This is a genomic window from Pseudomonas sp. B26(2017) (assembly GCF_002113045.1).
In the GTDB taxonomy this organism is placed as follows: Bacteria; Pseudomonadota; Gammaproteobacteria; order Pseudomonadales; family Pseudomonadaceae; genus Aquipseudomonas.
The window spans coordinates 1-54,644 of the sequence record NZ_NEJJ01000002.1 but is presented as its reverse complement, the minus strand read 5'-3'; the positions used below and the strand labels follow the sequence as shown (position 1 = coordinate 54,644).

Genomic DNA, 54,644 nt, shown 5'->3' with positions numbered 1-54,644 from the left:
CTGCCCGGGCGATGATCGTGATCGTGTTCGTCGGCTTCTTCAGCGTGGGAGTGGCTGTCCGCAGCGAAACGACGCAGCTTCATGCCTGAAAGATCCTGTACCGCGACGCTCGGCAGCGTACGACCGTTCAGCACGCGAGGCAGGAAACCTTCCATGTCCGGGCCGATCCAGTACAGCAGGTCCACCGATTGCACCTTGCGCACGTCGGACGGACGCAACGCGTAGTTATGCGGCGAAGCCCCCGGCGGTAGCAGCACTTCCGGAATCGATACACCGTCCTGCACTGCAGCGGCGATCAATTGCAGGGGCTTGATGCTGGTGAGGACTCTGACCTCGGCCTGAGCCGGACCGATCAGCAGAAAACCGGTGATGAATACGACAAAAACAGAAAAAAGTCGGGACACGATGACCACTCAATGAGGCGAGAACGGGTAACATAATAACGTCTCTAACCAAACTCGTCGCCGCTCATGCCTATTACCCCGATTGCCAGCCGTCCCCACGACCACTCGCACTGCGTTCACAGCGCGCTGTCCGAGGCCGATGCCCTGTGTGCACAGAAAGGCTTGCGCCTGACCGCGCTGCGCCGGCGAGTGCTGGAACTGGTCTGGCAGAGCCACAAGCCGCTGGGTGCCTACGACATTCTGGCGGTGCTCAGCGAGCAGGACGGCCGCCGCGCTGCTCCGCCAACCGTGTATCGGGCGCTGGACTTCCTGCTGGAAAACGGCCTGGTGCACCGCATTTCCTCGCTCAACGCCTTCGTCGGTTGCGTTCACCCGGAGCATTCGCACCAGGGCCAGTTCCTGATCTGCCGCGAATGCCACGCCGCCATCGAACTTGAACAAAAAAGCATCAGCGACGCCATTGTTCACAGTGCCAAGGACGTCGGCTTCATCGTCGAAGCCCAGACCGTAGAAGTGGTCGGCCTCTGCTCCGGTTGTCGGGGGGCTTGATGAGCGATGCGCTGATCCGTCTGGAGCAGGTGGCGGTCCGGTTTGCCGGGCAGAACGTGCTGGACAACATTCACCTGAGCGTCGAGCCGGGGCAGATCGTCACCCTGATCGGCCCCAACGGCGCCGGCAAGACCACCCTGGTGCGTGCCGTGCTCGGGCTGCTGAAACCCGACAGCGGCAGCGTCTGGCGCAAACCGAAACTGCGCGTCGGTTACATGCCGCAGAAACTTCACGTCGATCCGACCTTGCCGCTGTCGGTGCTGCGCTTCCTGCGGCTGGTGCCGGGGGTCGATCGCCCGCGTGCGCTGGCGGCACTCAAGGAAGTCGGCGCCGAGCACGTCATCGACAGCCCGGTGCAAAGCGTTTCCGGCGGTGAAATGCAGCGGGTATTGCTGGCCCGTGCCTTGTTGCGCGAGCCGGAGCTGCTGGTGCTCGACGAGCCGGTTCAGGGCGTCGATGTCGCCGGACAAGCCGAGCTGTACAGCCTGATCACCCGACTGCGTGACCGTCACGGCTGCGGCGTATTGATGGTTTCTCACGATCTGCATCTGGTGATGAGCACCACCGATCAGGTGGTGTGTCTCAACCGTCACGTCTGCTGCTCCGGGCATCCCGAGCAGGTCAGCGGCGATCCGGCCTTCGTCGAGCTGTTTGGCAACAATGCGCCGAGCCTGGCGATCTATCACCACCATCATGATCACGCCCACGACCTGCACGGGTCGGTGGTCAAAGGGCCCCTGTCGGTCCAACCTCACGTTCACGGAGATAGCTGCAAGCATGGCTGATTTTCTGTTCTACGCCCTGCTTGCAGGTCTGGCGCTGGCGGTGGTCGCGGGGCCGCTGGGCTCGTTCGTGGTCTGGCGGCGCATGGCCTATTTTGGTGACACTCTGTCCCACGCCGCACTGCTCGGCGTGGCGCTGGGCTTTCTGCTGGATGTCAGCCCGACTGTCGCGGTGACCGTGGGCTGCCTGCTGCTGGCGGTGCTGCTGGTGACCTTGCAGCAGCGCCAGCCACTGGCGTCCGACACGCTGTTGGGCATTCTTGCGCCGAGCACGCTCTCTCTCGGGCTGGTCGTACTAAGCTTCATGCATGAAGTGCGGATCGACCTGATGGCCTATCTGTTCGGCGACCTGCTGGCGATCAGCCCGACCGATCTGGCGTGGATCCTCGGCGGCAGCGCGGCGGTGCTGGTGTTGCTGGTGACCTTGTGGCGCCCGCTGCTGGCGATCACCGTGCACGAAGAACTGGCGCGGGTCGAAGGCCTGCCGGTGGCCGGATTGCGCATGGCGCTGATGTTGTTGATTGCGGTGGTGATCGCGGTGGCGATGAAAATCGTCGGTGTGTTGCTCATTACATCGCTGTTGATCATCCCGGCGGCTGCGGCACAACGTCACGCCCGTTCGCCGGAGCAGATGGCACTGGGCGCGAGCGTGCTGGGCATGCTCGCCGTGTGTGGCGGGCTGGCGCTGTCCTGGTTCAAGGACACCCCGGCCGGCCCGTCCATCGTTGTGACGGCGGCCGCACTGTTTCTGCTGAGTTTTGTTCTGCCCCGTCGAGGGGTGTAGACTTGCTCGTTTTTTGCGCAAATAGAGAGTCGCAGGAATGAAGCCGTTCGCCTCCCGTTATCTGCTCCTTGTGGCCTTTTCAGTGCTGCTGGGCGCCTGCCAAAGCACGCCGCCGGTGGCCGAAGTCCCCGATGCGCGGGCCACGGCCATCGCACAGCTGGAGCAAAGTCTGGCCAGCAGCGAACTGGCCACTGCCGAAGACCAATTGGCAGCCTTGCAGGCCGAAACACCCAACGATCAATCCCTTGAGCAATACCAGCGCCAGTTGGCCGAGGCCTATCTGCGTCGCAGCCAGATCGTCCTGCAAAAGGGCGATGTGAATGCGGCGGCGACTGCGCTGGCCCGTGCCCGCGTGCTGATGCCCAAGGCTCCGGCGCTGACGGGTGGCGTCAATGGCGCGATCACTGAAGCGCGCAAGGCTGAACTGGAGAAAGCCGAAGCGGCGCTGCAAGCCGCTGAAGCCAAGCCGAAAGCCAAGGTGATCGATCCGACTGCGCAAAGCACTACGGTCGCGCTGAATATCACCGACAGCCGCAAACTTCGTCGCCAACTGGATGCGATCGCCGCCGATGTGGTGAATTACGACTGTGCGGTAAGCATTCAGGCTCCACGCACCAATGATTACCCGTGGCTGGCGACGTTGATCACCAAGCGCGTGAAGAAGCTTGATCCGGATTTCGATCTGAAAATCGAGAAACAGATTCTGCGCAGCGTGCCGGCACAGATGGTTCTGAGCCCGCGCAAACCCTGAAAAGCTTCGTCGGAACGCCGCCCGAGCAAGCCCGCTCCCGCATTGAGTTCATGTGAGAACCAATGTGGTAGCGGGCTTGCTCGCGAAGGCGTCCTTTCAGTCAACCAACAGCCTTAAGCAGGAATGGCCTTGGCCTTGGGCTCCCGGTCCCAAACCCGATGCTGCCCGATCGCCGCAAAGAATGGCTTGGTCAGCGCGCTAACATCCTTGCCCTCCAGCAATCCGGCATCCGCCTCCAGCTTCAGCACGTCCAGCAACTGTTTGGCCTCGCCATGCAGCGCGATTGCCTTCAAGTGTTTGTACGCCTCCAGCAGGTAGTGCAACGCCACGCCGTCACCGCTCAACGCCTTGATCGACGCCGCGCCACCCGGCACGAATACCGCATCAAATGCAATCGATGGCATGCCTTCCATCGATGCATCCACCGCCAGGGTTTTGCCATCGGCGGTCTTCACTGGCGCCGAAGTCGGGCCAAGCAGCTTGGCGTGCGCACCTTCTGCCGCCAGCGCCTTCTTCATCGCATCAATCGCCGCACCATCGACACCGTTGGCCGCAAGGATCGCGACTTTCCGTGTCTTGATGTTTTCCGGCAACAGGTTGGCCTGACTCAACGCTGGCGAGCGATCCAGTGAAGTTTTCGGCACGTCCACGGTACCTTTGCCTGGCGCCGGCAGACCCAGGTTGGCCGCCACGCGTTTGGCCAGTTCCAGGTCGATGTTGGCGAGAATCTCGTTCACTTCCCGCGCCCGGATGAATTCACGCTCAACCTTGCCCAGCTCGAAGCTGTAGGCAGCGATGATGTGCTCTTTCTCGTGCGGGCTCATGCTGTTGAAGAACAGCCGAGCCTGGGAGAAGTGATCGCTGAACGACTCGCTGCGCTGACGGATCTTGTGCGCGTCGATCCGCTCCGGATAGCTTTCGAACCCGCCGTCCTGCGCCGCCGGTGGCGTTTCTTTCGGCCAGCCACCATCGATGGAGTTCGGTTCGTAAGAGGCGCGGCCCTTGTCGATCACCGTACGGTGCTGGGCATCGCGTTGGCCGTTGTGGAATGGCGCGACCGGGCGATTGATCGGCAGCTCATGAAAGTTCGGCCCGCCAAGTCGGCTGATTTGCGTATCGGTGTAGGAAAACAGCCGACCTTGCAGCAGCGGGTCATTGGAGAAGTCGATCCCCGGCACGATATGGCCGGGGCAGAACGCGACCTGTTCAGTCTCGGCGAAGAAGTTGTCCGGGTTGCGATTGAGGGTCATCTTGCCCAGCGGCGTGATCGGGACGATTTCCTCGGGGATCAGTTTGGTCGGGTCGAGGATGTCGAAATCGAAGTCGTGTTCGTTTTCCTCCTCGATGATCTGTACGCCAAGTTCCCATTCCGGGTAATCACCCATCTCGATGGCTTCCCAGAGATCGCGCCGGTGGTAGTCGGTGTCTTTACCCGCAAGCTTTTGCGCCTCGTCCCACACCAGCGAACAGGTACCGGCGGTAGGGCGCCAGTGGAATTTGACGAAGCGCGATTTGCCCTCGGCGTTGATCAGGCGGAAGGTGTGCACACCGAAGCCCTGCATGCTGCGCAGGCTTTTCGGGATGGCCCGGTCGGACATGGCCCAGATCACCATGTGCGCCGATTCCGGCACCAGCGACACGAAATCCCAGAAGGTGTCGTGCGCGGAGCCGCCGGTGGGTATTTCGTTGTGCGGTTCGGGTTTTACCGCGTGGACGAAGTCGGGAAACTTGATCGCGTCCTGAATGAAAAATACCGGCATGTTATTGCCGACCAGATCGAAGTTGCCTTCGTCGGTGAAGAACTTCACGGCAAAACCACGCACGTCACGCACGGTGTCGCCGGAACCGCGTGGCCCCTGCACCGTGGAAAAACGCACGAACACCGGGGTTTTCTTTCCCGGATCCTGCAGGAAACCGGCCTTGGTCAGCGCCGAATGGTTCTCGTAGCTCTGAAAGAAACCATGGGCGCCGGTGCCGCGGGCGTGGACGATGCGCTCGGGAATCCGCTCATGGTCAAAGTGCGTGATCTTTTCACGCATGATGAAGTCTTCCAGCAGCGACGGCCCGCGAGCGCCGGCCTTCAGCGTGTTCTGGTTGTCTGCGACCTTCACGCCCTGATTGGTGCGCAGGGCCTGGCCGGTGGCGTCGGAGCGAAATTTTTCAAGACTGTCGAGTTTGGCGTTGGTGTTGGCGCGATCCAGAGTATCGGTTCCGGCCAGCTCACTTTTGGAAGGGACAGGTTTTTTGCTGCTCATCAGACGTAAACTCCTCGTTTGACCCCGGTGCTGCCGAGGCTCTTGAGTGGTTTCCGGACACGGCGCCCGGAGTTTCAAGTCGCTTAACTAGTGACTGATGAGGTTTTTGGGCGTTCCTTTTTTATGACCTTTGATCGCGTTATTGCCAAATGACAGGTTGAATGCGGAATAAATGCTAATAACCTCTATACGGACAGGCTAAAATGCGCGCCCGGCTAACCGCTGATCCTTTTCCAACGCGCCCCACAAGGTTCGCTACGTGATCGAGTTTCAAAACGTTCATAAGACTTACCGCGTCGCCGGTAAGGACATCACCGCGCTGCACCCGACCAGCTTCTCCATCGAGAACGGTCAGGTTTTCGGCCTGATTGGCCATTCCGGTGCGGGAAAAAGTACCCTGCTGCGTCTGATCAATCGCCTGGAGCAATCCAGTGGCGGCAAGATCATCGTCGACGGCGAAGAAGTCACCGCGCTGGACGCCAAAGGCCTGCGCCGTTTCCGTCAGCAGGTCGGGATGATCTTCCAGCACTTCAACCTGCTGGCGTCCAAGACCGTGGCCGACAACGTCGCGCTGCCGCTGACCCTGGCCGGTGAACTGTCCCGTGCCGAGATCGATCAGCGTGTGGCCGAGTTGCTGGCGCGGGTCGGTCTGTCCGATCACGCCAAAAAGTATCCGGCACAGCTTTCCGGTGGCCAGAAGCAGCGCGTCGGCATCGCACGCGCGCTCGCGACCAAACCGAAGATCCTGCTGTGCGACGAAGCCACCAGCGCTCTTGACCCGCAGACCACGGCGTCGGTCCTGCAACTGCTGGCCGAGATCAACCGCGAGCTGAAGCTGACCATCGTCCTGATCACCCACGAGATGGATGTGATCCGCCGCGTGTGCGATCAGGTCGGCGTGATGGATGCCGGTGTGATTGTCGAGCAAGGTTCGGTGGCCGATGTGTTCCTGCATCCGAAGCACCCGACCACCAAGCGTTTCGTGCAGGAAGACGAACAGATCGACGAAAGCGAGCAACGCGATGACTTCGCTCATGTGCCGGGCCGCATCGTGCGTCTGACCTTCCAGGGCGAAGCGACCTACGCGCCGTTGCTCGGTACCGTCGCCCGGGAAACCGGTGTGGACTACAGCATCCTGGCCGGTCGCATCGACCGCATCAAAGACATTCCCTACGGGCAATTGACCCTCGCCGTCACCGGTGGCGACATGGAAGCGGCGTTCGCCCGCTTCACCGCCGCTGACGTTCACATGGAGGTGTTGCGCTAATGGAAGACCTGATGAGTTTCTTCACCAATATCGACTGGTACGAAATCTGGCTCGCCACCGGCGACACCATGATGATGCTCGGCGGTTCGCTGCTGTTCACCGTGCTGCTCGGCTTGCCGCTGGGCGTGTTGCTGTTTCTGTGCAGCCCACGTCAGTTGCTCGAAGCCAAAGGCGTGTACGCCTTGCTGTCGCTGGTGGTGAACATCCTGCGTTCGCTGCCGTTCATTATTCTGCTGATTGTGATGATCCCGTTCACCGTGCTGATCACCGGCACCTCGCTGGGCGTGGCCGGTGCGATTCCGCCGCTGGTGGTGGGTGCGACGCCGTTCTTCGCGCGGCTGGTGGAAACCGCGTTGCGTGAAGTCGATCGCGGCATCATCGAAGCGACCCAGTCGATGGGCGCGACCACTCGCCAGATCATCATGAACGCCTTGCTGCCGGAGGCCCGCCCAGGCATCTTCGCAGCGATTACGGTGACGGCGATTACACTGGTTTCCTACACGGCGATGGCCGGTGTGGTCGGTGCCGGTGGCCTGGGTGACCTGGCGATCCGTTTCGGCTACCAGCGGTTCCAGACCGACGTGATGATTGTCACCGTGGTATTGCTGCTGATTCTGGTGCAAGTGCTGCAAATGGTAGGCGACCGACTGGTCGTGCACTTCTCGCGCAAATAACCGGTTTTGTAATGACATGAGCCGGCCATTCGCTGGCAGGCGCCAGACGGGCGCCGTAAAAAGGAGTTAGCTGAATGAAAAAACTGATCGTTGCCCTGGCTGCCGTCGCAGCGTTCTCGGCCCATGCCGAGCAAACCCTGACCGTTGCCGCCACCCCGGTGCCGCACGCGGAAATCCTCGAATTCGTGAAGCCGGTACTGGCCAAAGAAGGCGTGGATCTGAAGGTCAAGGTCTTCACCGACTACGTTCAGCCGAACGTCCAGGTGGCCGAAAAGCGTCTGGACGCCAACTTCTTCCAGCACCAGCCGTACCTCGATGAGTTCAACAAGGCCAAGGGCACCAGCCTGGTGTCCGTGACCGGCGTGCACCTGGAACCACTGGGCGCCTACTCCAGCAAGATCAAGAAAATCGAAGAGCTGCCAAGCGGCGCCAACGTGGTCATCCCGAACGACGCCACCAACGGCGGCCGTGCGCTGTTGCTGCTGGCCAAGGCCGGTGTGATCACCCTGAAGGATCCGACCAACATCCTGTCGACCGTCAAGGACATCGCCCAGAACCCGAAAGACCTGAAGATCCGTGAACTGGAAGCCGCGACCATCCCGCGCGTGCTGACCCAGGTCGACCTGGCGCTGATCAACACCAACTATGCGCTGGAAGCCAAGCTTGATCCGTCCAAGGATGCGCTGGTCATCGAAGGCAGCGACTCGCCTTACGTGAACATCCTGGTGTCCCGTGCGGACAACAAGGACAGCGACGCCATGAAGAAACTGGCCGCTGCGCTGCACAGCCCGGAAGTGAAGAAATTCATTACCGAGAAGTACAAAGGCGCGGTGCTGCCGGCCTTCTGATCTGATCGTGCCCATGCTTTGCGTGGGCATGCATCCCGGACGCTTCGCGTCCGCTAGGACGCAGAGCGTCCCTTGCTGCATTCCCACGCAGAGCGTGGGAACGATCAAAAACGAAAAAGGGGACGCCAGTGGCGTCCCCTTTTCTGTGCGTTCATTTTTACTTGCGGTTGAGCATCACCGGTAACTGCGCCACCAGCTTGGCATTGTTCAACGGCGCACGAATGAACCCGCGCTGCGTACCGTCCGGCCCGATCACCGCCAGATTCCCGCTGTGATCCACCGTGTAATTCGGTTTGCTGGTATCGGCCGGAATGAACGGAATGCTCACCGCATTCGCCACCTTTTGCAGCTCGTCGATCGACTTCGGCGTCAGGCCGACGAACTGGGGATCGAAGTAGCCCAGGTATTGCTTCAACTGTGCAGGGTTGTCGCGGTTCGGGTCGACGCTGACCAGCACGATCTGCAATTTATCCACCGCATCCTTCGGCAGTTCGCTCTTGATCTGGCGCAGTTGGGCGAGGGTGGTCGGGCAGATGTCCGGGCAGAAGGTGTAGCCGAAGAACAACAGGCTCCACTTGCCTTTGAGCTCGTTGACCGTGACCGGTTGGCCGTCCTGATTGGTCATCGTCACGTCCGGCAGGTTGCGGCTCTGCGGCAGCAGGATGATGCCGGCGTCGATCAGTGCGGTCGGGTCGCCCTGGCCCTTGCCGCTCAGCACTTTGTTGACGGTCAGGCCGAGGATCAGCGCGATCACGGCGACGAGGATGAAGACGGTTTTCTGGGTTCGAGTCATAGGTTCAACAGTAGGTAGTGGTCTACGAGCAGGGCGATGAACAGCAGAAACAGGTACCAGATAGAGTACTTGAAGGTGTTGATCGCCGCGTGCGGCCGAGTGCCACGGTACAGCACCACGGCCCATTGCAGAAACCTCGCGCCCAGACCGAGCGCACAGATCAGGTACAGCAGGCCGCTCATGTGGATCACATATGGCAGCAGGCTCACCGCCAGCAGGGCGAAGGTGTACAGCAGAATGTGCACCTTGGTGTAGTGCTCGCCGTGGGTGACCGGCAACATTGGAATGTCGGCCTTGGCGTATTCCTCCTTGCGGTGGATGGCCAGCGCCCAGAAGTGCGGCGGGGTCCAGGCGAAGATGATCAGCACCAGCAGCAACGGTTCGGCACCGATGTGGCCGGTGGCAGCGGTCCAGCCGAGCAGCGGCGGGGCGGCACCGGCGAGGCCGCCGATGACGATGTTCTGCGGCGTCGCGCGTTTGAGGAAACCGGTGTAGATCACCGCGTAGCCGAGCAGCGAGGCCAGTGTCAGCCAGGCGGTCAAAGGATTGGTGAAGGTCAGTAGCAAGGCCTGACCGAGCAACGCCAGCACCAGCGCAAAGGTCAGTGCCGCGGTGGGCGAAACCCTGCCTTCTGCCAACGGGCGTTTATGGGTGCGCGCCATGACGGCATCGATGCGCCGATCCACCACATGATTGACCGCCGCCGCGCCCCCGGCACACAACGCGATCCCCAGGTTGCCGAACACCAGCACCGTCCACGGCACCCCGGCGCGGGTCGCGAGGAACATGCCCACCAGCGAGGTGATCAGCATCAGCACCACGACTTTCGGTTTGGTCAGCTCCAGGTAATCGCGCCACAGCGCCTGCGCCGGACGTTCGCCGATCAGAATCGCCATGGCGTCTCTCCTTTAATAGTGATGGGCGCCGCCGAGTGTTTGCGCGGGCTCAGGCGCCAGCGCGCGATCATCGGCTGCTTGACCCGAACCAGGCTGGTCCGCGCGTGATAGTTGACCAGCACCATCGTCAGCAGCAACGCTGCACCGCCGGCGTTATGCGCCACGGCCACCGGCAGCGGCAGATGGAACAGCACGTTGCTGATGCCGAGGGTGATCTGCGCGGCGAGGGCGATCAGTACCAGCCCGGCCAGTCGCGTCATGCCGACCACTTTCAGCTGCCAGGCCAGACCGAGCAGCACGACTGTCACCAGCAACGCGCCGATGCGGTGGGTCAGGTGAATCGCCGTGCGTGCATCGCTGTCGAGTTGCCCGCCGAGGTAATTGGGGCCGATGTGTTGGGTCAGGTGAAAGCCGTTGGCGAAATCCGCCGGCGGCAGCCATTGGCCGTGACAGGTCGGGAAGTCGATGCAGGCCACTGCCGCGTAGTTGGAACTGACCCAGCCACCGAGGGCGATCTGGCCGATCACCAATAACAGTCCGGCGGTAGCCCAGTATTGCAAACGCTTGGGCACGGTCAGCGCCGGCAGCACACCGGACAGTCGCAAGGTCAGCAGAAACAGCAGGCTCAAGGTCGCGAAACCGCCCAGCAAATGCCCGGTCACCACCTGCGGCCAGAGCTTGAGCGTCACCGTCCACATGCCGAACGCCGCCTGGGCGAACACCACCGCCAGCAGAAACAGCGGCAGTTTCAGCGGTTGCCCCGGATGACGACGATTGACCCACGCCCGCCCGGCCAGAATCGAGATCAACATGCCGAGGGTGCCGGCGAAATAGCGGTGGATCATCTCGTTCCAGCCCTTGTGCGCCTCCACCGGTGAGTCGGGGTAGTGCAGTTCGGCATGGGCCAGTTGGGCTTCGCTCTTCGGCACGCTGATGAAGCCGTAGCAGCCCGGCCAGTCAGGGCAGCCGAGGCCGGCATGAGTCAGGCGGGTGTAGGCGCCGAGCAGCACCACGATCAGTGCCAGCAGCGTGGCAAACAGCGCGAGGCGAAATCCAGGTTTGGCCATGACGATGCCCTTATCCGATGTTCGACAGTTTCAGCAGGTGGCGCAGGTCGTTGAGCAGATCCTTGCCTTTGACGCTCGGGTCGTAGCGCAGCACGAGGTTGCCGTGGGGATCGATGATCCACAGTTGCGGCGTGGCCTTGTCGCCCGTGGCCTTGCTGAAAGTCGCTGCGTCCAGCGGGTAACGTTGCAGCTGCGGGTATTCGCGGGTCAGCTTGGCTTCATAGTCGGCGCCCAGCGGTTGCGCAGCAGCGAGTGCATGGCTGGCGCGCCCGGCTTCACGGCCCAGGCCGATCTGGATCTGGCGCGCCAGGTACACCAGTTGCTGACAGTCCACCGCGCAATCCTTCGGCGCGGTGACCAGCATCTGCCAGCGCGTTTCGTCGGACTGGATGCCGAGGTCGGCGCGGGTCTGGCCGTTGCCGATCAGTTCGCCGTGATAGCTGCGACCTTCCGGCACCCAGAACTGCAGCTTGTACATGCCGGTGGCGAGGATCATCGGACCGACCACACCGAGCACGATCAGCAGCAGCTGGATGCGTCCGCGACGGCGACTGGCCGGGGCTTTCGTTTCAGACATGCTGGGTGGATTCATGGCCGCTCCCATGGTGTTTCTCCTTTGCGTTGTGCCAGCCGAGATAGAGGTAGAGACCGAGCAGGGCGGTGGCCATGGCGAACCACTGCACGGCGTAACCAAGGTGTTTTTCCGGGCCCATTGCGACCACCGGCCAGTCAGCCTGATAGCTGGCCGGGCCGGGTTCGGCACGTAATTCGTAGGCGAAGCCGTCGCGTTCGAGGGTTTTCCACAGCTTGGCGGGTTCGATGGCGGTGACGGTTTGCGGCCAGATGCTGCTGACCGGATCGGCATGCAGCTGGAAGGTGGCGCCGGGGGCGACATACACCCAGGCATCGACATTCACGGCGTCAGCCGGCGTGTTGAATTGCGGGGCCGTGCGCCGGTCCGGCCACGGCAGCCAGCCGCGATTGACCAGCAGCCACTGACCGCTGCGTTGATCCTGGAACGGTTGCAGCAGTTCGACGCCGACCTTGCCGTTGCGCTGACGGTTATCCAGCAACAGGCTGTGGGCGGCATCGAACTGGCCGTGCAGATGCACCCGGCGAAAGGCCGGATCAGCGCTGTGCAGCAACTCGGTGCTGGCCATCGGTTCGGCGGCGCGGCGTTCGGCGTAGCTGGCGAGCAGGGCGGTTTTTTCCGCGCCCCGGCCCAGTTGCCAGAAGCCCAGCGAAACCAGCAACGGCAGCAGCAGGCCGACCACCAGTGTCGGCACGACGCCCGGCCGGAAGCGCTTCATGGTTGCGCCGGAAAATCAGTGAGTGCGATCGCTATACTCAAGTGCATCGCTTGTTCCCCCGGAGTTCTTCCCATGCTCAAAGCAGCCATCGTCCTGATGCTGATTGCCACGGTGGTCAGCCTGTTCAGCGGCCTGTTTTTCCTGGTCAAGGACGACAGCAGCTCGAATCGCCTGGTGATCGCCTTGAGTGTTCGGGTGACGTTGGCCGCCGTCACCGTCGGCCTGATCGCCTGGGGTTTCTACAGCGGCCAACTGGTGTCGCACGCGCCTTGGTAGGTTGATCCTCAGAGCACGTAAACGAAGATGAACAAGCCGATCCACACCACATCGACGAAGTGCCAGTACCAGCTCGCTGCTTCAAAGCCGAACTGATGTTCGTTGTCGAAGTGGCCCTTCATGATGCGCATCAGCATCACGAACAGAATGATCGTGCCAATGGTCACGTGGGCGCCGTGGAAACCGGTGAGCATGAAGAACGTCGCGCCGTAGATGCCCGAGCCTAGCGTCAGCCCCAGTTCGTGGTAGGCGTGGATGTATTCCTCGGCCTGGAAGCCGAGGAACGCGCAACCCAGCAGCACGGTGATCGCCAGCCACAGTTTCAGCGCGCCGCGATGACCTTTCTTCAGCGCGTGGTGGGCGATGGTGATGGTCACGCTGGAGCTCACCAGCAGAATGGTGTTGATCAGCGGCAGGCCCCAGGGGCTGATGACTTCCTTGGGCGGCGGGAACAGTTTCGGATCCGGCGTGTGCAGCAGCGGCCAGGTGAACTGAAAGTTTGGCCAGAGCATGTGGGCGATGCCTTTGGTGCCTTCGCCGCCCAGTGCCGGGCCGGAGACGTGCCGCACATAGAACAGCGCGCCGAAGAAGGCGATGAAGAACATCACCTCGGAGAAGATGAACCAGCTCATGCCCCAGCGGAACGAGCGGTCCAGCTGCGGGCTGTACAACCCCGCTCGGCTTTCCTTGATCACCGCGCCGAACCAGCCGAACAGCATGTACGCCAGCAATAGCCCACCGACGAAAAAGATCAGCGGGCCGTGGGATTCCGGACGCGCTGCCTTCAGATCGTTGAACCAGGTCGCCAGACCGTACACGGTGACGAACATCCCCACCGTGGCCACGATCGGCCACTTGCTCTGGGCCGGGACGTAATAGTGCTCATGAGTTGCCATTTATTGTTCTCCTTATCGGGCACGCTTAACCGCCAGTGTTTGCAGCCACCGGAGGATGTCGGGCGGTGATATCGAACAGCGTGTAGGACAGCGTCAGGTGCTTCACGTCCTTGGGCATGTCGCGGTCAACGATGAAACGCACCGGCATCTCGATCTGCTGACCGGGCTGCAGCACCTGCTGGGTAAAGCAAAAGCATTCGGTCTTGTGGAAATACGCCGCCGCATTGCTCGGCGCGATGCTCGGCACCGCTTGCGCGCTCATCGGTTTGTCGGTCGGGTTGCGGGCGATGAAGATCATCTCGTTCACCGCGCCGGGGTTGGCTGTGAGTTCGTCATGCTTGGGATAGAAATCCCACGGCATGTCGGCGGTGTTGGTCGACAGAAACTGCACCCGGACCTGCCGCGAAGCATCGACGGTCTGCTCGCCCTCGTACTGCCCGGCGGTCTTGCCGTTGATACCGAACGCCTTGCACATCACGTCGTAGATCGGCACCAGGGCAAAGCCGAAGACGAACATCGCCACCACCACGCCGAGCAGTCGGGTGACCAGCTTCTTCATCGAAATCGAGTCAGCCATGGTGGCGGCCCTCAACGGCTACAGGGTTCATTTCACTTCCGGCGGTGTGGTGAAGGTGTGATACGGCGCTGGTGACGGCACGCTCCATTCCAGACCTTCGGCGCCATCCCACGGTTTGGCCGGAGCCGGTTCGCCGCCACGGATGGTTTTGATCACGATGAACAGGAAGAAGATCTGCGTGGCGCCGAACATGAACGCGCCGATCGACGACACCATGTTGAAGTCGGCGAACTGCAGGTTGTAGTCCGGAATCCGCCGGGGCATGCCCGCCAGGCCGACGAAGTGCATCGGGAAAAACGTCAGGTTCATGCCGACAAAGGACAGCCAGAAGTGCAGCTTGCCCAGGGTTTCGTCGTACATGTGGCCGGTCCATTTCGGCAGCCAGTAATAGGCGGAGGCGAAGATCCCGAAGATCGCTCCCGGCACCAGTACGTAGTGGAAGTGCGCGACCACGAAGTAGGTGTCCTGGTACTGGAAGTCCGCCGGGGCGATGGCCAGCATCAGCCCGGAGAAACCGCCGATGGAGAACAGGATCACGAACGCCACGGCGAACAGCATCGGCGTCTCGAAGGTCATCGAACCCTGCCACATGGTGCTGGCCCAGTTGAACACCTTCACCCCGGTCGGCACCGCAATCAGCATCGTCGCGTACATGAAGAACAACTCGCCCACCAGCGGAATGCCCACCACGAACATGTGGTGCGCCCAGACGATGAACGACAGAAACGCGATGCTCGCCGTGGCGTAGACCATCGAGGTGTAGCCGAACAGCGGCTTGCGCGAGAAAGTCGGGATGATCTGGCTGACGGCGCCGAAGGCCGGCAGGATCATGATGTACACCTCGGGGTGGCCGAAGAACCAGAACACATGCTGGAACAGCACCGGATCACCGCCACCGGCGGCACTGAAGAAGCTGGTGCCGAAGTGGATGTCCATCAGCATCATCGTCACGCACCCGGCCAGCACCGGCATCACCGCGATCAGCAGGAACGCGGTGATCAGCCAGGTCCAGACGAACAGCGGCATTTTCATCAGGGTCATGCCGGGGGCGCGCAGGTTGAGGATGGTGGCGATCACGTTAATCGCGCCCATGATCGAACTGATCCCCATCAGGTGGATGGCGAAGATGAAGAACGTCACGCTTTCCGGCGCGTAGGTGGTGGAAAGGGGGGCATAGAACGTCCAGCCGAAGTTCGGCCCGCCACCGGGGGTGAACAGGGTCGAGACCAGCAGCAGGAACGCCGCCGGCAGCAGCCAGAAGCTGAAGTTGTTCATCCGCGGCAGGGCCATGTCCGGCGCGCCGATCATCAATGGGATCATCCAGTTGGCGAGACCGACGAACGCCGGCATCACCGCACCGAACACCATGACCAGGCCATGCATGGTGGTCATCTGGTTGAAGAACGCCGGCTCGACTATCTGCAGGCCGGGCTGGAACAGCTCGGCGCGGATCACCATGGCGAACGAGCCGCCGAGCAGGAACATGCAGAACGCAAACCACAGGTACAGCGTGCCGATGTCCTTGTGGTTGGTGGTCAGCACCCAGCGCATCAGGCCTTTGGCGGGGCCGTGTGCGTGGTCGTGGTCGGCATGACCGTGGTCATCGATGACAGCGCTCATGGCCGGTCTCCTTCATGTGAGTGGACTGGGCAGGCCGGGGCGCAGGGCTCCGACCGGTTCACGAAGTACGCAATAGACCGGCTCATTTGCTTTCCGCCTGTTTCAGCTCCAGCACTTCTTTTGGCGTGACCATGTCGCCCTTGTTGTTGCCCCAGGCGTTACGTTCGTAGGTCACGACCGCTGCGATATCGACTTCCGAGAGTTGCTTGCCGAACGCCGCCATGGCGGTGCCGGGCTTGCCGTGGAAGACAATGCTCAGGTGCGCCTCTTTCGGACCGGTGGCGATTTTCGAGCCCTTGAGCGCAGGGAACATCGGAGGCAGGCCCTGGCCTTCAGCCTGGTGACAGGCGACGCAGGTGGTGTGGTAGATCTTGTCGCCACGTTCCTTGAGCTCGTCGAGGGTCCATTCCTTGCTGGTCAGCTCCTTGAGCTGCATCGCTTCGGCCTTGCGTTCGGCGAGCCATTTGTCGTAATCGGCCTTGTCTTTGACGTCGACCACGATCGGCATGAAGCCGTGATCCTTGCCGCACAGCTCGGCGCACTGGCCTCGGTAAATGCCGGGCTTGTCGATGCGGGTCCAGGCTTCGTTGACGAATCCGGGAATCGCATCGCGCTTGACCGCGAAGGCCGGCACCCACCAGGAGTGGATCACGTCAGCGGAGGTCACGAGGAAGCGCACCTTGGCGCCAGTCGGCAGCACCAGCGGCTTGTCGACCTCAAGCAGGTAATGCTCGCCCTTGGCTTCCTTGTTGTGGATCTGTTCGGCGGGCGTGGCCAGGTTGCTGAAGAACTCGACGTCCTGGCCCAGGTATTTGTAGTGCCACTTCCACTGATAGCCGGTGATCTGGATATCGATATCCGGCTCACTGGTGTCGTACATCTTGATCAGGGTCGCGGTCGCCGGAACGGCCATCGCCACCAGGATCAGCAGCGGGACGACGGTCCAGAGAATTTCGACGGTGGTGCTTTCGTGGAATTTTGCGGCGACCTGCCCGGTAGAACGGCGGTGCACCATCATCGACCAGAACATGGCGCCGAAGACGATGATCCCGATTACCACACAGATCCAGAAAATGGTCATGTGCAGGTCGAATACTGCGTGACTGATTTCAGTCGCTCCAGGCGCCATATTCACAGTCCAGGCAGCTTGCGCCGGGCTGAAAATCGACCACAACAGGAGGCCCATCCAGACGTGTGGATGTCGCATCATTGCGGGTTCCCCTTATCGTTCTTGTTATCCCGCCGGCTTTCACCAGAGGCAAGGGAGCGGCTGCATCAGACTACGAACTTGAATCGCCGGGCCTTGCTGCGTGGGCAGTCGGGCGTCATCAGCTAACTCCATTCATTGGCGAGTATAGACAGCCGCTGAAAAATGCAATGTGCGGACGTAAATCGAATGAAACAGCTGGCACTTGCGTTCAAGGGCACGGATGGAGAAGGATGCAGACGAGTGGTGGCAAACCGATATAACGCCGGTGCATCAAGGATGAAATAATTATGACAAATGCGTCTTAGCATTTTTCGTAAGCCAGCTAAGTTATGTCTTCCCTATTTCATTGCCTTGTTTCCTGGAGTTTTCATGAACACCGCCGCATTGCGCGAGCAAATACATATAGCCCGACAACACGAGATTGAAACCGGAAAGCTGACCCGTCAGCTGGAAGCCCAACTGCAACACCTGCATCCGGCCATCCAGTTGCCGGAAACCGACGCCAACGGCGTGCTGACGCGTTTTGTCGCCGCCTACATCGACGAAGTGCCAGACCTGCTGGATGCAGCCAATGAAGTCGCCAGGGAAGCGGGAATCGAGTCGCAGATCAAACCGGTGCTGAAAATCGCCGAACAGTACTTCATCCAGCCGCCCGTGGGCCTGGACAGTCTGCTGGACGAGGCCTATCTGGCACACCGTTTTGTCGAAGAGGTCAACGACCTGTACATCAAGCATTTCGGCCAGCCACTGATCCCATTGGACATGACGGTCGCCAATCTGATTGCTCACCAGTTGATCGGTGAGGAGTTTGCCAACCAACTCGACGAAGTGGTGCATCACGCAGTGGACAGCATGCTCGACGACGACAGCTTTGCGCTGGAGTCGGTGGAAGCCTACCGCGAGAAACTCAGCAGCCCGGACACCGGCGCGGCGTGGAAACGCTGGCCGTGCATGAGCCGCCGTCTGGGCGTGGGCCTGGAGCTGGATCAGCCTGCGGCTTGATCTCTGCGCAAACGATTGGGGGAACAGATTGCTCTGTTCCCCCAAATGTTTTCAGCCCGCCGCACCGATCCCGGTGGTGGTGCGGATCCGTCCCTCAAGCCTGCGTTTCAACCCGCGCGACTCGATCAACAGTTTCGCCCCCTTGGCCACATTCGCCCGGCCCCACTCTTCGAGCAGTTCCAGACACGAATGGTCGATGTAGCTCAGATTGTTGAGCGGCACATGCACCGTCGTGCCCGGCGGAATGCTGCCCAGCACCTGAGTCAGTGCCGGCACTTTGAGGAACGTTGCCGCGCCCACCAGACGCAACTCCATTTCACCTTCCTGCGGCAGATCGATCAGGCTGATTTTCAGGCGCGAGGCCTTGAACGCCAGTTTCACCAGGGTCAGGCCGAAACCGATCAGCACGCCGGTCAACAGGTCAGTGAAGATGATCGCCAGCGCCGTGGCGGCGTAGGTAAACATCGGCATCCGGCCATAGCGGCCCAGACCGCGGAACGCTTTGAGATCCACCAGTTTGAAGCCGGTGTAGACCAGGACGCCCGCCAGACTCGCCACCGGAATGCTCTGCAACAGGCTCGACAGCAACAGCACAAAGGCCAGCAGCCACAGGCCATGAAAAATCGTCGAGTAACGCGTGGTGGCACCGGCCTGGACGTTGGCCGAACTGCGTACGATCACCCCGGTCATCGGCAGTGCGCCGACCAGACCACAGAGCATATTGCCGACGCCTTGTGCCGACAGTTCACGGTCGAAATCCGAACGCGGGCCGCTGTGCATGCGATCCACTGCGGCGGCGGACAGCAGGGTTTCGGCGCTGGCAATGAAGGCCACGGCGAACGCGGCGATCAGCAGCGTCGGGTCAGCCAGACTGAGCAGATCCGCCGGTTTCAGCCAGTCGATGGCTTCGGCCAGATTCGCCGGCACTTCAACACGTTTGACCTGCAACGCCAGCAGCAGACTGGCACCTGTCGCCAGGCCGACACCGAGCAATGCACCCGGAATGAAGCGCAGCGAATGTGGGCGGAATTTCTCCCACAGCCACATCACGGCGATGGTCGACAGCCCGAGCAACCCGGCCTGCCAGCCAACGGACGGCAAGGCCTGCGCCACCGCGCCGGGGAAGGCCGTGAGGTTGTCGAGGCCGGAGGGTTTGGGCGAAGCGTCGAGCATCACATGCACCTGCGAGAGCACGATCAGCACGCCAATCCCGGCAAGCATGCCGTATACCACCGCTGGCGCCGTGACCCGGAACCAGCAACCGAGTTTCAGGCGTCCCGCTACCAGTTGCAGGAAACCGGCGAGCAGCAGGATCGGCCCGAGCATTTCGATGCCGTGCTGGCGCACCAGCTCGAACACCAGCACCGCCAGACCCGCCGCCGGCCCGCTGACCTGCAACGGCGAACCCGCCAGCCAGCCCACCACCAGACCGCCGATGATCCCGGTGATCAGGCCTTTGGCCGGCGGCAGCCCTGACGCAATGGCAATGCCCATGCACAGTGGCAGGGCGACCAGAAACACAACCACTGAAGCGAGCAGCTCCCGTGGCAATACAGCTTTCAATTGAGCCGCACGCATGGCGATACTCCCGAAGTTTTCTTCAGGCGTGGCGATGCCGGACCGCTGAAACAGCGGCCGGCGTCAAACCACACAGATTTTTAGGAGGATTCAGAAGCGCGCTTTGGGCGTCGCCACCGGGATCGGATGGCTGCCGTCGAGCGGCAGGAAGCAACCCTGATCCGCGTCGTAAGCCTTGATTTCGCTGGTTTCGATGTTGTAGACCCAGCCATGGATGAACAGATGACCGTTCGCCATTCGCGAGGCTACCGAAGGATGGGTACGCAAGTGCTGCAGTTGGGCGATGACGTTCTCCTCGGTGAGGATCGGCATGCTTTCTTTTTCGTCGGTGCAGTTGCAGTTGTCATGCACCATGGTTTTCGCCACTTCGGCGTGGCGCAGCCAGGCTTTGACCGTCGGCATTTTTTCCAGGCTGCCCGGATTGAGCACTGCGCGCATGGCGCCGCAATCGGAATGGCCGCAAATGATGATGTGCTGCACGCCAAGGGCCAGTACCGCGTATTCGATGGCGGTGGAAACGCCGCCGTTCATCTGGCCGTAGGGTGGCACGACGTTGCCGACGTTACGGGTCACGAACAGATCGCCGGGCGAACTCTGGGTAATCAGTTCGGGCACGATGCGCGAGTCGGCGCAGGTGATGAACATCGCCCTTGGCGACTGGGCCGTGGCGAGTTTCTTGAAGAGTTCTTCCTGCTGCGGAAAGACCTCATGATGAAAATGCAAAAAACCGTCAACGATATGCTTCAACGCTGCATCGGCGGATTCCGCCACGGAGGCGGCTGGCGCCGACGCAGCCAACGGCTGATTATCCTTGTCACTCATGATTCATCCTCATTGGCGGATTCGGGGAGTCGTTCCCGTGTATTCCGGTGTGAAGCCAGTGGCTGTTCAGAACATCCGGGCCATCCCGACCCATCAGTCACTCGATGAACAAGGTAACCGCCGAAACTTAACTCAAACTGAATGAAGCGCTCTAGAACGTGTGTTCCAGGTCACAAAAAACGTGACTGACGTAAACCCGGCCTGGCATTCCTTCCTCTCAATCAGAGGGCCAATAATTTCTAAATCAGCGCCATCTGGCGCCCCGGCGGACAGAAGGCCGTGCAATCGAGGTTGAAGCCTTCGCGATGATTGAGCCCAAGGCGTTTCAATGCTTTGGCGAAACGCTGGGCGAGCAGGTCGGCAAACGGCCCTTCACCGCGCATCCTGGCGCCGAAACGGCTGTCGTACAGCTCGCCGCCACGACTCTGGCGGATCAGGCTCAATACATGGGCAGCGCGCTGCGGGTAGTGAGCCTCAAGCCACTCCTCGAACAGCGGCGCCACTTCCAGCGGCAGCCGCAGCATCATGTAGGCCGCGCTCTGGGCGCCGGCGGCATGGGCTTCGGTCAGCAGGCTTTCGATTTCGCTGTCGTTGATCATCGGAATCATCGGTGAACACAGCACACCCACCGCAACCCCTGCCTCGCGCATGACCCGGATCGCCCGCAGCCGGGCCTTGGGCGCGGCGGCGCGGGGTTCGAGGATGCGTTTGAGTTCATCATCCAGGGTCGTGAGGCTGATCATCACTGCCACCAACCGCTGTTGCGCCAGTTCGGTGAGCAGGTCGAGATCGCGCAGGATCAGCGAACCCTTGGTGACGATGGTCACCGGATGCCGGTAGCGCAGCAGCACTTCGAGGATCTGGCGGGTGATCCGGTGTTCACGTTCGATCGGCTGATAGGGATCGGTGTTGGAACCAAGGTTGATCGGCGCGCATTGGTAGCCTTTTTTCCCCAGCTGTTCTTCCAGCACCTGGGCGGCGTTGGTCTTGGCGATCAGCTTCGTTTCGAAATCCAGCCCCGGCGACATGTCCCAATAGGCGTGGCTGGGCCGTGCGTAGCAATAAATACAGCCATGCTCGCAACCGCGATAGGGATTGATCGAACGGTCGAAGGGCAGGTCCGGCGAGGTGTTGCGGGTGATGATGGTCTTCGCGGTTTCAAAACTGACTTCGGTGCCCTGGGTCAAGGGTACTTCCTGATACCAGCCGTCATCCTCGGCCACCGAACGACTCGGCGCAAAGCGGTTGTGCGGGTTGGTGGCGGTGCCGCGACCGCGCGGGGGCAAGGGGGTGGTCATGACGGGTTTCCTTGATCTGTATATGCATACAGTATCCGTCGAAGGCCGGATGATCCACTACCGTTCGGCGTCGATTGATAATTGACAGGGTTAGTTACTTACCTATTTAAATAACGAACTTTATTCGAGTGCAAATTAAAGAAACACAAGTTGGCTGGTGGTTTGTTGTTGATATCCCTAGCATCCACTTCGCTTTACAACACTTGATCAAATGAAAGACAAAGGGATTTGATAATGTCGTTTTTTAATTCTCGTGGAATTTTTCTGCAAATGATGCAACCCGGTCCTTCGGAGCCCAATACACTGGTTTCCATGCAACTGGCGCGCAAGGAACTGGGCTGGGATGCCGAGGCTCGCCAGCAGACTGAAATGCTGGTGGACCCGATTTTTGTTACCGCAACGTCCAGCGACGGCGGGCGTACCTTCAGTCTTGGCCGTTTGAATCACGATGTGGATCGGGATGGAGAAGTGGGTGAGCAGGATCGAGCCAAACTGATTGCCCTGGCTAAAGCCTACGTCAGCATTACCAATCCGTAACAGCGGTTGAATATATAACCCCTGCATGTTTATTCATGCAGGGGTTGTTTTATTTAGTTATGACTGGTGACTTGTCCAAGATCGCCGGTTGATGTGGTGGTCATGTCGTCCGTGCGTAACTTTGCAACATCTTTGGCTGTAACGGCCGATGCCTTGTTACCCCAACTTCCACGAATAAAGCTCACCACATCCGCCACTTCCTGATCCGACAGGCGCCAGGCGAAGCCAGGCATGGTGAAGGTGGACGGTGCCGTGTGCGTTGCCGGCAGGGTACCGCCCTTGAGCACGATGTGGATCAGCGACGTCGGGTCATCCGATTGCAGCACCGGGTTGCCCGCCAGCGCCGGGAACACCCGGGTGTAGCCGTGGCCGTCAGTACGGTGGCATGCCGCGCAGTTATCGATGTACACCGACGCGCCACGTTGGCTGTCATCCCCGTTCCACAAGGCCTTGGCAGTTTTCTCGTCGTACTGGTGCGGCTGGTCGGCAGGGTCATTGGCCGGCAGCGATTTCAGGTAACGGGCAATCGCGGTCAGGTCGGCGTCGGTCATGTACTGCATGCTGTGGGTGACCACGTCGCTCATGCCGCCGAACACCGCGCTGCGGTCGCTGCGACCGGTCTTGAGGAACTGCACCAGTTGCTCTTCGCTCCAGCTGCCGAGACCGTCCTTGTGGTCGCCGCGCAGGCTCTTGGCGATCCAGCCTTCCAGCGGCGCACTGCCTGACAGAAAACTGTTGCCTTCGGCCGCGCTCAGGGATTTTTCCTGCATGGTCAGGGCTCGTGGCGTATGGCAGGCGCCGCAATGTCCGAGGCCTTCCACCAGATACGCCCCACGGCTGACCACGGCATCGTCCGACGCGGCTTTGTAATCCTCGACTTTCGGCGCGAACAGCCAGCGCCAGCCCGTCAGCGGCCAGCGCATGCTCAGTGGCCACGGAATATCGCTGGCTTTGTTTTCCTGTGCCACTGGGGCAACGCCGTGCATGAAGTAGGCGTAGAGCGCCTGCATATCGGTTTCGCTGACGCGGGCGTAGGACGGGTACGGCATCGCCGGGTACAAGGTACTGCCGTTTTTGGCCACGCCATGCCGCACGGCCTGGTCGAAGTCCTCGAAGCTGTAGTCACCGACGCCGGTTTTGTCCGGGGTGATGTTGGTCGAGTAGATTGTGCCGATCGGGGTTTCCATCGGCAGGCCACCGGCGAACGGCTTGCCGTCCTTGGCCGTGTGGCAGGCCACACAGTCGCCGGCGCGGGCGAGGTATTCGCCTTGTTTGATCAGGGATTGATCAACTTCGGCGCCATGAACGGCCACGCTGCCGAGCAGGGCCAGGGTCGCGATAACGAGAGTTTTCATGGTCATCGCTCCTTAAGCCTGAACCAGCGGGCCGGGGTTTTTCAGGTATTGCTCGCGAATCGCTTTCGCCGACCAGTAGGTCAGCGCGGCGACCAGGCCGGTCGGGTTGTAACCCAGGCCTTGCGGGAACGCCGAGGCGCCCGGAACGAACACGTTGTGCACGTCCCAGCTCTGCAGATAGCGATTGAGCGCGCTGGTCTTCGGATCGGTGCCCATGATCGCGCCACCGTTGAGGTGGGTGGTCTGGTACGACGCAGTGTTGAAGTGGTCGCCGACCTTCTTGCCGATCACGGCGATGGCCTTCGGGCCCATGGCCTCGGCGATCTTGCCCATTTTCTCGACCATGAAGCGGTTCATCTTGATGTCGTTTTCCTGCCAGTCGAACGTCATCCGCAGCAGCGGCATGCCGTAGGCATCGCGGTACACCGGATCCAGATCGAGGTAGTTGCCACGGTAGGATTGATGCGCACCGTGGGCGTCCATCGACACCTGGTGGGTGTAGTAATCGGCGGTCGCGCGTTTCCACGCGCTGCCCCAGGCCGGCGTGCCCGGCGGGTTGGAGGTGCCGGCGATCGGTCGGCTGCCGGCCTGGTTGACCCACATCGGCGAGCCACCGACGAAACCGTGTGGTCCGTGATCGAAGTTGTCGGCGTTGAAGTCATCCACCGCCACACCGTTGCCGCCGGCACCGATGAAGTTGTTGGTGTGGGTGTCCTTGTCGAAGAACGCCTTGATGGTGGCCATGTTCTGGTAAGCGAAGTTGCGCCCGACTACGCCTTCACCGCTGACCGGGTCGTACGGTTTGCCGATGCCGGAGAGCAGCATCAGGCGCACGTTGTGCAACTGGAACGCGCCGAGGATTACCAGATCGGCCGGTTGCTCGATCTCGCGGCCCTGGCCGTCGATGTAGGTGACGCCGGTGGCTTTGGTTTTCGTGCTGTCGAGGTTGACCCGCAGAACGTGGGCGTTGGGCCGCAGTTCGAAGTTCGGCAGCGGCTTCAGCGCCGGCAGAATATTCACGTTCGGCGACGCTTTGGAGTACATGTAGCAGACGTAACCGCTGCAGAAACCGCAGAAGTTACACGGACCCATTTGTGCGCCGTAAGGATTGGTGTACGGACCCGACGTATTGGCGGAAGGCAGGTTGTAGGGTTTGTAACCCACCTCCGTAGCCGCTTTGCCGAAAAGCTGTGCGGAAACCGTGTTCTTCTGCGCTTCCAGCGGAAACGGGTTCGAACGATCCGGGGCGTACGGATTGCCGCCCTTGCCCTGACCGACCAACTGGCCTTTGACGGTCCAGGCCTGGCCGGAGGTGCCGAAGACTTTTTCGGCGAAGTCGAAGAACGGCTCCAGCTCTTCATAGCTGACACCGAAGTCCTGGATGGTCATGTCCTTGGGGATGAAGCTTTTGCCGTAGCGCTCTTCGTAGTGGCTGCGCATGCGCAGCTCGATCGGGTCGACGCGAAAGTGCACGCCCGACCAGTGCAGCCCGGCGCCGCCCACGCCATTGCCCGGCAGGAACGCGCCCAACTGGCGGTTCGGCAGGGCGATGTCGTTGACGCTGTGGCGGATGGTGACGGTTTCCTTGGAGATGTCCTGGAAGAGTTTTTTACGCACGCTGTAGGTGAGTTCGTCAATCACCTGAGGATAGTTGCCGTCAGGGTAGGTGTCCTGCATCGGCCCGCGTTCCAGCGCCAGCACGTTGAGGCCTGCCTCGGTCAGCTCCTTGGCCATGATCGCGCCTGTCCAGCCGAAACCGACGATCACCGCGTCGACCTTTTTCATTACCGTTGCCATGCTCACGCCCTCTCGCCGCGAATCGAAACTGCCGGGAAGGGGTACTGCTCGTTGCGTTCCACCCAATCCATGAAATCGGCGCGGGCGCCGGGGAAGCCGATCATGGTCCAGCCGACCATGCCTTTATTGCCGCCGTGGATCGGGTCGCAGAAGAACCCTTCCTTGGTGTTTTGCAGCAAAAGACTGAAGAAAATTTTCGCCGGAACAGCGTCGAATTGCGGTGTTCCAGCTTCAAGCTGCTTGAGCAGATCGTCTCGGGTAGCGCTGTCTTGCTCGGCAAATGTTTTACCGTTGATGGATTTTGCCCACTGATCCGTGGCGGCGATGCCAAGGCGATAGATCTCTTTCGGCACCAGTTTGCTCTGCCAGCCCATCTCCGGCGCAGCGTCGGCATTGAACGGGCCCTGCATGTACCAAAGGGCACCGGCGGCGTACGGCGTGTTCATCTGACGGTCGATGTATTCCGGCACGCCGGCTTCGAGTGCACCCGGACCCTGCGCATCGTTGGGGATCAATTGCGCGACAGCGGCATTGATGAACGCCCACTCTTCGGCAGTGAAGTAGCTCGGCTGATAAGGGCTGGCTTCAACGGCGGCCGCTTTTGCCGGGGCAGGCGCGCTTTCAGGCGCGGCTTGCAGCACCGTGCTGCCCAGACCGCTGCCGGCGAGGGTGACGACCGGAATCAGGGTCAGGGATTTGCGCAAAAAGTCACGCCGCGGGTTGTCTCGATCTTCATCAGACATGGGGGATGCACCTCATCAGGCATTGATGGTTGTCAGCCGTTTCTGCGAACGACTCAAGAATTTTCTGGCTGCGACGTGGCCGGAATGACAGGGAAAGAGGGACGCGTCTGCAACATCATGTGACAAATGGTAGCAGGCTAAGCAACGAGATGAACCGATCAAGCCAAAAAAGAGCGCATTTCGACCAAGGAACCCGGTGTCTTCACGATTCTTTTACAAGCGCCTCACAGGGATTTGACTGCGTGGCTCGCAAGCTGAGGCCCTCTCTGACGAAACCCACACGGTCGCCGCAAAGCATGTTCCTGACGCGTTTTTCCTCCGCATTTTGTTTGTCGCTCCTTGCGCTGTTCAGCTGGATTCCTGCTCAGGCTGCGCAAACCCCGGCTTCTCGTCCCGTCGAATGGGCGCAGCCGGTAGAAGTGCAATACAACCTGTTCCAGATGTCGCCCACGCTGTACCGCAGTGCGCTTCCCGACGACGGCGCGGTACCGTTGCTGAACAAGCTGAAGGTGGCCACGGTCATCAACTTCCTGCCGGAAGCGGATTCCAACTGGCTCAAGGCTCCCGGTATCCATCAGGTGCAATTGCCCTATCGCACCAATCACGTGGACGACAGTGATGTGCTCAAGACTCTGCGTGCAATCCAGTCCGCCGAAGCCGACGGCCCGGTGTTGATGCACTGCAAGCACGGCTCCGATCGCACCGGCCTGATGGCGGCGATGTACCGGATCGTCGTGCAGGGCTGGAGCAAGGAAGACGCCCTGAACGAAATGACCCAGGGCGGTTTCGGCGAAAGCGGCCATTTCAAGGACGGCGTGCGCTACGTGATGCAGGCCGATGTCGACAAATTGCGCACTGCGCTGGCCAATGGTGATTGCAGCACCAGCGCGTTTGCCACGTGCTCGATGAAGAGCTGGTTTCAGACGGTCAATCTGAAGTAACTCGCCCGGCTTCTCCGTCAACGAGGCCGGTAACTGGCCGGCCGATGAACGCTTCCACCGCGTCCAGTAACGGGTGCCCCGCACCCGGCGAAAAGAACGTTGTACGAAACTCTCGACCGGTTTGCGCGTTGAACACCCAGTCGCGGCTGAAACGCTTGAACGCTTCCTTGGCCAGTACGTCCGACCAGATGTAGGCGTAAACCGAAGCGTCGTACTGGGTCACCATGTAATCGAATCCATTGGCGAACCGGTGATCGTCCGGCAGTTGCAGATGGCCGAGGCGGCGTTGCGCTTCAGTGCACACCTCCTCGGTCGAGCGGCCGTCGCCGTGGGTCAGGTGCAGCTCGAAATCGATCATCGCCCCCATCAGCAACAAGGCCCGTTGCCGGCTGGAATGGGCCTGACTGGCTGACAGCGCCGCGTCAACCCGCGCGGCGCTCAAGCGCTCGCCGGTCTGAAAGTGCGCGCCGAGCCACAGCACAAACTCCCGCGATAGACACCATTGCTCGAACAGTTTCCCGGAAAACTCCGCCGCTTCATGGCCCAGTTGCAGGATGCCGGACAGGCTGTGATGGGGCGAGCGCGTCAGCACGTGCTGGAGGCAGTGGCCAAACTCATGAAACAGCACCTGCAGATCGTCGATTTCGAGCCGGCATGGATGGGAGGCGGTGGCCGGTGTGAAATTGCTGTAGAGCAGGGCAATCGGTAGCGCCGGGCGGCCTTCGGCGTTGATCCGACGATTGCGCAATGTGGAGGTGCCGGGGAAGTCCACCGCGTTTTCGCGATGAAACGGATCGAGGTAGATGTAGCCGACCACTTGCTCATGCTCGCTGACTTCCAGCAGACGCACATTGGCATGCCAGCGCCCGCCGCCGGACTGTTCGACGATGCGGATCCCGAACATCCGCTCGCAGAACAGAAAAAGCCTGCGCAGGGTGCCCTCGAGCGGAAAGTAATCACGCAGGTTTTCCAGTGCGCCGGGAAACTGCTGCTGGCGCCATTGTTCGGCGAGGAAATCTTCATCCCACGGCTGGACCCGGTCGATCCCGCGTTGCTGCGCAAAGGCTGCCAGTTGTTCTGCATCCTGCGCGAGAGTCGGTACCAGATGCATCGCCTGACGCTGGAGAAAATCACTGACCCACGCCGTGGTCCCGGCGCTGTTATTTGCCAGGCTCAATTGCGCGGCGTTTTCATGGCCGAGCAAACGGGCTTTCTGCTGGCGCAAGGCGAGCAGCCCCGCGAGCACCGGGCCGTTATCGAAGCGCCCGGCCAGCGGGCCCCGATCAGAGGCACGGGTCATGTAGGCAACGTAGCATTCCTGTCGCAACGCGCGGTTCTCGGCGTACTTGAGGATGTGCTGGCAGGTGTTCTGGTCCAGTCGGATCAGCCAGCCGTCATGGCCGGCCTGGCGTGCGGTGAGAGCCAGACGATCCTTCATCGCCTGCGAGAGGCCCGCGAGCAGCGCAATATCGTCGACACGTTTGCTCCACGCCTCGGCCCAGCGTTCGAGATTTTCCAGAAACGCGAACTCCAACCCGCCGATCTCGAGGTTCAACCGCGCCAGTTCCTGTTGCTGTTGAGCCGCAAGCTCAATGCCCGACTGCTTGAATCGGCGCAGAATCCCCGCCAGAGCGATAGCGCGCGATTCATCGAAACTCCCGGCGATCGAACTTTGCGCCAGACGCTGATAGGTCTCGTACAACGGGCGATTGAGGGCATTTTCAGCATGGTACTGATTGATCGCCAGATATGCCTTGGCGCTTTCTACAAGCCAGACCGCATCGTCGGACCTGACTATCGACAACGTTTCGAGAATCGAGCGGACTTCATCGAGGCGGGCATCGGCCTCATCGATACTCACTACCAGATCGTCCCAGCCGGGGTGTTCGGCCTGACTGGCGATAACCTGGGCGATGATTTGTCGATTGTCGGCAATGATGCGGTTGACGGCCGGCAGCAGGTGCTCGGCGCGAATCGCTGGCCAGGGTGGCAGGATCCAGTGTTGTAGGAGGGGATTGGTGTCGGGCATGGCAGCTTCCTTCGAGGCGTGGCGCAAAAGGCCAGCCTACGAAGCAAGTGCGGGGGACAGGTGTTAAGCCAATACCACCTTCCACCGGTATTCGGCAGAAGGTGGTTCTGGATCAGTGTTGCTCGTCGGGCTTTTTCTTCAGTTTCGGGTTCGGGAAGAACTGCACCGCCTGAACCGTCTTGTCCGGGGCAGGCTTGAGCGCGCTGGTGTTGACCCGCGTACCCAGTTCCTTCGGAACCGACAACCCTTGGGCATTGAGCGTATCGCTGTAGCCGCACGCCACGCATTCGCGGTGCGGGACATCGTCCTCGCTCCACATCATCAGTTTGTCCGGCTCGCTGCACGCCGGGCAGACCGCCCCGGCGATAAAGCGTTTTTTGGTCTTCACGGGCGCCTCACTCATGCTGCCGCGTCCTCACTCAGGCCGCTGTGGCGCAAGAGTGCGTCAATCGACGGCTCACGGCCACGGAAGTCGACGAACAGCACCATCGGCTCCTGCGAACCACCGCGGGCCAGAATCGCTTCGCGGAAGGCGCGGCCGGTGTCGGCGTTGAGTACGCCGTCCTCTTCGAACCTGGAGAAGGCATCCGCCGACAGCACTTCCGCCCATTTGTAGCTGTAGTAACCCGCCGCATAACCGCCGGCGAAGATGTGCGCGAAGCTGTTCGGGAAGCGGTTATAGGCCGGAGGACGCATCACCGAGACTTCGTTGCGCACGCTTTCCAGAACCTGCGCGACGCTGCGGCCGTCACCGTGGGTGGCGTGCAGTTCGAAGTCGAACAGCGAGAACTCCAGCTGACGCACCATCATCAGGCCGGACTGGAAGTTCTTGGCCGCGAGCATTTTTTCCAGCAGATCCTGTGGCAGCGGCTCGCCGGTTTCGTAGTGGCCGGAAATCAGCGCCAGACCTTCCGGCTCCCAGCACCAGTTTTCCATGAACTGGCTCGGCAGCTCGACCGCGTCCCACGCCACACCGTTGATGCCGGATACACCGGCATGTTCGACGCGGGTCAGCAGGTGATGCAGGCCATGGCCGAATTCGTGGAACAGGGTGGTGACTTCATCGTGGGTCAACAGCGCAGGCTTGCCGCTGTCGGCCGGGGTGAAGTTGCACACCAGGTTGGCCACCGGGCTTTGCAGCACGCCGTCAATGGTGCGGCGACGGTCGCGGGCGCCGTCCATCCAGGCACCGCCGCGCTTGTTGGCGCGGGCGTAGAGGTCGAAGAAGAAGCGGCCGACGTGCTGACCGTTTTCCTTGATTTCGAACAGGCGCACGTCCGGATGCCAGGTGTCGAAGCCTTTCAGTTCGGCGATTTCGATGCCGTACAGACGCTGGACGATGGCGAACAGTCCGCCCAATACCTTGTCGATCGGGAAGTAGGCGCGCAAGGTTTCCTGGGCGACGCTGTAGCGTTGTTCACGGAGTTTTTCGCCGTAGAAACCGCTGTCCCAGCTTTGCAGATCGGCACAGCCCTGCTCGGCGGCGTAAGCCTTGAGCTGTTGCAGATCCTGGGCGGCAAACGGTTTGCTGCGCTTGGCCAGGTCGCGCAGGAAACTCAGCACCTGATCGCTGGATTCGGCCATTTTGGTGGCCAGGCTCAGCTCGGAGAAACTGGAGAAACCGAGCAGTTTGGCCAACTCCTGACGCAGGTCGAGGATTTCGTCCATCACCGGGCCGTTGTCGTTCTGGCCGGCATTCGGACCTTGATCCGACGCACGGGTGCAGTAGGCGGCGTAGACTTCTTCACGCAGCGCGCGGTCCTGGGCGTAGGTCATCACCGCGTAGTAGCTCGGGAATTCCAGGGTGATCAGCCAGCCATCGAGACCTTTGGCCTGTGCGGCGGCAGCCATTTGCGCCTTGGCCGAGTCGGTCAGGCCGGCGAGGGCGGCTTCGTCGGTCAGGTGCTTGGTCCAGGCCTGAGTGGCGTCGAGCAACTGGTTGGAAAAGCGGCTGCCCAGCTCGGACAGCTTGCTCTGCACTTCGGCGTAACGCTTCTGTTCGGCTTCCGGCAGGTCGATACCCGACAGGCGGAAGTCGCGCAGGGCGTGTTCCAGGATAGTTTTCTGCGCCACGTCAAAACCGGCGGCTTCCGGACTGTTGGCCAGGGCTTCATAGGCCTGGAACAGCTCGCGGTTCTGGCCCATCTCGGTGGAATAGGCGCTCAATGCCGGCAGGCAAGCCTCGTAGGCTTCACGCAGTTCGGCGCTGTTGCACACGGCATTGAGGTGGCTGACCGGGCTCCAGGCAGCGCCCAGGCGATCGTTGAGTTCGTCCATCGCCAGCACCAGCCCGGCCCAGGTCGGGTTCCGGCCCTGGGTCTTGAGGATTTCGGCGATGGCGGCGCGGTTGTCGGCCAGGATGGTTTCGATGGCCGGCTGCACGTGTTCGGCACGGATCGCGGAGAACGGCGGCAGGTCGTAGGACTGCAGAAGAGGGTTGTTCACGCTCACGGTTGGCACCTTGGCTGGAAGAAACATGCGCCCATCTTAATTACAATCGACACCCACCGCAGCTATCGGCGACAGAGAGAGAACCAATCGTGTCCCTTCGCAAGTACCAGAATCACACCCCACGCTTGAGCACAGGCGCTTTTGTCGACGGCTCGGCGGTGGTGATCGGCGACGTCGAAATCGGCGAAGACAGCTCCGTTTGGCCGCTGACCGTGATCCGCGGCGACATGCACCGCATCCGCATCGGTGCACGCACCAGCGTGCAGGATGGCTGCGTGTTGCACATCACCCACGCCGGCCCGTTCAACCCGGATGGCTTCCCGCTGCTGATCGGCGATGACGTGACCATCGCCCACAAGGTCATGCTCCACGGTTGCACCGTCGGCAGCCGCGTGTTGATCGGCATGGGCAGCATTGTCATGGACGGCGCGGTGGTCGAGGACGACGTGATCATCGGCGCCGGCAGCCTGGTGCCACCGGGCAAGCGTCTGGAAAGCGGTTTTCTGTACGTGGGCAGCCCGGTGAAACAGGTTCGCCCGCTGACCGACAAGGAAAACGCCTTTTTTACCTACAGCGCGGCGAACTACGTGAAGCTCAAGGATCTGCATCTGGCCGAAGGCTACGACCAGCTCTGACTTTTCTCTCTATTGCCCGGGATTTTTCATGCATTACCAGACCGTACTGTTCGACCTCGATGGCACTCTCACCGACCCGCGTGAAGGCATCACCCGCTCCATCCAGTTCGCCTTGAGCAACCTAGGCATCGATGAGCCGGACCTGAGCAAACTGGAACACTTCATCGGCCCGCCGCTGTTGCAGGCGTTCATGCAGTTTTATGGTTTCGACGAAGCCAAGGCGTGGGAGGCGGTGAATTTCTATCGCGAGCGCTTCAAGGTCACCGGCCTGTACGAGAACCGGGTGTTCGAAGGCGTCACGCCGTTGCTGGAAACCCTGAGCGGCCAGGGCCGGCAGCTGTATATCGCGACGTCGAAGCCGTGGGTGTTCGCCCGGGAAATCGCCCGGCACTTCGATTTCGCCAAACACTTCAAAGTGATCTACGGCAGCGAACTCGACGGCACCCGCACCAACAAGGTCGAGTTGATTGCCCACCTGATCGCCGAGGAAGGGCTGGATCCGGCCAATACGTTGATGATCGGTGACCGCAAGCACGATCTGATCGGTGCTCGCAGTAACGGGTTGGATGCGGCGGCCGTGGGTTACGGTTTTGGCAGCCATGAAGAGCTGAGTGCCGAAGCGCCGGCGTATCACTTCGAGACACTGGCGGAGCTGCATCAGGCGTTTTTGCAGCGCCAGTGATATCGCCTTCGCGGGCAAGCCCGCTCCCACAGGAAACCGAGTACCACTGCTGAAACACTGTCCCTGTGGGAGCGAGCTTGCTCGCGATGGAGCCAACAATACCGCTGTAGATTTATGAGTCTGCCAGCACTTTCAAAGCCGACTTGCGCTCAACGACGGGCAAGCCACCCAACTTCTCGACCTCTGCGTAAAACCTGACCCAATTCCCTTCGACCTGCCTGAACAATGCAGTAAACGCCGGCACCCACTGGTCATAAAGGCCGAACGGCAACAGCCGTGCGTTATTCAATGGCGCATTGACCCAGGCGTCATAGCGTTTGTCTCCAGCCCACTGGCCATCGCGCATCGCTCGGTAGTCGTGTCGAAACCGTTCGAACTCCGCCGCCTTGCGCTCGCGCATCTGCGTCGTCGCCAGCGGTTGTGCATAGAGCTGTTCAAGTCGTGAGCGGGTATCGAGGATCAACCGAATGAACTGATCCCGTTGTTTCAGCTTCGAGTCGTTTTCCGGGGGCAAGCCCCGAAACGCTCGCCACTGCCGCGTACCTTCCTGCTCGACGAAGGTCGCGAAGGACTCGTTGAACTCAGTGTCGTCCTTCACATAGAAACGCTGGTGGGCCAGTTCGTGGAAGATCAGCGTCGCCAGACGCTCGTCGCCCCAGCCCATCATCGAATTGAGGATCGGGTCGTTGAACCAGCCCAGAGTCGAGTAGGCCTCGACGCCGCCGATCGACACATCCATGCCTTGCAGGCGCTGAATCGCGGCTTCGCCCCGCGCTGTGCTCTGGCTGTAATAGCCGCGATAGGCCACGCATCCGGCAATCGGGAAGCAATGGTTCTGCGGGCTCAGGGAAAATTCCGGGGTGGCGAACACATTCCACACGACAAACGGCCGACCGATGTCGGCGTAGAGGCGATAGCTTTGGTTGTCCGGCAGGTGCAGGTGTTCGCTGGCGAAGGCCCGGGCTTTTTGTGACTGGGCCAGGTGAGTGCGCAGTCTGGCGTCGCGAGCCGGGTCGGCGATCACCTTGGCCACCGGCTCCCGCGCCCGCAAAAGCTGCAGCTGACCGCTGGCCAGCTGGCTGTAATAGCTCAGGCTTGAGCAACCGTTGAGCAACAAAATCATCACACCCGGAAACAAAATCCGCAAAACGCGATCAAGTAACCCATGGCTTGGAAGCGGCCTGATCAAAATAAAAAATCCCCCGGAAAGTCTGCCCAAGACTATCCCGCCCATTGGAGCTTCGCTATGCGCATGTTGATACTGACAGGAAGCGTGCTGACGCTTGCCGGTTGTGCCGGATTCGGAATGCCGACCCCTGACCCCTCGCAAGCCTGGATCGATCTGGATGCCCGGCAACAGGACACGGCGCTGCAGGCGCTGGAAGTCGACAACAAGGCGGCCGTCGATCACCGTTACTTCGAAGTACTGCCCGGCAGCCATGAGTTGAGGGTGCGTTATCAATTCCCGGTCGAAGCGACCAACATCGGCCCGGATGCCGAACCGCTGTGGCGCGATTGTCAGTTGAACGTGAAATTCAAGGATTTCAATGCCGGCCAGCGTTATCAGTTGCAGGCGGGAAGCATCGGTTTCCGTCCATGGGCCAAGCTCTACGATCAACAACGCAACGTGGTGGGACAGGGCACGCCGGCGGGCTGCCAGCGAACCTGATCGGCGTTATGCTGGATGTCCGAACTCACGGACATCCATCATGCGCACGTTGATGCTGTTGCTGGCCGCAGGCTTGCTCACTGGTTGCCAGACACCGTTGCCCCCCGTCGATCCCAATATGGCCTGGGTCGAATTCTCGACGCCGTCCCCCGGCGGGAAACTGCTGATGGCCGAGCGCCTCGACAACCAGCGGCTGACTGACGGGCGTTTCTTCCAGGTCACCCCCGGCAGCCACGAGTTGCGGGTGCGCTTCGACTTTGAAGTGTTCGGCGGAGGCGGCAGCTTGATGACCGGTCCCGTTGAGCGGCTGTGCTATCTGACCATCCGCTACGATCATTTCGAGGCGGGGCAGCGTTACAGGCTGGAAGGCCGTTCGCTGGCGTTTACCCCGAGTGCCCGCCTGTACAACGACAAGCGGGAAATCGTCGCCGAGGACCGTGAGGTCAACTGCATCATCTGAGGCGCATCAGCGGTCATTCTTCTGATAGATGATGGCTTTGGTGCCGTTGTCGCAGGTGCCGACGATCATGGCGACGTCGTGTTTTTCAGCCTCCTCCCTGGAGACAATCTCCAGAGTGTAGGAGGGCACGGCATTCGCCTGAATCTTGATTTCGATCTCTTGCTTGAGTTCTTCGCAGTCTTTGGGCGCTGCGAAGGCCGAGGTTGCCAACACGCCACAGATAACCGCCAAGGCAAAACGTTTCATGGTTGAAGCTCCATCGAAGCAGCGCGCACGAAGATGCGCGAAAGCTGCTGTCATTTATACGACCACATTTTTGCCTGGCGGGTTCTGATCCGGCTCAATCCCGTCAGCCAACCAGCGACGCGTCGAGAGTGATCTTCGCATTCAGCACCTTGGACACCGGGCAACCTTCTTTGGCCTTGTTGCTCAATTCTTCGAACTGCGCCTGGGTTGCTCCCGGGATTTTTGCCTTGAGGATCAGTTTCACTGCGGTGATCGCAAAGCCGCCATCCACCTGATCCAGCGTGACCTCCGCCTGGGTGTCGATGCTGTCGGCCTTGAGCCCGGCGTCACCGAGAATCATCGAGAACGCCATGGAGAAACAACCTGCATGAGCGGCGCCGATCAGTTCTTCCGGATTGGTGCCCTTGCCGCCCTCGAAGCGCGCCTTGAAGCCGTAGGGCGCTTCCCGCAGTACGCCGGTTTCGGTGGAAATCGAGCCGATGCCGGTTTTCAGGTCACCTTCCCAATGTGCGGATGCCTTCTTCACGATAGCCATGTGTGCCTCCTTCAAATCGGGCGCGAAATGCCGCGCCGTCGTGGTTTTTGCCTGCAAGGCTTCTGAGGATAGACGCCGGAACAAAGTTCAGCCCAACTGAATCGTTGACTTTTCTAGTAGGAATTTTCTGATCGGCTATTGAAACTCGGGTATATGCCCTCATTGCACAGAACACGCTTATGAATTGGGCAGGTTTGCGTTCGCCAAGAACAAACCTGCACCCTCAATCGGAGATGCAGGTTTATGAAGCAACTGTCCGACGTAAAGTTTTCCACCCTCGATCTGGTGCCGGTGCGCGAGAACGGCAGCCCGGCCCAGTCGCTGCGCAACTCGCTGGATCTGGCGCAGCATGTCGAAAAATTTGGCTACACGCGGTTCTGGGTCGCCGAGCACCACAACATGGATGGCATCGCCAGTTCTGCCACCTCGGTGTTGCTGGGGTATCTGGCCGGTGGCACGTCGACCATCCGTGTCGGCTCCGGTGGTGTGATGCTGCCCAACCACGCGCCGCTGGTGATCGCCGAGCAGTTCGGCACCCTTGAAAGCCTGTATCCGGGGCGGATCGACCTCGGCCTGGGCCGTGCGCCGGGTTCCGATCAGATGACCGCCCGCGCCCTGCGCCGTGAGCGCTCCGGCAGTGCCGATGATTTCCCGGAAGACGTGGCTGAACTGGTGCGCTTCCTTGGCCCGCGCACTCCGGATCAGCGCGTGATCGCGATGCCAGGCACCGGCACCAATGTACCGATCTGGCTGCTCGGTTCCAGCCTGTTCAGTGCGCAGCTGGCCGGTGAGCGCGGTTTGCCCTACGCCTTCGCCTCGCATTTCGCACCGCGCTTCATGCACGAGGCGATCCGCGTCTACCGCAATCACTTCAAGCCGTCGGCGGTGCTCGATAAACCGTACGTGATGCTCGGCGTGCCGCTGGTGGCGGCCGACACTAATGAACAGGCCGATTACCTGGCAACGTCGGTGTACCAGCGAATCCTCGCGCTGATGCGCGGGCAAAGTCTGGTGCAACGTCCGCCGGTGAAAACCATGGACGGACTGTGGTTGCCTCATGAGCGTGAGGCGGTGGGTGATTTCCTCGGTCTGGCGATGGTCGGCAGTCCGCAGAAAATCCGCGCAAAACTCGAAGTGCTGATCGAACAGACTCAGGCTGATGAACTGATCTTCACCTGCGACCTGTACGAACACGCCGATCGCCTGCATTCCTACGAGTTGCTGGCGCAGGTGATGAAGGGCTGAAATCCTGTATCCGTGCACAAAAAAGCCGACGCATTGCGTCGGCTTTTGTTTTTCCGGGGTGATCAGCCGCGGGTGTAAACGATCTCTTTGGTGCCGCCTTCGCAGGTGCCGACGACTTTGCCGCCACTGGCCGCGCCCTTGTCGACAACCTCCAGCGAATACCCGGAAACGCCCTTGGCATCCAGCTTGGCCGCGATTTCAGCCTTCAGTTCTTCACAGGGCTTGCCGGCAGCAAACGCACCACCCGCAAGGCTCAACAAACCTACTGCCAATATCAACTTCTTCATCGGTCGCACTCCCTGGTCGGATTAATTAAGGCGGGCATCGAGCCGTTCGCTCGATGCACTCACCTCGTAGCGCATTGCCATTCCTATGGCACTCGGCCAGCGCGCAAGTTCAGAAGCGTAGACCAAACTCAGCTGCTGGCAATCCGGAACCCGACTTTCAGGGTCACTTGAAAGTGGGCAGCCTTGCCGTCCTTGATGTGGCCGCGGGTTTCGGTCACTTCGAACCATTCCAGATGCTTGATGCTCTTGTTGGCCTCGGCCAACGCATTGTTGATGGCGTCTTCGATGCTGCTGGTGGACGAGCCGACCAGCTCGACTTTCTTGTAGGTGTGATGGTCACTCATGGTGTTCTCCTTGAAGTGTGCAATTGAGCCTAGCAGCGATTTGCCGTGTTGATTTCGGCGTCTTGGGCGAAGGGAAGTTCAGATTTTCTGCACTTTCCGGAAGCCGTGAAGTCCCAAACAACACACGCCACTCATCACCAATGCAGGAGAGCCACCATGGCCAACACCTCGTTACGCAAAGCCTCGTTGCAAAGCATGGAAGCGGAGATCGAGAGTCTGCTCAAGTCGTTGGAAAGCCTGAAGGACGACGCTTCGGACGAGTCGCGCAAGACCCTCAAGGCGCTCAAGGGCAACGCCGAAAGCGCGTTGAAACACTCGCGCAGCCTGCTCAGCGATGCCTACGAAGAAGTCAAAGTCAAAACCCGCGAGACCGGGATCGCCACCCGCGATTACGCGCAGGAACATCCGTGGACGACTGCCGGTGTGGCGGTCGGTGCGCTGGGTCTGCTGGCCGCTTACTTGCTGTTCAAGCGCGGCGAGTGATCCGCCTGGCGCAGCTCGTTCCTGAGCCACTGCGCCAATTGCCGGGCGCGCCCGTCTGCGGCGCGCTTGGGTAGCCACAACGCCAGTTGCGCCGGGGTTTCAATGAAACCCCACGGCGCGACCAGGCGACCGGCCTTCAAGTCTTCGGTCACCAACGGTTCCGGCGCAATCGCCACGCCCAACCCGGCGACGGCCGCTTCCAGCAAGTAATACAAATGCTCGAAACCTTGCCCCAGCTTCAACGCCTTGGCGTCGAGGCCGCTTTGCTGAGCCCAGCTCGGCCAGGCTTGCGGGCGTGAAGTCGTGTGCAGCACGGCTTCGTCGAGCAGGGCAATGGGCGGTGCCGATTGCAGGCGCGGGTAGCCGCTGAACAGCGGGCTCATGACCGGGCCGATGCGCTCGCTCGCCAGCTCGTACACCTGCATGTCCGCCGGCCATGGCGGTTCGGCGAACAGCAGCAATGCATCCAGCCCCGGGCGTCGTGGATCGAGATCGCCTTCTCCGGCCGACAGGTGCAGACGCAAATCCGGCAGATCGGCATTCAAGCGTCCCAGTCGCGGAATGAACCAGCGCGCCAGCAGACTCCCGGAGCAACCGAGCACGAACGGCGCATCGGCGGTGCTTTGGGTCAGTTCCGCGCAAACGCTGCGCAAACGGTCGAACGCCTCGCCGCTGGCATCGCGCAATCGGATGCCGGCATCTGTGAGTTTCAAGCCACGACCGTCCTTGACGAAAAGACTGACGCCGAGATGCTCCTCCAGCACCTTGAGCTGGCGGCTGACCGCACCGTGGGTCACGTGCAGCTGTTCCGCAGCCTGGCTGACGCTATTCAGACGGGCGGTGGCTTCGAAGGCACGCAAGGCGTTAAGCGGGGGAAGGTCATGGCTCATGATATCTGTGAGTTTTCCTGACAGGTTGTGGCGATCTTATCGGTTTTCAGCCTGGAAGGTCAGGGGTAGAGTGAACGCCATTGTCTTCTCGTGAAATCCGCTGGAGCGAACCATGACCCAGACTTCGAACACCTCCGATCTGCGTAACGGCCCTGACGCCAACGGCCTGTTTGGCTCGTTCGGCGGCCGTTACGTTGCCGAAACCCTGATGCCGTTGATCCTCGACCTGGCTCGCGAATACGAAGCGGCCAAGGACGATCCGGCGTTCAAAGAAGAATTGGCCTACTTCCAGCGCGACTATGTCGGACGTCCGAGCCCGTTGTATTTCGCCGAGCGCCTGACCGAGTTCTGCGGCGGCGCCAAGATTTACCTCAAGCGCGAAGAGCTGAACCACACCGGCGCGCACAAGATCAACAACTGCATCGGCCAGATCCTGCTGGCGCGGCGCATGGGCAAGAAACGCATCATCGCCGAGACCGGCGCCGGCATGCACGGCGTGGCCACCGCCACCGTGGCTGCGCGTTTCGGTCTGGACTGCGTGATCTACATGGGCACCACCGACATCGAGCGTCAGCAGGCCAACGTGTTCCGCATGAAGCTGCTGGGCGCCGAGGTGATCCCGGTGGTCGCCGGCACCGGTACGCTGAAAGACGCAATGAACGAAGCGCTGCGTGACTGGGTGACCAACGTCGACAGCACCTTCTATCTGATCGGCACCGTGGCCGGTCCGCATCCTTATCCAGCCATGGTCCGCGACTTCCAGGCCGTGATCGGCAAGGAAACCCGCGACCAGCTGCAAGCCCAGGAAGGTCGTCTGCCGGACAGCCTGGTGGCGTGCATCGGCGGCGGTTCCAATGCCATGGGCCTGTTCCACCCGTTCCTCGATGACAAGAGTGTGGAAATTATCGGCGTCGAAGCCGCCGGTTACGGCATCGAAACCGGTAAGCACGCGGCCAGTCTCAACGGCGGTGTACCGGGCGTGTTGCACGGCAACCGTACTTTCCTGCTGCAGGACGACGATGGTCAGATCATCGACGCACACTCGATTTCCGCCGGCCTCGACTATCCGGGCATCGGCCCTGAACACGCGTGGTTGCATGACATCGGTCGCGTCCAGTACACCTCGGTGACCGACGACGAAGCCCTCGCCGCATTCCACCAGTGCTGCCGTCTGGAAGGGATCATTCCGGCACTGGAAAGCGCTCACGCCCTGGCCGAAGTATTCAAACGCGCACCGAAACTGCCGAAGGATCACCTGATGGTGGTCAACCTGTCCGGCCGTGGCGACAAAGACATGCAGACCGTCATGCACCACATGGAAACTTCCAAGCAGGAGAAACACTGATGAGCCGCCTGCAAACCCGTTTTGCCGAACTCAAGGAACAGAACCGCGCCGCGCTGGTGACCTTCGTCACTGCTGGCGACCCGGACTACGACACTTCGCTGGCCATCCTCAAAGGCTTGCCGAAAGCCGGTGCCGACGTGATCGAACTGGGCATGCCCTTCACCGACCCGATGGCCGATGGTCCGGCGATTCAGCTGGCGAACATCCGGGCCTTGGGCGCCAAGCAGAACCTGATCAAAACCCTGCAAATGGTCCGCGAATTCCGCAAGGACAACAGCGACACGCCGCTGGTGCTGATGGGGTACTTCAACCCGATCCACAAGTTCGGCGTCGAGCGCTTCATCGCCGAAGCCAAAGAGGCCGGCGTTGATGGCTTGATCGTGGTCGACATGCCGCCGGAGCACAACTCTGAGCTGTGCGATCCGGCTCAGGCTGCGGGCATCGACTTCATCCGCCTGACCACCCCGACCACCGATGATGCGCGTCTGCCGAAAGTGTTGAACGGCAGCTCCGGCTTCGTTTACTACGTGTCGGTCGCCGGTGTGACCGGTGCCGGCGCGGCGACGCTGGAACACGTCGAGGAAGCGGTGGCGCGTCTGCGTCGTCATACCGATCTGCCGATCAGCATCGGTTTTGGTATTCGCACGCCGGAGCAGGCCGCGTCCATCGCGCGTCTGGCCGATGGTGTGGTGGTGGGCTCGGCGCTGATCGATCACATCGCCAACGCGACCACGCCGGACCAGGCCATCGACGGCGTGTTGAGCCTTTGCTCGGCGCTGTCCGAGGGCGTGCGTAAGGCTCGCGTCAGCTGAAGGTAAAGTTCCTGATACAGAGGAATTAGAGCCTCCACGCACAGACTAACCAAGCAAGACCGAGGGATTCAGAACCACGTTCTGAATCCCTTTTTGCTGTCAGTGCAGTGAGGAAAGACCCGATGAAAATGCCGAAACGTCTGATTGCCAGTCTGGGCGTGCTGATGATCAGCGCGACTCCGCTGCTGGCCAGCGCCGATCCGCGCGACGATCACGACCACGGCGGCCCGCAACAGGGCCACTACGACAATCGCGGTGGCGATCATCATGATTGGCAAAGCAACCATCGCGGTGGCCCGCCGCCTCGGGATTTCGGCCCGGTGCGTCAGGTGATCCGCGACAATCATGGCTACTTCGTTCGCGGTGCGCCGCCACCTCCAGGCATCCATCTGGTACGTGGCCGGCCGCTGCCCCATGGCTATTACGGCGAACGGCTGGATAACCGGGCGTTGAGTCGTCTGCCGTATTACCCGGGTTATGAATGGCGTCGTGCCGGCGGTGACATCGTGCTGATCGCGGTGGGCACCGGGATCGTTTACGAAGTGCTGGATGGCGTTCTGTATTGATCGTCAGGCAATAAAAAAGACCGCAGCCTCTATTGGCTGCGGTCTTTTGTTTTCAGGGCCGGTGTTTTTCAGGGTAATTCCAGTCCGCCGGACGCTTTGTGCAGTTTGCGCAGATGCTCGCCGATCTGCTTCACATTCGCCTCGTTGGCCGCGATCTCGGCCGCTCGTTTTGGCTCAAGAAGCGCGCGTACTTCCTTGTCCAAATCGCCGGTCAGAGCCAGCAACTGTTTCTGGCGCTGGCTGCTTTCCGCTTCCAGTCGGCTGAACTCGCTCGGTTGCGGCAGGCCATAACCCCGGGAATCGAGCAGTTCTGCCGGTCGACTGAGGAAGCCGCTGTTGGCGAGGATCTGCTGCAACGTCGCATTGGCCTTGTCCATACCGCCGTTTTCCAGCTCCCGGGCGCCGAGGTAGCGTTGCTTGACTTCATCCTGAGCCAGCAACAATTGGCGGCGGAAACTGGCTTGCTCCAGCAATAGCAGTGCGGCGCTGGTGCGCAAGTCGGCCCGTTCGAACCAGGGGCGGCGCTCTTCGGCAGACAGCGAAAGCCATTCCTCGACGGTTGTCTCCTTGATCGGCAATTGCTTCTTCAAGACATCGAACATCGCCTGATAACGGTCACGGAACGAGTCGAAACGATAACCCAGGCGCAATGCCTCTTTCGGATCATCGAGCACGCTGGTGTCGGCCAGGCCACGCCCCTTCAATACTTCCAGCAAGCCGTTGGGCATGATGCTGTCGAGGCCGGTGAGCCGGGCGTTGTTGCTGCCGCTGCGCAGCAGTTTCAGGCCTTCGACGGCGCAGTTGTTGGAGAGGAAGAAGTAATTGCCGTCGTAGCTCCAGTGCATTTCGGCAGCGTGTTCGACAACGCCCTCGATTTCACTGCGCGAGAGGTTCAGTGGCACAGATGCCAGACTGCGCAGTTCGGTTTTGGTGTATTCGTCGATCACCTGCGCCAGCGGCAGCACGAACAGTCGTGACGGGTACTTGCCGACCAGACCGTCCCAGCTCGACAGCTGCACGTCACCGACAAAGGCGCGGTATGACAGCACCAGATGCTGATCCAGATCCAGTCGGCAGTCCGGCCCGCGCGGCCGGCCCGGTGCGCAGATCACCAGACGCAGCATGCTGTGGCCCCAACGGCTGACCCAGTTCTGGTTGGCTTCGGCCAACAGGTAATCCACCGCGTACACGCGCTCCGGATCGACCTGGCCCAGGGGCTGTTTGGCAAAGTCGTTGCCGGCATTGAGGAAGGCGAAGGTTTTGGCGCACGCATCCTTGGCCGGCGGTGCCCAGCCGAAGTGTTGCTGGTAATAGCGATACAGCGCCGGGCGTCGGCAGGCGTAACTCGGGTCGAGGAGGAAATACTCCATGTTGACCGCGACAAACTCCTTCGGGCTGGAGATTTCGTAGAGATCGGGGCTGCGGGCGATCTGCCGGTTGTGCTGTTCCCGCTCACCCCGGCGCCCGACGTATTGCTGCCAGCCGGCAAGATCGAGCAGGCGTGGATCATCGCTGAGGGTGAAGCGCCGACCGTTCTGGCCGCGGCATTCATCGGGAATGCCGATCAGCCCGGCGCTGTTGTTGCGCCGGGTGCAGCGCTGGATCAGCGTGCGTTCGGCCGCCGGCCACAAGCGCGCGCGATCGTAAATATGGGTGATTTCGTGCAGCACTGTGGCCAGCAGTTCGCGGCGAACCGTGCCGTGGGGGCGATTGGTTTTTTCTTGCGCCGCACTGCCGTCGGTAAGGCTGGCGAGCAGTTTGCGGTTCAGGTCCAGCTCGGAGACGAGCGTCGCCTGGCCGTAGGCGTTACCGGGCATGTCGTCGGTCCAGCCGACATCGATGCGCCGGTCCAGGCGTTCGATGAAACTTGGCGGCAAGGCCTGCATGGCTTCATCGAGCAGCGCCTGGCTGGCTTGTTGTTGGGCGGGGCTCAGGCCATCGGTCTTGAGCTGCAATTGCAGGCCGGCGTGGGCGTTGTTGCCAAGCAGCAACAACGCCCCGGCCAGCAGCCAGGCGCCGAATGACTTCACAGTGCGAGGATGGCTTCGGCGAGTACCTGATCACTGGCGTCGCGAGCTTCCGGCACGCGGGTGCGCAAGGTATTGAAGGCGGCTTCCAGGTTTGCACCACGGATATCACCGTCGGTGGCCACGAAACTGGCGGCGTCGTCGTGGGCTTCGCGGATGATTTTCGAATCGCGAATCGACGTGGTGGTGTCGGAGGTGAAATCAATGGTGCGCTGGGAGGCGCGGACGATGATGTTACTGGTGGCTACCAGGGTGTGCGCCTGGGCCATATCGGCTAACAACAGCATGCCAAGGGCGGCAGCAATCAGCGGGCTACGCATGGAACGACTCCGAAAAGACAGGGATGACTATTGGACGAGAATTGCCTGTGCCAGTTCAAGGTCGCTGATATGAAGTTTTGGCCGGCTTTTGCGCAGGTAATGCAGGGCGGATTCCAGCTGTGCGCCGCGCATCTGGCCGTCACTGGCAACGAACGCTGCAGCATCGTCCTGCGCGGCGATGATCAGTTTACGGTCGAACGGCGCGGAAGACACCATGCCGGTGGCCCAGACGCTGACCACGGTGTTTTGTGTGGACACATCGAAGGCGTCTGCCAGAGGAGTCCAGCAGGCGGCGATCAGTACGGAGGGGATGAGCAGATTTGAAAGAAAACGCATGGGACTCGGCAACTGTTGGCGAGTCCCAAGGCTAGCGCAATGCCCGGACTGGAGCCAGCGCCGAAACATCGGGACATGACCGGCGTGTCCCGGAATGTTCCTGTCGCTTAGATCGTCAGAATGGCCTGGGCCAGCTGTGCGTCGGTCGCGTCCAGTTGCGGAGCCTGATGACGGATGTGATCCAGTGCGCTCTCCAGTTTCACGCCACGGATTTCGCCTTCGCTGGCCACGAAGCTGGCAGCGTCGTCACGGGCGGCGAGCACGATCTTGTCGTCACGGAAGGACGAAGTGACGTCGGACGTGGCATCGGAGGAGGACTTGAGCGCGCCAACCACGGCGTCGGTAGTAACGATGAAGCTGCTGGCACTGGCGTTGGCAGCTACGGCCAGCAGGGCGGCGGCGCTGAGCAGACGAAGGCGGGACATGGGAGAACTCCTGTGGGTAAACCGTATTGAGAGGTGGCTCGGTGTCTGAGGGTCAGACGCCATTCGCACAGCATTCGCCACGTTCTGCATGGATCTTAGGCTTCCCTTGCGGATTCGCACAGTGGTCAGGATGCTGGCCTGAACACATTTTTCGAAACTGTACCTATCATTTTTTTAGTTTTTGAAAACTGTACCTGTCTGATGTTTCAGGCGTGGGTATCAGGTTTTTCAGGCCTGAAACGACAAGACCCGTCGCGGTTTCCCGCGACGGGTCTTGTGTATTCAATTCGGGTTGCTGGCGGTGGATCTAGCGACCAGGGCCAGCGACGCTACTTAGCGCCAGAACGGCTTGCTCAGCTCTTCGTAGCGTTGTGCTTCGCTAATCCCGGCGTCAGCCAGCAGACGCGAATCCAGACGAGCCAGTTGGTGGCGACTGGAGATGCGGCGCTGCCACAGCATCAGGTTGGCGATAACGCGCAGAGGCAGGGAAGCCTGGGTTTTTACAGCTTTGTCTTCGAAGAACAGTTCGGAACTGAGTGTACGTTCCATGATTGACATCCTTCCGCTTGTGGCGGGATTAGGTAGTGGTTTAACTGGTGCCCATGATCCTCTCGTTTGGCCAGACTCTCTAGATACAGTTCACCTGTATTGTGAGTGACCAGTTAACTGTTTATAGGGGGTGTACGGGTCAAAATTGCGCAAACTGTACCTGTCTGCGCCTATTTGGTGCATTTTTGCACAGTTCGGTGGTTTGAGTAGGGAAAGGCTGTAGGAAATGACCGGTACAGCAGTACAGTTTTTGTAGGGATTGGGGATTTTGAGAATCCCGCTGACGAAACTGTGTTTGCGCCAGCGGGAAATCTGTGCGGATTACACGGCCAGCATGCGTCCGGTTTCTTCCAGATTGATATGCCAGCTCAGGGCATCACGCAGGATGTGCGGCGTGTGGCCGCCAATGGCGCAGGCTTTTTCGAAGTAGTCGTTCAGCGCCTGGCGGAAATCCGGGTGTACACAGTTATCGATGATCACCCGGGCGCGTTCCCGGGGCGCCAGGCCTCGCAGGTCGGCCAGGCCGACCTCGGTCACCAGGATGTCGACGTCATGTTCGGTATGGTCGACGTGGCTGACCATCGGCACCACGCTGGAAATCGCGCCGCCCTTGGCGATCGACTTGGTCACGAACACCGCCAGATGCGCGTTGCGTGCGAAGTCGCCCGAACCGCCGATGCCGTTCATCATCCGCGTGCCGCAGACGTGGGTGGAGTTGACGTTGCCATAGATGTCGAACTCAAGGGCCGTATTGATGCCGATGATGCCGAGGCGCCGTACCACTTCCGGGTGGTTGGAGATTTCCTGCGGGCGCAGCACCAGCTTGTCCTTGTACTTCTCCAGGTTGCCGAACACGTCGCTGTTGCGCCGCTCCGACAGGGTGATCGAGCTGCCCGAGGCGAAGCTCAGCTTACCGGCGTCGATCAGATCGAAGGTCGAGTCCTGCAGCACTTCGGAGTACATGGTCAGGTCTTCGAACGGCGAATCGATCAGCCCGCACATCACTGCGTTGGCAATGTTGCCGATCCCGGCCTGCAGCGGTCCGAGCTTGTTGGTCATGCGCCCGGCATCGACTTCCTGCTTGAGGAAGGCGATCAGATGATCGGCGATGGCCTTGGTGTCGACATCCGGCGACGACACAGTGGATGGCGAGTCCGACTGTTGAGTGATGACGATGGCGACAATCTTCTCCGGCGGGATCGGGATCGCAGTGCTGCCGATGCGGTCGTCGACCTTTACCAGCGGAATTGGCGTACGGGTCGGGCGATAGGTCGGAATATAGATGTCATGCAGGCCTTCGAGGTTGGCGTTGTGCGCCAGGTTGATCTCGACAATCACGTGTTTGGCGAAGATCGCGAAGCTCGCCGAGTTGCCCACCGAGGTGGTCGGCACGATGTGGCCTTGTTCGGTGATGGCCACGGCTTCGATCACGGCGATGTCCGGCAGCTTCAGTTGCTGATTGCGCAGTTGTTCGACGGTTTCCGACAGGTGCTGGTCGATGAACATCACTTCGCCGGCGTTGATCGCCTTGCGCAAGGTGCTGTCGACCTGGAACGGCATGCGCCGCGACAACACGCCGGCTTCGGTCAGTTGTTTGTCGAGGTCGTTGCCCAGGCTGGCGCCGGTCATCAGGCTGATCTTCAGCGGCGTGACCTTGGCTCGCTCGGCCAGCGCATGGGGCACGGCCTTGGCTTCGCCGGCGCGGGTGAAGCCGCTCATGCCGACGGTCATGCCGTCCTCAATCAGCGCAGCGGCGTCGGCGGCGCTCATCACTTTATCCAACAACGAAGGCAGGCGAATACGGTCACGGTACATGGATTATTTTCTCGGGCAGCGAGTAGCAGGATGCGCAGTCTAGTGAATTTCGCGAGCGCCTGTCCCGCTACCAAGGTCGCAAACGAGGCGTCTATTTAGCGGGTTTCAAGTAAAACACCGTTACTGGATCTGCAACAACGCGGCAAATTGTCCGACGGTTTGCGCTAACAAAAACGCCCCGACAAGTCGGGGCGTTCTGTATTGCCGGCGAGGGTTACTCGACCGCTTTGACCATGTCTTCGATGACTTTCTTCGCGTCGCCGAACACCATCATGGTCTTGTCCAGGTAGAACAGTTCGTTGTCCAGACCGGCATAGCCGCTGGCCATCGAGCGCTTGTTGACGATGATGGTCTTGGCCTTGAACGCTTCGAGGATCGGCATGCCGGCAATCGGCGATTTCGGATCGTTCTTGGCGGCCGGGTTGACCACGTCGTTGGCGCCGAGCACCAGCACCACGTCGGCCTGGCCGAACTCGGAGTTGATGTCTTCCATCTCGAACACCTGGTCGTACGGCACTTCGGCTTCGGCCAGCAGTACGTTCATGTGTCCGGGCATCCGACCGGCCACCGGGTGGATCGCATACTTCACGGTCACGCCATGATGGGTCAGTTTCTCGGTCAGCTCTTTCAGCGCATGTTGCGCACGGGCCACCGCCAGACCGTAGCCAGGCACGATGATCACGGTGTCGGCGTTGGTCAGCAGGAAGGTTGCGTCGTCAGCCGAACCGGATTTCACCGGACGGGCTTCCTTCTCACCGGCAGGACCGGCGTCCGCGGTGTTGCCGAAACCGCCGAGCAGTACGTTAAAGAAGGAACGGTTCATCGCCTTGCACATGATGTACGAGAGGATCGCACCGCTCGAACCCACCAGCGAGCCGGCAATGATCAGCATCGAGTTGTTCAGCGAGAAGCCGATACCCGCCGCCGCCCAGCCGGAATAGCTGTTGAGCATCGACACCACCACCGGCATGTCGGCGCCGCCGATCGGGATGATGATCAGCACGCCCATGACGAACGCCAGGGCCAGCATCAGGGCGAACGCGGCGAGGTTGCCGGTCAGCATGAAGGTGACGCCGAGGATCAGCGTCGCCAGGCCCAGTACCGCGTTCAGCTTGTGCTGACCACTGAACTGTACCGGTGCGCCCTGGAACAGGCGGAACTTGTACTTGCCCGAGAGCTTGCCGAACGCAATCACCGAACCGGAGAAGGTGATTGCACCGATGGCTGCGCCGAGGAACAGCTCCAGACGGTTACCCGCCGGGATCGAGTCGCCCAGTTGCTTGACGATGCCCAGCGACTGCGGCTCAACCACAGCGGCGATAGCGATGAACACCGCTGCCAGGCCGATCATGCTGTGCATGAACGCAACCAGTTCCGGCATCTTGGTCATTTCAACGCGTTTGGCCATGATCGAACCGGCGGTGCCGCCGATCAGCAGACCGACGATCACATAGCCAATGCCGGCGGTGGCCCCGCCTTGTTCTAAAGAGAGCGCGCCGAGCTTATAGATGAGGCCGACAGTGGTCAGGATTGCCAGCGCCATGCCGAGCATGCCGAACAGGTTGCCGCGGCGCGACGTGGTCGGGTGCGACAGGCCTTTGAGGGCCTGGATGAAGCAGATCGACGCGATCAGATAGAGCGTCGTGACGAGGTTCATGCTCATTACTTAGGCGCCTCTTCTTTTGCTTTCGGGGCTTTCTTCTTGAACATCTCAAGCATGCGGCGGGTGACCAGGAAGCCACCGAACACGTTGACCGCGGCCAGTGCCACCGCGAGGGTGCCCATGGTCTTGCCCAGCGGGGTGACGGTCAGTGCGGCGGCGAGCATGGCGCCGACGATCACGATCGCCGAAATGGCGTTGGTCACGGCCATCAAAGGCGTGTGCAGCGCGGGTGTAACGTTCCAGACCACGTGGTAACCGACATAAATCGCCAGCACGAAGATGATCAGGTTGTAGATACCGGGGGAGATAAGCTCTTCCATCGTCTGAATCCCTGCTTAGGCGTTTTTGCGGATGACTTGGCCGTCGCGGCACATCAGGCACGCGGCGACGATGTCGTCTTCGAGGTTCACTTCGAACTGGCCTTCTTTGGTGAAGACCAGCTTCAGGAAGTCCAGCAGGTTGCGTGCGTACAGCGCCGAGGCGTCTGCGGCGACTTCACCGGCGAGGTTAGTCGGGCCGACGATGGTCACGCCGTTTTCGATCACGACCTGATCGGCCACGGTCAGCGGGCAGTTGCCACCCTGGGCGGCTGCGAGGTCGATGACCACCGAGCCGGGTTTCATCTGCGCCACGGTTTCCGCGCTAAGCAGCGTCGGTGCCTTGCGACCCGGAATCAGTGCGGTGGTGATGACGATGTCGGCCTGCTTGGCGCGCTCGTGCACGGCCTGGGCCTGACGCTGCATCCAGCTCGCCGGCATCGGGCGGGCGTAACCGCCGATGCCGACCGCGCATTCGCGTTCTTCATCGGTCTCGTAAGGCACGTCGACGAACTTGGCGCCGAGGGACTCGATCTGTTCCTTTACGGCCGGACGTACGTCGGACGCTTCGATGACGGCACCCAGACGTTTCGCCGTGGCAATCGCCTGCAACCCGGCCACGCCGGCCCCCAGAATCAGCACGCGCGCCGCTTTTACGGTGCCCGCGGCAGTCATCAGCATCGGCATGAAGCGTGGATAGTAGTGAGCAGCCAGAAGCACGGCCTTGTAGCCGGCAATGTTCGCCTGGGACGACAGCACGTCGAGGCTCTGAGCCCGGGAGGTACGTGGCGCCGCTTCCAGGGCGAACGCGGTTATCCCGCACTCGGCCATCTTCGCGATGGTGTCGTTGTTGAACGGGTTGAGCATGCCCACCAGCACTGTGCCGCGCTTGATCAGCGTGAGCTCGGCATCGCTTGGCGCGACCACTTTGAGAATCAGCTCGGCGCCAAACGCGTCATTGGCACTGCCAATGGTTGCGCCTGCCGCTTCATAGGCACTGTCGACAACGCTGGCTTTAACGCCGGCGCCGGATTGCACAGTGACCTTATGACCTTGGCTGATCAGCTTTTTAATGGTTTCCGGGGTTGCAGCAACCCGTGTTTCACCGGTCTGGGTTTCGAGAGGAACACCAATGTGCACGTCAAATCTCCTGCGTGATCTTATTGAGTAAACCCATGCACTACGGATGGTGCGACTGGGGCGGCCGATCAGCACGATCCCGCCAAATCAGGGCGGGGCGCGGCATTTTGCAGGCGAAGTTTATGCCCTTCAAGGGATTATGACGGGTGACGGAAAATTAACTACAAGTCATCCCGTGACCGAATGTCGCAGATGGCCAGTTGAATCCCTTGCAGGCCGTGCCTTTCAAGGAGTCTGGATGAATTTGAAGAATTTTCTCATCGGTGACGTGAATAGGCCGCAATGAGTCGCGAATGAGGGCGCAAAGCCACGTCGGCAGGCGCTTGTGGGACGTCTGTACGACTTTCGGATACAGTCTGCCTATTTGCGACAAATAGTTATATCTGTAGGGCTTTAATTTTCCTGACTACGGGGTTAGTAATCGCTGAAACCCTTTAGCCCTCTAGGTTGTAGCTGTGTGCCTGATTCACCAGCCAATCGCGAAAAGCCTTGAGGGAGGCCGATTCGACCTTTCGCTCCGGAATCATCAGGTAATACGCCTTGATGCTGGAGAGCGCGTTCGGGTTGGCAATCACCAGGCGTTTCTCGGCCAATTCGCGTTGAATCAGGAATGGCGGGATCAGCGCGATGCCCATGTCGTGCATGGCCGCCTGGGCCAGCATGGAGAATAGCTCGTAGCGCGGACCTGTCATGTCGCGGGGGATGTTTAGGTGTTGTGAGTTGAACCACTGTCGCCAGGCGTAGGGGCGGGTGGTTTGTTGGAGCAGCGGCAGATCGGCGATTTCATCGGGTGTCAGGTGAGTTTTGTTGCCGAGCAGGGTGGGGCTGCACACCGGCATCGGATTCTCACCCATCAGTCTGTGGGATTCGGTACCCGACCAATCGGCATCGCCGAAGTAGATGGCAGCATCGAACTCGGTGTCGGCAAACAGGAAAGGGCGGGTACGGTTGGTCAGGTTGACCGTTACTTCCGGATGCTTGAGCTGGAAGTCCTTCAATCTTGGCAGCAGCCATTGCGTGCCGAAGGTGGGCACCACGGCGAGCTCGATCACGTTGGTGCCTTGCTGACCCATCACTGACAGCGTGTCGCGCTCGACGGCATCGAGCTGGGTCGCTACTCGACGGCTGTAGGAAAGCCCCGCTTCTGTCAGCTTTACTCCGCGACGGGAGCGTCGGAACAGTTCGACACTGAGGAAGTCCTCGAGACTGGCTATCTGTCGGCAAATGGCGCCTTGGGTGAGGGAAAGTTCTTCGGCGGCCTTGGTAAAGCTCTCGTGACGGGCGGCGGCTTCGAAGCTGATAAGGGCGGTGGTGCTGGGTATCTTGCGGCGCATGTACGTCAACCTCACTAATACATCGCTTAATCGGCATCTCGCGACGTTTCGGAGTGAGAAATTAGCACAACAGGATGCGAAATCCTCGTTTGCCGGGAGGGCGAAGCGGGCCTAGGATCAATGCCACGTTAATTCACCCGATTTGCGAGGACTCACTCATGGGCGGTAAAGCTAGCTTCAACTGGATCGATCCACTGCTACTGGATCAACAGCTGACTGAAGAAGAACGCATGATCCGCGACGCTGCCGAGCAATTCGCCCAGCAGAGCCTCGCGCCGCGCGTTCTGGAAGCCTTCCGCCATGAGAAGACTGACCCGGCAATCTTTCGTGAAATGGGTGAAGTCGGCCTGTTGGGTGCGACCATTCCCGAGCAGTATGGTGGCAGCGGCCTCAACTATGTCAGTTACGGTCTGATTGCTCGTGAAGTCGAGCGTGTTGATTCCGGCTACCGTTCGATGATGAGCGTGCAGTCTTCGCTGGTGATGGTGCCGATCAACGAATTCGGTACCGAAGCACAGAAACAGAAGTATCTGCCGAAACTGGCTTCCGGTGAGTGGATCGGCTGTTTCGGTCTGACCGAGCCGAACCACGGTTCCGACCCGGGCGCGATGATTACGCGTGCACGCAAGGTCGAAGGCGGCTACAGCCTGACCGGCGCCAAGATGTGGATCACCAACAGCCCGATCGCCGACGTGTTCGTGGTCTGGGCCAAGGACGATGCGGGCGACATTCGTGGTTTCGTTCTGGAGAAGGGCTGGAAAGGTCTGAGCGCTCCGGCGATTCATGGCAAGGTCGGCCTGCGAGCTTCGATCACCGGCGAAATCGTCATGGATAACGTGTTTGTTCCCGAAGAGAACATTTTCCCGGACGTGCGCGGTTTGAAAGGTCCGTTCACCTGCCTCAACTCCGCACGGTATGGCATCTCCTGGGGCGCGCTGGGTGCGGCTGAATTCTGCTGGCACACCGCTCGCCAGTACACCCTGGATCGCCAACAGTTCGGTCGTCCATTGGCTGCTACTCAGTTGGTCCAGAAGAAACTGGCGGACATGCAGACCGAGATCACTCTGGCGCTGCAAGGCTGCCTGCGTCTGGGCCGCATGAAGGACGAAGGTACTGCTGCGGTTGAAATCACTTCGATCATGAAGCGCAACTCTTGCGGCAAGTCTCTCGAAATCGCCCGCATGGCGCGTGACATGCTGGGTGGCAACGGGATCTCCGATGAATTCGGCGTGGCCCGCCACCTGGTTAACCTGGAAGTAGTGAATACCTATGAAGGTACTCACGACGTTCACGCGCTGATCCTCGGTCGTGCGCAGACCGGCCTGCAGGCGTTCTATTAACAGGAGAGCGACCATGGGCGCGCTGTCGCATCTGCGGGTATTGGATTTATCGCGAGTGCTGGCCGGCCCATGGGCTGGTCAGATTCTCGCCGATCTTGGGGCGGAAGTGATCAAGGTTGAGCGCCCGGGCAATGGTGACGATACCCGCGCCTGGGGTCCGCCCTTTCTGAAAGACGCTTATGGCGAGAACACCAGCGAGGCGGCGTATTACCTGTCGGCCAATCGCAACAAGCAATCGGTGACGATCGACTTCACGCGTCCCGAAGGTCAGAAGCTTGTGCGTGAGCTGGCTGCCAAGTCGGACATCCTGATCGAGAACTTCAAGGTTGGTGGTCTGGCGGCTTATGGCTTGGACTATGAGTCATTGAAGGCTGTCAATCCGGATCTGATTTATTGCTCGATCACTGGTTTCGGTCAGACCGGGCCGTATGCGAAGCGTGCGGGTTACGACTTCATGATCCAGGGACTTGGCGGGCTGATGAGCCTCACTGGACGTCCTGAAGGCGATGAAGGCGCCGGCCCGGTGAAGGTGGGTGTGGCGCTGACGGATATTCTGACCGGCCTGTATTCGACTGTGGCGATCCTGGCCGCGCTGGCTAACCGCGATCATGTTGGCGGTGGGCAACATATCGATATGGCGCTGCTGGATGTGCAGGTGGCGTGCCTGGCCAACCAGGCGATGAACTATCTGACGACCGGGACCGCGCCGAAACGGCTGGGGAATGCGCATCCGAATATCGTGCCGTATCAGGATTTTCCTACGGCAGACGGCGACTTCATTCTCACGGTAGGTAATGACGGACAGTTCCGAAAATTTGCCGAAGTGGCCGGGCAGCCGCAGTGGGCGGACGATCCGCGTTTCGCGACTAATAAGTTGCGGGTGGCGAACCGCGCTGTGCTGATTCCGTTGATCCGCCAGGCGACTGTCTTCAAGACGACTGCCGAGTGGGTGGCTCAGCTGGAGCAGGCAGGGGTGCCGTGTGGGCCGATCAATGATCTGTCGCAGGTGTTCGAGGATCCGCAGGTGAAGGCTCGCGGGTTGGCGATTGAGCTGCCTCATGCGCTGGCGGGGACGGTGCCGCAGGTGGCTAGCCCGATCCGGTTGTCGCGGACGCCTGTCGAGTATCGCCATGCGCCTCCTTTGCTGGGCGAGCATACATTCGACGTTTTGCAGCGGGTACTGGGTCTTGGGGCGGGAGCAGTCGCTGCGATGAAAGAGGATGGGGTGCTCTGATGGCTCTTTCTATATAGAAGGGGGGGGGCTGAATCCTTCTTCTATATAGAGGGACTTGAAGAGGGACTTGAGTGTTTTTTGGCTTTTTCGCAAGTTATTGAAAGAAAAGCGAAATTAAGTGTTGACGGCAGATTCTGAGTCTCTATAATTCGCCCCACTTCCGGCGCAGTCGAAACGGAAAACTCCTTGAGATTCAATGAGTTAAGTAGGTTTCGAAGGCGGGTCGCTTCAGTTCATCGAAGCCTGGAAGGCGTTGGAAATGCCGGTTTGTTGGGGCGCTTTCAGCGATTCGATGTTCTCGGTCGAAAGCGAAGAAAAAGAGGTGTTGACAGCAGCGTGTAACGCTGTAGAATTCGCCTCCCGCTAACGAGAGATCGGAAGCGCAAGTGGTTGAAGTTGTTGAAGAAATCTTCGAAAATTTCTGAAAATAATC

The 54,644-nt window shown here is 60.6% G+C and carries 58 protein-coding genes and 1 pseudogene (1 of these 59 running past the window's edge); 22 read left to right on the top strand and 37 right to left on the bottom strand.

Translation table 11 applies throughout. From position 1 onward, the window contains the following. Positions 1-404, bottom strand: the start of a protein-coding gene (locus CAF79_RS03265) for a zinc ABC transporter substrate-binding protein (RefSeq protein WP_085696550.1). 517 nt of this gene lie to the left of the window's left edge; only the first 404 of its 921 coding nucleotides appear in the window; its start codon is at positions 402-404; the stop codon falls past the left edge of the window. Between the two features lie 66 nt (positions 405-470). On the opposite strand from CAF79_RS03265, the gene zur reads away from it, so the two are divergent. The 4 genes from zur to CAF79_RS03245 are packed head-to-tail and all read left to right on the top strand — an operon-like array spanning position 471 to position 3,270. Beyond that, positions 471-953 carry a zinc uptake transcriptional repressor Zur gene (gene zur, locus CAF79_RS03260; RefSeq protein WP_085696548.1) on the top strand — a complete coding sequence of 161 codons (483 nt, stop codon included), beginning with the start codon at positions 471-473 and terminating at the stop codon, positions 951-953. Next, positions 953-1,738: a zinc ABC transporter ATP-binding protein ZnuC gene (znuC, locus tag CAF79_RS03255; protein WP_085696547.1), complete on the top strand. Its 786-nt coding sequence runs from the start codon at positions 953-955 to the stop codon at positions 1,736-1,738. Before zur ends, znuC begins: the two co-directional genes overlap by 1 nt. After that, a complete protein-coding gene (gene znuB, locus CAF79_RS03250) occupies positions 1,731-2,519 on the top strand; it encodes a zinc ABC transporter permease subunit ZnuB (RefSeq protein ID WP_085647186.1) in 789 nt (262 codons plus the stop codon). Before znuC ends, znuB begins: the two co-directional genes overlap by 8 nt. Positions 2,520-2,556: 37 nt before the next feature. Beyond that, a complete protein-coding gene (locus tag CAF79_RS03245; protein ID WP_085696545.1) occupies positions 2,557-3,270 on the top strand; it encodes a PA5502 family lipoprotein in 714 nt (237 codons plus the stop codon). A 113-nt stretch (positions 3,271-3,383) separates the two neighbouring features. Here CAF79_RS03245 and katE read toward each other — a convergent pair whose 3' ends face one another. Then, positions 3,384-5,525, bottom strand: a complete 2,142-nt coding sequence (gene katE / locus CAF79_RS03240) for a catalase HPII (RefSeq protein WP_085696544.1) — start codon at positions 5,523-5,525, stop codon at positions 3,384-3,386. A 259-nt stretch (positions 5,526-5,784) separates the two neighbouring features. Between katE and CAF79_RS03235 the strand changes: the two genes are divergently transcribed. From CAF79_RS03235 to CAF79_RS03225, 3 genes are all read left to right on the top strand, one after another. After that, positions 5,785-6,792 (top strand): methionine ABC transporter ATP-binding protein, encoded by a 1,008-nt coding sequence (locus CAF79_RS03235; protein ID WP_085696542.1) that lies wholly within the window; start codon positions 5,785-5,787, stop codon positions 6,790-6,792. Further along, positions 6,792-7,466 (top strand): methionine ABC transporter permease, encoded by a 675-nt coding sequence (locus CAF79_RS03230; RefSeq protein ID WP_007953997.1) that lies wholly within the window; start codon positions 6,792-6,794, stop codon positions 7,464-7,466. The genes CAF79_RS03235 and CAF79_RS03230 overlap by 1 nt, the downstream gene beginning before the upstream one ends. A 74-nt stretch (positions 7,467-7,540) precedes the next feature. Beyond that, a complete protein-coding gene (locus CAF79_RS03225) occupies positions 7,541-8,314 on the top strand; it encodes a MetQ/NlpA family ABC transporter substrate-binding protein (RefSeq protein WP_085696540.1) in 774 nt (257 codons plus the stop codon). Between the two features lie 157 nt (positions 8,315-8,471). On the opposite strand, the gene CAF79_RS03220 is transcribed toward CAF79_RS03225, so the two are convergent. The 5 genes from CAF79_RS03220 to CAF79_RS03200 are packed head-to-tail and all read right to left on the bottom strand — an operon-like array spanning position 8,472 to position 12,380. Beyond that, entirely contained in the window at positions 8,472-9,107 is a 636-nt protein-coding gene (locus tag CAF79_RS03220) for an SCO family protein (protein WP_085696539.1), read from the bottom strand. Then, positions 9,104-10,003 carry a heme o synthase gene (gene cyoE, locus CAF79_RS03215; protein WP_085696537.1) on the bottom strand — a complete coding sequence of 300 codons (900 nt, stop codon included), beginning with the start codon at positions 10,001-10,003 and terminating at the stop codon, positions 9,104-9,106. The genes CAF79_RS03220 and cyoE overlap by 4 nt, the downstream gene beginning before the upstream one ends. After that, positions 9,991-11,070 carry a heme A synthase gene (locus CAF79_RS03210; RefSeq protein WP_085696535.1) on the bottom strand — a complete coding sequence of 360 codons (1,080 nt, stop codon included), beginning with the start codon at positions 11,068-11,070 and terminating at the stop codon, positions 9,991-9,993. Before CAF79_RS03210 ends, cyoE begins: the two co-directional genes overlap by 13 nt. Before the next feature lie 10 nt (positions 11,071-11,080). Then, on the bottom strand, positions 11,081-11,674 hold the full coding sequence (locus tag CAF79_RS03205) for a hypothetical protein (RefSeq protein WP_085696939.1): 594 nt from the start codon (positions 11,672-11,674) through the stop codon (positions 11,081-11,083). Then, positions 11,640-12,380 (bottom strand): SURF1 family protein, encoded by a 741-nt coding sequence (locus tag CAF79_RS03200; protein ID WP_085696534.1) that lies wholly within the window; start codon positions 12,378-12,380, stop codon positions 11,640-11,642. The genes CAF79_RS03205 and CAF79_RS03200 overlap by 35 nt, the downstream gene beginning before the upstream one ends. Before the next feature lie 72 nt (positions 12,381-12,452). Here CAF79_RS03200 and CAF79_RS03195 point away from each other — a divergent pair, with 72 nt between their 5' ends. After that, complete coding sequence (locus tag CAF79_RS03195) at positions 12,453-12,656, top strand: twin transmembrane helix small protein (protein ID WP_064592503.1); 204 nt, start codon at positions 12,453-12,455, stop codon at positions 12,654-12,656. 8 nt (positions 12,657-12,664) lie between these two features. Here CAF79_RS03195 and CAF79_RS03190 read toward each other — a convergent pair whose 3' ends face one another. The 4 genes from CAF79_RS03190 to coxB form a co-directional block, all read right to left on the bottom strand. Continuing rightward, a complete protein-coding gene (locus tag CAF79_RS03190) occupies positions 12,665-13,552 on the bottom strand; it encodes a cytochrome c oxidase subunit 3 (protein WP_085690430.1) in 888 nt (295 codons plus the stop codon). A gap of 25 nt (positions 13,553-13,577) precedes the next feature. Next, positions 13,578-14,129, bottom strand: coding sequence for a cytochrome c oxidase assembly protein (locus tag CAF79_RS03185; protein ID WP_011331799.1), 552 nt, complete (start codon positions 14,127-14,129; stop codon positions 13,578-13,580). Positions 14,130-14,156: 27 nt separating this feature from the next. Further along, entirely contained in the window at positions 14,157-15,749 is a 1,593-nt protein-coding gene (gene ctaD / locus CAF79_RS03180) for a cytochrome c oxidase subunit I (RefSeq protein WP_085696532.1), read from the bottom strand. Between the two features lie 82 nt (positions 15,750-15,831). After that, complete coding sequence (gene coxB, locus CAF79_RS03175) at positions 15,832-16,959, bottom strand: cytochrome c oxidase subunit II (RefSeq protein ID WP_085696530.1); 1,128 nt, start codon at positions 16,957-16,959, stop codon at positions 15,832-15,834. Positions 16,960-17,328: 369 nt separating this feature from the next. On the opposite strand from coxB, the gene CAF79_RS03170 reads away from it, so the two are divergent. Further along, positions 17,329-17,961: a hypothetical protein gene (locus tag CAF79_RS03170; RefSeq protein ID WP_007953981.1), complete on the top strand. Its 633-nt coding sequence runs from the start codon at positions 17,329-17,331 to the stop codon at positions 17,959-17,961. A 51-nt stretch (positions 17,962-18,012) separates the two neighbouring features. Here the strand turns inward: CAF79_RS03170 and CAF79_RS03165 are convergent, their stop codons facing one another. The 3 genes from CAF79_RS03165 to CAF79_RS03155 form a co-directional block, all read right to left on the bottom strand. Further along, on the bottom strand, positions 18,013-19,539 hold the full coding sequence (locus tag CAF79_RS03165) for a SulP family inorganic anion transporter (protein WP_085696529.1): 1,527 nt from the start codon (positions 19,537-19,539) through the stop codon (positions 18,013-18,015). Between the two features lie 90 nt (positions 19,540-19,629). Beyond that, entirely contained in the window at positions 19,630-20,361 is a 732-nt protein-coding gene (locus CAF79_RS03160; protein ID WP_085696528.1) for a carbonic anhydrase, read from the bottom strand. A 239-nt stretch (positions 20,362-20,600) separates the two neighbouring features. After that, the gene (locus CAF79_RS03155) at positions 20,601-21,659 is read right to left on the bottom strand and encodes a PA0069 family radical SAM protein (protein WP_085696527.1); all 1,059 of its coding nucleotides are present in this window, start codon (positions 21,657-21,659) and stop codon (positions 20,601-20,603) included. Between the two features lie 234 nt (positions 21,660-21,893). On the opposite strand from CAF79_RS03155, the gene CAF79_RS03150 reads away from it, so the two are divergent. Further along, complete coding sequence (locus CAF79_RS03150) at positions 21,894-22,196, top strand: hypothetical protein (protein WP_085696526.1); 303 nt, start codon at positions 21,894-21,896, stop codon at positions 22,194-22,196. 53 nt (positions 22,197-22,249) lie between these two features. On the opposite strand, the gene CAF79_RS03145 is transcribed toward CAF79_RS03150, so the two are convergent. From CAF79_RS03145 to CAF79_RS03135, 3 genes are read right to left on the bottom strand one after another with little or no spacing between them, the layout of a single operon-like run. Beyond that, the gene (locus CAF79_RS03145; RefSeq protein WP_085696524.1) at positions 22,250-23,551 is read right to left on the bottom strand and encodes a cytochrome c; all 1,302 of its coding nucleotides are present in this window, start codon (positions 23,549-23,551) and stop codon (positions 22,250-22,252) included. 12 nt (positions 23,552-23,563) lie between these two features. Then, positions 23,564-25,348, bottom strand: a complete 1,785-nt coding sequence (locus CAF79_RS03140) for a GMC family oxidoreductase (RefSeq protein ID WP_085696522.1) — start codon at positions 25,346-25,348, stop codon at positions 23,564-23,566. A gap of 2 nt (positions 25,349-25,350) precedes the next feature. After that, positions 25,351-26,091, bottom strand: a complete 741-nt coding sequence (locus CAF79_RS03135) for a gluconate 2-dehydrogenase subunit 3 family protein (RefSeq protein WP_085696520.1) — start codon at positions 26,089-26,091, stop codon at positions 25,351-25,353. 296 nt (positions 26,092-26,387) lie between these two features. On the opposite strand from CAF79_RS03135, the gene CAF79_RS03130 reads away from it, so the two are divergent. Then, positions 26,388-27,032 (top strand): dual specificity protein phosphatase family protein, encoded by a 645-nt coding sequence (locus CAF79_RS03130; protein WP_085696518.1) that lies wholly within the window; start codon positions 26,388-26,390, stop codon positions 27,030-27,032. Here CAF79_RS03130 and CAF79_RS03125 read toward each other — a convergent pair. The 3 genes from CAF79_RS03125 to prlC form a co-directional block, all read right to left on the bottom strand. Continuing rightward, positions 27,019-29,061, bottom strand: coding sequence for a M3 family metallopeptidase (locus CAF79_RS03125; RefSeq protein ID WP_085696516.1), 2,043 nt, complete (start codon positions 29,059-29,061; stop codon positions 27,019-27,021). The two genes, CAF79_RS03130 and CAF79_RS03125, sit on opposite strands and share 14 nt — an antisense overlap. A gap of 112 nt (positions 29,062-29,173) precedes the next feature. Further along, positions 29,174-29,464, bottom strand: a complete 291-nt coding sequence (locus CAF79_RS03120; protein ID WP_007953955.1) for a YheV family putative zinc ribbon protein — start codon at positions 29,462-29,464, stop codon at positions 29,174-29,176. Further along, entirely contained in the window at positions 29,461-31,539 is a 2,079-nt protein-coding gene (prlC, locus tag CAF79_RS03115) for an oligopeptidase A (RefSeq protein WP_170929691.1), read from the bottom strand. Before prlC ends, CAF79_RS03120 begins: the two co-directional genes overlap by 4 nt. Positions 31,540-31,601: 62 nt before the next feature. On the opposite strand from prlC, the gene CAF79_RS03110 reads away from it, so the two are divergent. Both CAF79_RS03110 and CAF79_RS03105 read left to right on the top strand, forming a co-directional pair. Next, entirely contained in the window at positions 31,602-32,147 is a 546-nt protein-coding gene (locus CAF79_RS03110) for a gamma carbonic anhydrase family protein (protein ID WP_085696514.1), read from the top strand. 28 nt (positions 32,148-32,175) lie between these two features. Next, positions 32,176-32,829 (top strand): HAD family hydrolase, encoded by a 654-nt coding sequence (locus CAF79_RS03105; protein WP_085696512.1) that lies wholly within the window; start codon positions 32,176-32,178, stop codon positions 32,827-32,829. A 112-nt stretch (positions 32,830-32,941) separates the two neighbouring features. Here CAF79_RS03105 and CAF79_RS03100 read toward each other — a convergent pair whose 3' ends face one another. After that, a complete protein-coding gene (locus CAF79_RS03100; RefSeq protein WP_085696510.1) occupies positions 32,942-34,018 on the bottom strand; it encodes an aminopeptidase in 1,077 nt (358 codons plus the stop codon). 57 nt (positions 34,019-34,075) lie between these two features. On the opposite strand from CAF79_RS03100, the gene CAF79_RS03095 reads away from it, so the two are divergent. Both CAF79_RS03095 and CAF79_RS03090 read left to right on the top strand, forming a co-directional pair. After that, on the top strand, positions 34,076-34,498 hold the full coding sequence (locus CAF79_RS03095; RefSeq protein WP_085696508.1) for a hypothetical protein: 423 nt from the start codon (positions 34,076-34,078) through the stop codon (positions 34,496-34,498). Between the two features lie 40 nt (positions 34,499-34,538). Then, complete coding sequence (locus CAF79_RS03090; RefSeq protein ID WP_085696503.1) at positions 34,539-34,958, top strand: hypothetical protein; 420 nt, start codon at positions 34,539-34,541, stop codon at positions 34,956-34,958. Positions 34,959-34,964: 6 nt separating this feature from the next. On the opposite strand, the gene CAF79_RS03085 is transcribed toward CAF79_RS03090, so the two are convergent. After that, positions 34,965-35,204 (bottom strand): DUF1161 domain-containing protein, encoded by a 240-nt coding sequence (locus tag CAF79_RS03085; RefSeq protein WP_085696501.1) that lies wholly within the window; start codon positions 35,202-35,204, stop codon positions 34,965-34,967. Positions 35,205-35,307: 103 nt separating this feature from the next. Further along, entirely contained in the window at positions 35,308-35,739 is a 432-nt protein-coding gene (locus CAF79_RS03080) for an OsmC family protein (RefSeq protein ID WP_085690445.1), read from the bottom strand. A gap of 243 nt (positions 35,740-35,982) precedes the next feature. On the opposite strand from CAF79_RS03080, the gene CAF79_RS03075 reads away from it, so the two are divergent. After that, on the top strand, positions 35,983-36,984 hold the full coding sequence (locus tag CAF79_RS03075) for an LLM class flavin-dependent oxidoreductase (protein ID WP_085696499.1): 1,002 nt from the start codon (positions 35,983-35,985) through the stop codon (positions 36,982-36,984). Between the two features lie 62 nt (positions 36,985-37,046). Here CAF79_RS03075 and CAF79_RS03070 read toward each other — a convergent pair whose 3' ends face one another. Both CAF79_RS03070 and CAF79_RS03065 read right to left on the bottom strand, forming a co-directional pair. After that, positions 37,047-37,271, bottom strand: coding sequence for a DUF1161 domain-containing protein (locus CAF79_RS03070; protein WP_085690446.1), 225 nt, complete (start codon positions 37,269-37,271; stop codon positions 37,047-37,049). 128 nt (positions 37,272-37,399) lie between these two features. Continuing rightward, complete coding sequence (locus CAF79_RS03065) at positions 37,400-37,615, bottom strand: dodecin (protein WP_007953919.1); 216 nt, start codon at positions 37,613-37,615, stop codon at positions 37,400-37,402. Positions 37,616-37,771: 156 nt separating this feature from the next. On the opposite strand from CAF79_RS03065, the gene CAF79_RS03060 reads away from it, so the two are divergent. Then, a complete protein-coding gene (locus CAF79_RS03060; protein WP_007953918.1) occupies positions 37,772-38,098 on the top strand; it encodes a YqjD family protein in 327 nt (108 codons plus the stop codon). Here the strand turns inward: CAF79_RS03060 and CAF79_RS03055 are convergent. Continuing rightward, positions 38,071-38,988 (bottom strand): LysR family transcriptional regulator, encoded by a 918-nt coding sequence (locus tag CAF79_RS03055; protein ID WP_085696497.1) that lies wholly within the window; start codon positions 38,986-38,988, stop codon positions 38,071-38,073. The two genes, CAF79_RS03060 and CAF79_RS03055, sit on opposite strands and share 28 nt — an antisense overlap. Positions 38,989-39,100: 112 nt before the next feature. Here CAF79_RS03055 and trpB point away from each other — a divergent pair, with 112 nt between their 5' ends. From trpB to CAF79_RS03040, 3 genes are all read left to right on the top strand, one after another. Then, complete coding sequence (trpB, locus tag CAF79_RS03050) at positions 39,101-40,333, top strand: tryptophan synthase subunit beta (protein ID WP_085696495.1); 1,233 nt, start codon at positions 39,101-39,103, stop codon at positions 40,331-40,333. Beyond that, a complete protein-coding gene (gene trpA, locus CAF79_RS03045; RefSeq protein WP_007953915.1) occupies positions 40,333-41,145 on the top strand; it encodes a tryptophan synthase subunit alpha in 813 nt (270 codons plus the stop codon). Before trpB ends, trpA begins: the two co-directional genes overlap by 1 nt. A 122-nt stretch (positions 41,146-41,267) precedes the next feature. After that, positions 41,268-41,711: an anti-virulence regulator CigR family protein gene (locus CAF79_RS03040; RefSeq protein ID WP_064379331.1), complete on the top strand. Its 444-nt coding sequence runs from the start codon at positions 41,268-41,270 to the stop codon at positions 41,709-41,711. 68 nt (positions 41,712-41,779) lie between these two features. On the opposite strand, the gene CAF79_RS03035 is transcribed toward CAF79_RS03040, so the two are convergent. The 10 genes from CAF79_RS03035 to CAF79_RS02990 form a co-directional block, all read right to left on the bottom strand. Next, on the bottom strand, positions 41,780-43,741 hold the full coding sequence (locus CAF79_RS03035; RefSeq protein ID WP_085696493.1) for a DUF4105 domain-containing protein: 1,962 nt from the start codon (positions 43,739-43,741) through the stop codon (positions 41,780-41,782). Next, entirely contained in the window at positions 43,738-44,058 is a 321-nt protein-coding gene (locus tag CAF79_RS03030) for a DUF2388 domain-containing protein (RefSeq protein WP_085696491.1), read from the bottom strand. The genes CAF79_RS03035 and CAF79_RS03030 overlap by 4 nt, the downstream gene beginning before the upstream one ends. A 27-nt stretch (positions 44,059-44,085) precedes the next feature. Next, entirely contained in the window at positions 44,086-44,394 is a 309-nt protein-coding gene (locus tag CAF79_RS03025) for a DUF2388 domain-containing protein (protein WP_085696489.1), read from the bottom strand. Between the two features lie 107 nt (positions 44,395-44,501). After that, positions 44,502-44,819 (bottom strand): DUF2388 domain-containing protein, encoded by a 318-nt coding sequence (locus tag CAF79_RS03020; protein ID WP_085696487.1) that lies wholly within the window; start codon positions 44,817-44,819, stop codon positions 44,502-44,504. Between the two features lie 333 nt (positions 44,820-45,152). Then, a complete protein-coding gene (locus tag CAF79_RS03015) occupies positions 45,153-45,368 on the bottom strand; it encodes a DUF1127 domain-containing protein (RefSeq protein ID WP_011331828.1) in 216 nt (71 codons plus the stop codon). Positions 45,369-45,689: 321 nt separating this feature from the next. Beyond that, entirely contained in the window at positions 45,690-47,183 is a 1,494-nt protein-coding gene (locus tag CAF79_RS03010; protein WP_085696485.1) for an acetyl-CoA hydrolase/transferase family protein, read from the bottom strand. A 214-nt stretch (positions 47,184-47,397) separates the two neighbouring features. Then, positions 47,398-48,846, bottom strand: coding sequence for an NAD(P)(+) transhydrogenase (Re/Si-specific) subunit beta (locus CAF79_RS03005; protein WP_085696483.1), 1,449 nt, complete (start codon positions 48,844-48,846; stop codon positions 47,398-47,400). Next, the gene (locus tag CAF79_RS03000; RefSeq protein ID WP_003220416.1) at positions 48,846-49,166 is read right to left on the bottom strand and encodes an NAD(P) transhydrogenase subunit alpha; all 321 of its coding nucleotides are present in this window, start codon (positions 49,164-49,166) and stop codon (positions 48,846-48,848) included. The genes CAF79_RS03005 and CAF79_RS03000 overlap by 1 nt, the downstream gene beginning before the upstream one ends. A gap of 15 nt (positions 49,167-49,181) precedes the next feature. Continuing rightward, positions 49,182-50,303, bottom strand: a complete 1,122-nt coding sequence (locus tag CAF79_RS02995; RefSeq protein ID WP_085696482.1) for a Re/Si-specific NAD(P)(+) transhydrogenase subunit alpha — start codon at positions 50,301-50,303, stop codon at positions 49,182-49,184. A gap of 434 nt (positions 50,304-50,737) precedes the next feature. Beyond that, positions 50,738-51,637: a LysR family transcriptional regulator gene (locus tag CAF79_RS02990; RefSeq protein WP_085696481.1), complete on the bottom strand. Its 900-nt coding sequence runs from the start codon at positions 51,635-51,637 to the stop codon at positions 50,738-50,740. A 158-nt stretch (positions 51,638-51,795) separates the two neighbouring features. Between CAF79_RS02990 and CAF79_RS02985 the strand changes: the two genes are divergently transcribed. Further along, a complete protein-coding gene (locus tag CAF79_RS02985; protein ID WP_085696480.1) occupies positions 51,796-52,977 on the top strand; it encodes an acyl-CoA dehydrogenase in 1,182 nt (393 codons plus the stop codon). A 13-nt stretch (positions 52,978-52,990) separates the two neighbouring features. Beyond that, positions 52,991-54,211, top strand: coding sequence for a CaiB/BaiF CoA-transferase family protein (locus CAF79_RS02980; RefSeq protein ID WP_085696478.1), 1,221 nt, complete (start codon positions 52,991-52,993; stop codon positions 54,209-54,211). A 193-nt stretch (positions 54,212-54,404) separates the two neighbouring features. On the opposite strand, the pseudogene CAF79_RS29305 reads toward CAF79_RS02980, so the two are convergent. After that, positions 54,405-54,644, bottom strand: a pseudogene (locus CAF79_RS29305) (hypothetical protein); the annotation flags it as partial.

What these genes read in the sequence shown, in the direction of transcription:
- zur (WP_085696548.1), top strand. Translation starts at nt 471, where the DNA reads ATGCCTATTACCCCGATTGCCAGCCGTCCCCACGACCACTCGCACTGC.
- znuC (WP_085696547.1), top strand. Translation starts at nt 953, where the DNA reads ATGAGCGATGCGCTGATCCGTCTGGAGCAGGTGGCGGTCCGGTTTGCC.
- znuB (WP_085647186.1), top strand. Translation starts at nt 1,731, where the DNA reads ATGGCTGATTTTCTGTTCTACGCCCTGCTTGCAGGTCTGGCGCTGGCG.
- CAF79_RS03245 (WP_085696545.1), top strand. Translation starts at nt 2,557, where the DNA reads ATGAAGCCGTTCGCCTCCCGTTATCTGCTCCTTGTGGCCTTTTCAGTG.
- katE (WP_085696544.1), bottom strand. Translation starts at nt 5,525, where the DNA reads ATGAGCAGCAAAAAACCTGTCCCTTCCAAAAGTGAGCTGGCCGGAACC.
- CAF79_RS03230 (WP_007953997.1), top strand. Translation starts at nt 6,792, where the DNA reads ATGGAAGACCTGATGAGTTTCTTCACCAATATCGACTGGTACGAAATC.
- CAF79_RS03225 (WP_085696540.1), top strand. Translation starts at nt 7,541, where the DNA reads ATGAAAAAACTGATCGTTGCCCTGGCTGCCGTCGCAGCGTTCTCGGCC.
- CAF79_RS03220 (WP_085696539.1), bottom strand. Translation starts at nt 9,107, where the DNA reads ATGACTCGAACCCAGAAAACCGTCTTCATCCTCGTCGCCGTGATCGCG.
- cyoE (WP_085696537.1), bottom strand. Translation starts at nt 10,003, where the DNA reads ATGGCGATTCTGATCGGCGAACGTCCGGCGCAGGCGCTGTGGCGCGAT.
- CAF79_RS03210 (WP_085696535.1), bottom strand. Translation starts at nt 11,070, where the DNA reads ATGGCCAAACCTGGATTTCGCCTCGCGCTGTTTGCCACGCTGCTGGCA.
- CAF79_RS03205 (WP_085696939.1), bottom strand. Translation starts at nt 11,674, where the DNA reads ATGGGAGCGGCCATGAATCCACCCAGCATGTCTGAAACGAAAGCCCCG.
- CAF79_RS03200 (WP_085696534.1), bottom strand. Translation starts at nt 12,380, where the DNA reads ATGAAGCGCTTCCGGCCGGGCGTCGTGCCGACACTGGTGGTCGGCCTG.
- CAF79_RS03195 (WP_064592503.1), top strand. Translation starts at nt 12,453, where the DNA reads ATGCTCAAAGCAGCCATCGTCCTGATGCTGATTGCCACGGTGGTCAGC.
- CAF79_RS03190 (WP_085690430.1), bottom strand. Translation starts at nt 13,552, where the DNA reads ATGGCAACTCATGAGCACTATTACGTCCCGGCCCAGAGCAAGTGGCCG.
- CAF79_RS03185 (WP_011331799.1), bottom strand. Translation starts at nt 14,129, where the DNA reads ATGGCTGACTCGATTTCGATGAAGAAGCTGGTCACCCGACTGCTCGGC.
- ctaD (WP_085696532.1), bottom strand. Translation starts at nt 15,749, where the DNA reads ATGAGCGCTGTCATCGATGACCACGGTCATGCCGACCACGACCACGCA.
- coxB (WP_085696530.1), bottom strand. Translation starts at nt 16,959, where the DNA reads ATGATGCGACATCCACACGTCTGGATGGGCCTCCTGTTGTGGTCGATT.
- CAF79_RS03170 (WP_007953981.1), top strand. Translation starts at nt 17,329, where the DNA reads ATGAACACCGCCGCATTGCGCGAGCAAATACATATAGCCCGACAACAC.
- CAF79_RS03165 (WP_085696529.1), bottom strand. Translation starts at nt 19,539, where the DNA reads ATGCGTGCGGCTCAATTGAAAGCTGTATTGCCACGGGAGCTGCTCGCT.
- CAF79_RS03160 (WP_085696528.1), bottom strand. Translation starts at nt 20,361, where the DNA reads ATGAGTGACAAGGATAATCAGCCGTTGGCTGCGTCGGCGCCAGCCGCC.
- CAF79_RS03155 (WP_085696527.1), bottom strand. Translation starts at nt 21,659, where the DNA reads ATGACCACCCCCTTGCCCCCGCGCGGTCGCGGCACCGCCACCAACCCG.
- CAF79_RS03150 (WP_085696526.1), top strand. Translation starts at nt 21,894, where the DNA reads ATGTCGTTTTTTAATTCTCGTGGAATTTTTCTGCAAATGATGCAACCC.
- CAF79_RS03145 (WP_085696524.1), bottom strand. Translation starts at nt 23,551, where the DNA reads ATGAAAACTCTCGTTATCGCGACCCTGGCCCTGCTCGGCAGCGTGGCC.
- CAF79_RS03140 (WP_085696522.1), bottom strand. Translation starts at nt 25,348, where the DNA reads ATGGCAACGGTAATGAAAAAGGTCGACGCGGTGATCGTCGGTTTCGGC.
- CAF79_RS03135 (WP_085696520.1), bottom strand. Translation starts at nt 26,091, where the DNA reads ATGTCTGATGAAGATCGAGACAACCCGCGGCGTGACTTTTTGCGCAAA.
- CAF79_RS03130 (WP_085696518.1), top strand. Translation starts at nt 26,388, where the DNA reads ATGTTCCTGACGCGTTTTTCCTCCGCATTTTGTTTGTCGCTCCTTGCG.
- CAF79_RS03125 (WP_085696516.1), bottom strand. Translation starts at nt 29,061, where the DNA reads ATGCCCGACACCAATCCCCTCCTACAACACTGGATCCTGCCACCCTGG.
- CAF79_RS03120 (WP_007953955.1), bottom strand. Translation starts at nt 29,464, where the DNA reads ATGAGTGAGGCGCCCGTGAAGACCAAAAAACGCTTTATCGCCGGGGCG.
- prlC (WP_170929691.1), bottom strand. Translation starts at nt 31,539, where the DNA reads ATGTTTCTTCCAGCCAAGGTGCCAACCGTGAGCGTGAACAACCCTCTT.
- CAF79_RS03105 (WP_085696512.1), top strand. Translation starts at nt 32,176, where the DNA reads ATGCATTACCAGACCGTACTGTTCGACCTCGATGGCACTCTCACCGAC.
- CAF79_RS03095 (WP_085696508.1), top strand. Translation starts at nt 34,076, where the DNA reads ATGCGCATGTTGATACTGACAGGAAGCGTGCTGACGCTTGCCGGTTGT.
- CAF79_RS03090 (WP_085696503.1), top strand. Translation starts at nt 34,539, where the DNA reads ATGCGCACGTTGATGCTGTTGCTGGCCGCAGGCTTGCTCACTGGTTGC.
- CAF79_RS03085 (WP_085696501.1), bottom strand. Translation starts at nt 35,204, where the DNA reads ATGAAACGTTTTGCCTTGGCGGTTATCTGTGGCGTGTTGGCAACCTCG.
- CAF79_RS03080 (WP_085690445.1), bottom strand. Translation starts at nt 35,739, where the DNA reads ATGGCTATCGTGAAGAAGGCATCCGCACATTGGGAAGGTGACCTGAAA.
- CAF79_RS03075 (WP_085696499.1), top strand. Translation starts at nt 35,983, where the DNA reads ATGAAGCAACTGTCCGACGTAAAGTTTTCCACCCTCGATCTGGTGCCG.
- CAF79_RS03070 (WP_085690446.1), bottom strand. Translation starts at nt 37,271, where the DNA reads ATGAAGAAGTTGATATTGGCAGTAGGTTTGTTGAGCCTTGCGGGTGGT.
- CAF79_RS03065 (WP_007953919.1), bottom strand. Translation starts at nt 37,615, where the DNA reads ATGAGTGACCATCACACCTACAAGAAAGTCGAGCTGGTCGGCTCGTCC.
- CAF79_RS03060 (WP_007953918.1), top strand. Translation starts at nt 37,772, where the DNA reads ATGGCCAACACCTCGTTACGCAAAGCCTCGTTGCAAAGCATGGAAGCG.
- CAF79_RS03055 (WP_085696497.1), bottom strand. Translation starts at nt 38,988, where the DNA reads ATGAGCCATGACCTTCCCCCGCTTAACGCCTTGCGTGCCTTCGAAGCC.
- trpB (WP_085696495.1), top strand. Translation starts at nt 39,101, where the DNA reads ATGACCCAGACTTCGAACACCTCCGATCTGCGTAACGGCCCTGACGCC.
- trpA (WP_007953915.1), top strand. Translation starts at nt 40,333, where the DNA reads ATGAGCCGCCTGCAAACCCGTTTTGCCGAACTCAAGGAACAGAACCGC.
- CAF79_RS03040 (WP_064379331.1), top strand. Translation starts at nt 41,268, where the DNA reads ATGAAAATGCCGAAACGTCTGATTGCCAGTCTGGGCGTGCTGATGATC.
- CAF79_RS03030 (WP_085696491.1), bottom strand. Translation starts at nt 44,058, where the DNA reads ATGCGTAGCCCGCTGATTGCTGCCGCCCTTGGCATGCTGTTGTTAGCC.
- CAF79_RS03025 (WP_085696489.1), bottom strand. Translation starts at nt 44,394, where the DNA reads ATGCGTTTTCTTTCAAATCTGCTCATCCCCTCCGTACTGATCGCCGCC.
- CAF79_RS03020 (WP_085696487.1), bottom strand. Translation starts at nt 44,819, where the DNA reads ATGTCCCGCCTTCGTCTGCTCAGCGCCGCCGCCCTGCTGGCCGTAGCT.
- CAF79_RS03015 (WP_011331828.1), bottom strand. Translation starts at nt 45,368, where the DNA reads ATGGAACGTACACTCAGTTCCGAACTGTTCTTCGAAGACAAAGCTGTA.
- CAF79_RS03010 (WP_085696485.1), bottom strand. Translation starts at nt 47,183, where the DNA reads ATGTACCGTGACCGTATTCGCCTGCCTTCGTTGTTGGATAAAGTGATG.
- CAF79_RS03005 (WP_085696483.1), bottom strand. Translation starts at nt 48,846, where the DNA reads ATGAGCATGAACCTCGTCACGACGCTCTATCTGATCGCGTCGATCTGC.
- CAF79_RS03000 (WP_003220416.1), bottom strand. Translation starts at nt 49,166, where the DNA reads ATGGAAGAGCTTATCTCCCCCGGTATCTACAACCTGATCATCTTCGTG.
- CAF79_RS02990 (WP_085696481.1), bottom strand. Translation starts at nt 51,637, where the DNA reads ATGCGCCGCAAGATACCCAGCACCACCGCCCTTATCAGCTTCGAAGCC.
- CAF79_RS02985 (WP_085696480.1), top strand. Translation starts at nt 51,796, where the DNA reads ATGGGCGGTAAAGCTAGCTTCAACTGGATCGATCCACTGCTACTGGAT.
- CAF79_RS02980 (WP_085696478.1), top strand. Translation starts at nt 52,991, where the DNA reads ATGGGCGCGCTGTCGCATCTGCGGGTATTGGATTTATCGCGAGTGCTG.